Annotated in this window: 53 protein-coding genes (1 of these 53 only partly in view); 37 read left to right on the top strand and 16 right to left on the bottom strand. The window is 70.3% G+C overall.

Annotated features, from left to right (window positions below; translation table 11 throughout):
• From AB0C62_RS16515 to AB0C62_RS16485, 7 genes are all read left to right on the top strand, one after another.
• Positions 1 to 1658, top strand: the 3' portion of a protein-coding gene (locus AB0C62_RS16515; RefSeq protein WP_362973662.1) for an ABC transporter family substrate-binding protein. It extends 646 nt beyond the left edge of the window; only the last 1658 of its 2304 coding nucleotides appear in the window; its start codon lies beyond the left edge, outside the window; the stop codon is at positions 1656 to 1658.
• A gap of 179 nt (positions 1659 to 1837) precedes the next feature.
• Entirely contained in the window at positions 1838 to 3745 is a 1908-nt protein-coding gene (gene typA / locus AB0C62_RS16510; RefSeq protein WP_164372063.1) for a translational GTPase TypA, read from the top strand.
• Positions 3746 to 4632: 887 nt separating this feature from the next.
• Positions 4633 to 5622, top strand: coding sequence for an ABC transporter permease (locus tag AB0C62_RS16505; RefSeq protein WP_362973660.1), 990 nt, complete (start codon positions 4633 to 4635; stop codon positions 5620 to 5622).
• Between the two features lie 150 nt (positions 5623 to 5772).
• The gene (locus AB0C62_RS16500; protein ID WP_362973658.1) at positions 5773 to 7581 is read left to right on the top strand and encodes an ABC transporter substrate-binding protein; all 1809 of its coding nucleotides are present in this window, start codon (positions 5773 to 5775) and stop codon (positions 7579 to 7581) included.
• Positions 7582 to 7676: 95 nt separating this feature from the next.
• Positions 7677 to 8657 (top strand): ABC transporter permease, encoded by a 981-nt coding sequence (locus AB0C62_RS16495; protein WP_362973656.1) that lies wholly within the window; start codon positions 7677 to 7679, stop codon positions 8655 to 8657.
• Between the two features lie 9 nt (positions 8658 to 8666).
• The gene (locus AB0C62_RS16490; protein WP_362973654.1) at positions 8667 to 9728 is read left to right on the top strand and encodes an ABC transporter ATP-binding protein; all 1062 of its coding nucleotides are present in this window, start codon (positions 8667 to 8669) and stop codon (positions 9726 to 9728) included.
• A 13-nt stretch (positions 9729 to 9741) separates the two neighbouring features.
• Positions 9742 to 10899, top strand: coding sequence for a dipeptide ABC transporter ATP-binding protein (locus AB0C62_RS16485; RefSeq protein ID WP_362973652.1), 1158 nt, complete (start codon positions 9742 to 9744; stop codon positions 10897 to 10899).
• 87 nt (positions 10900 to 10986) lie between these two features.
• On the opposite strand, the gene AB0C62_RS16480 is transcribed toward AB0C62_RS16485, so the two are convergent.
• Positions 10987 to 11721, bottom strand: coding sequence for a methyltransferase domain-containing protein (locus AB0C62_RS16480; RefSeq protein WP_362973650.1), 735 nt, complete (start codon positions 11719 to 11721; stop codon positions 10987 to 10989).
• 85 nt (positions 11722 to 11806) lie between these two features.
• On the opposite strand from AB0C62_RS16480, the gene AB0C62_RS16475 reads away from it, so the two are divergent.
• From AB0C62_RS16475 to AB0C62_RS16465, 3 genes are all read left to right on the top strand, one after another.
• The gene (locus AB0C62_RS16475; protein ID WP_362973648.1) at positions 11807 to 12046 is read left to right on the top strand and encodes a hypothetical protein; all 240 of its coding nucleotides are present in this window, start codon (positions 11807 to 11809) and stop codon (positions 12044 to 12046) included.
• A gap of 177 nt (positions 12047 to 12223) precedes the next feature.
• Positions 12224 to 12742: a DinB family protein gene (locus tag AB0C62_RS16470; RefSeq protein WP_362973646.1), complete on the top strand. Its 519-nt coding sequence runs from the start codon at positions 12224 to 12226 to the stop codon at positions 12740 to 12742.
• A 3-nt stretch (positions 12743 to 12745) separates the two neighbouring features.
• Positions 12746 to 13138 carry a VOC family protein gene (locus tag AB0C62_RS16465; protein WP_362973645.1) on the top strand — a complete coding sequence of 131 codons (393 nt, stop codon included), beginning with the start codon at positions 12746 to 12748 and terminating at the stop codon, positions 13136 to 13138.
• A 167-nt stretch (positions 13139 to 13305) separates the two neighbouring features.
• Here the strand turns inward: AB0C62_RS16465 and AB0C62_RS16460 are convergent, their stop codons facing one another.
• The 5 genes from AB0C62_RS16460 to AB0C62_RS16440 form a co-directional block, all read right to left on the bottom strand.
• Positions 13306 to 14352, bottom strand: coding sequence for a dipeptide ABC transporter ATP-binding protein (locus tag AB0C62_RS16460; RefSeq protein ID WP_362973643.1), 1047 nt, complete (start codon positions 14350 to 14352; stop codon positions 13306 to 13308).
• 26 nt (positions 14353 to 14378) lie between these two features.
• Positions 14379 to 15416 carry an ABC transporter ATP-binding protein gene (locus AB0C62_RS16455; protein ID WP_362973641.1) on the bottom strand — a complete coding sequence of 346 codons (1038 nt, stop codon included), beginning with the start codon at positions 15414 to 15416 and terminating at the stop codon, positions 14379 to 14381.
• A gap of 58 nt (positions 15417 to 15474) precedes the next feature.
• Positions 15475 to 16455, bottom strand: coding sequence for an ABC transporter permease (locus AB0C62_RS16450; RefSeq protein ID WP_362973639.1), 981 nt, complete (start codon positions 16453 to 16455; stop codon positions 15475 to 15477).
• A 101-nt stretch (positions 16456 to 16556) separates the two neighbouring features.
• On the bottom strand, positions 16557 to 18314 hold the full coding sequence (locus tag AB0C62_RS16445; RefSeq protein ID WP_362973637.1) for an ABC transporter substrate-binding protein: 1758 nt from the start codon (positions 18312 to 18314) through the stop codon (positions 16557 to 16559).
• Positions 18315 to 18395: 81 nt separating this feature from the next.
• Positions 18396 to 19424: an ABC transporter permease gene (locus tag AB0C62_RS16440; RefSeq protein ID WP_362973635.1), complete on the bottom strand. Its 1029-nt coding sequence runs from the start codon at positions 19422 to 19424 to the stop codon at positions 18396 to 18398.
• A 549-nt stretch (positions 19425 to 19973) separates the two neighbouring features.
• On the opposite strand from AB0C62_RS16440, the gene AB0C62_RS16435 reads away from it, so the two are divergent.
• From AB0C62_RS16435 to AB0C62_RS16415, 5 genes are all read left to right on the top strand, one after another.
• Complete coding sequence (locus tag AB0C62_RS16435) at positions 19974 to 21605, top strand: ABC transporter substrate-binding protein (RefSeq protein ID WP_362973633.1); 1632 nt, start codon at positions 19974 to 19976, stop codon at positions 21603 to 21605.
• 54 nt (positions 21606 to 21659) lie between these two features.
• Positions 21660 to 22583: an ABC transporter permease gene (locus tag AB0C62_RS16430; RefSeq protein WP_362973631.1), complete on the top strand. Its 924-nt coding sequence runs from the start codon at positions 21660 to 21662 to the stop codon at positions 22581 to 22583.
• A 91-nt stretch (positions 22584 to 22674) separates the two neighbouring features.
• Positions 22675 to 23595 (top strand): ABC transporter permease, encoded by a 921-nt coding sequence (locus tag AB0C62_RS16425; protein WP_362973855.1) that lies wholly within the window; start codon positions 22675 to 22677, stop codon positions 23593 to 23595.
• A 5-nt stretch (positions 23596 to 23600) separates the two neighbouring features.
• Positions 23601 to 24587 (top strand): ABC transporter ATP-binding protein, encoded by a 987-nt coding sequence (locus tag AB0C62_RS16420; RefSeq protein WP_362973629.1) that lies wholly within the window; start codon positions 23601 to 23603, stop codon positions 24585 to 24587.
• A complete protein-coding gene (locus tag AB0C62_RS16415) occupies positions 24568 to 25629 on the top strand; it encodes a dipeptide ABC transporter ATP-binding protein (protein WP_362973627.1) in 1062 nt (353 codons plus the stop codon). Before AB0C62_RS16420 ends, AB0C62_RS16415 begins: the two co-directional genes overlap by 20 nt.
• A gap of 148 nt (positions 25630 to 25777) precedes the next feature.
• On the opposite strand, the gene AB0C62_RS16410 is transcribed toward AB0C62_RS16415, so the two are convergent.
• The gene (locus AB0C62_RS16410) at positions 25778 to 27928 is read right to left on the bottom strand and encodes a prolyl oligopeptidase family serine peptidase (RefSeq protein ID WP_362973625.1); all 2151 of its coding nucleotides are present in this window, start codon (positions 27926 to 27928) and stop codon (positions 25778 to 25780) included.
• A 208-nt stretch (positions 27929 to 28136) separates the two neighbouring features.
• On the opposite strand from AB0C62_RS16410, the gene AB0C62_RS16405 reads away from it, so the two are divergent.
• Entirely contained in the window at positions 28137 to 28331 is a 195-nt protein-coding gene (locus AB0C62_RS16405; protein WP_081219228.1) for a hypothetical protein, read from the top strand.
• Between the two features lie 4 nt (positions 28332 to 28335).
• On the opposite strand, the gene AB0C62_RS16400 is transcribed toward AB0C62_RS16405, so the two are convergent.
• Positions 28336 to 28545 carry a DUF397 domain-containing protein gene (locus AB0C62_RS16400; RefSeq protein ID WP_362973623.1) on the bottom strand — a complete coding sequence of 70 codons (210 nt, stop codon included), beginning with the start codon at positions 28543 to 28545 and terminating at the stop codon, positions 28336 to 28338.
• Complete coding sequence (locus tag AB0C62_RS16395) at positions 28542 to 29414, bottom strand: helix-turn-helix transcriptional regulator (protein WP_362973621.1); 873 nt, start codon at positions 29412 to 29414, stop codon at positions 28542 to 28544. Before AB0C62_RS16395 ends, AB0C62_RS16400 begins: the two co-directional genes overlap by 4 nt.
• Positions 29415 to 29578: 164 nt before the next feature.
• Between AB0C62_RS16395 and AB0C62_RS16390 the strand changes: the two genes are divergently transcribed.
• The 9 genes from AB0C62_RS16390 (at position 29579) to AB0C62_RS16350 (ending at position 38769) form a co-directional block, all read left to right on the top strand.
• Entirely contained in the window at positions 29579 to 30064 is a 486-nt protein-coding gene (locus tag AB0C62_RS16390; RefSeq protein ID WP_362973619.1) for an ATP-binding protein, read from the top strand.
• 198 nt (positions 30065 to 30262) lie between these two features.
• Positions 30263 to 31249 carry a helix-turn-helix domain-containing protein gene (locus AB0C62_RS16385; protein ID WP_362973617.1) on the top strand — a complete coding sequence of 329 codons (987 nt, stop codon included), beginning with the start codon at positions 30263 to 30265 and terminating at the stop codon, positions 31247 to 31249.
• Positions 31250 to 31307: 58 nt separating this feature from the next.
• Positions 31308 to 32210, top strand: a complete 903-nt coding sequence (gene mshB / locus AB0C62_RS16380; protein ID WP_362973615.1) for an N-acetyl-1-D-myo-inositol-2-amino-2-deoxy-alpha-D-glucopyranoside deacetylase — start codon at positions 31308 to 31310, stop codon at positions 32208 to 32210.
• A 46-nt stretch (positions 32211 to 32256) separates the two neighbouring features.
• Positions 32257 to 32682: a DUF6113 family protein gene (locus AB0C62_RS16375; protein ID WP_362973613.1), complete on the top strand. Its 426-nt coding sequence runs from the start codon at positions 32257 to 32259 to the stop codon at positions 32680 to 32682.
• A gap of 160 nt (positions 32683 to 32842) precedes the next feature.
• Positions 32843 to 35089, top strand: coding sequence for a hypothetical protein (locus AB0C62_RS16370; protein ID WP_362973611.1), 2247 nt, complete (start codon positions 32843 to 32845; stop codon positions 35087 to 35089).
• A gap of 149 nt (positions 35090 to 35238) precedes the next feature.
• Positions 35239 to 36192, top strand: coding sequence for an ABC transporter ATP-binding protein (locus tag AB0C62_RS16365; RefSeq protein ID WP_362973609.1), 954 nt, complete (start codon positions 35239 to 35241; stop codon positions 36190 to 36192).
• Positions 36189 to 36929, top strand: coding sequence for an ABC transporter permease (locus AB0C62_RS16360; protein ID WP_081219246.1), 741 nt, complete (start codon positions 36189 to 36191; stop codon positions 36927 to 36929). Before AB0C62_RS16365 ends, AB0C62_RS16360 begins: the two co-directional genes overlap by 4 nt.
• A gap of 5 nt (positions 36930 to 36934) precedes the next feature.
• On the top strand, positions 36935 to 38158 hold the full coding sequence (locus tag AB0C62_RS16355; protein ID WP_362973853.1) for a histidine kinase: 1224 nt from the start codon (positions 36935 to 36937) through the stop codon (positions 38156 to 38158).
• Positions 38155 to 38769: a response regulator transcription factor gene (locus tag AB0C62_RS16350; protein ID WP_362973607.1), complete on the top strand. Its 615-nt coding sequence runs from the start codon at positions 38155 to 38157 to the stop codon at positions 38767 to 38769. The genes AB0C62_RS16355 and AB0C62_RS16350 overlap by 4 nt, the downstream gene beginning before the upstream one ends.
• Before the next feature lie 72 nt (positions 38770 to 38841).
• Here AB0C62_RS16350 and AB0C62_RS16345 read toward each other — a convergent pair whose 3' ends face one another.
• On the bottom strand, positions 38842 to 39693 hold the full coding sequence (locus tag AB0C62_RS16345; RefSeq protein ID WP_362973605.1) for a transglutaminase-like domain-containing protein: 852 nt from the start codon (positions 39691 to 39693) through the stop codon (positions 38842 to 38844).
• Positions 39694 to 39710: 17 nt separating this feature from the next.
• Positions 39711 to 40856, bottom strand: coding sequence for a GNAT family N-acetyltransferase (locus AB0C62_RS16340; protein ID WP_362973603.1), 1146 nt, complete (start codon positions 40854 to 40856; stop codon positions 39711 to 39713).
• A 140-nt stretch (positions 40857 to 40996) separates the two neighbouring features.
• Between AB0C62_RS16340 and fdxA the strand changes: the two genes are divergently transcribed.
• Both fdxA and AB0C62_RS16330 read left to right on the top strand, forming a co-directional pair.
• On the top strand, positions 40997 to 41317 hold the full coding sequence (fdxA, locus tag AB0C62_RS16335; protein ID WP_030573070.1) for a ferredoxin: 321 nt from the start codon (positions 40997 to 40999) through the stop codon (positions 41315 to 41317).
• 214 nt (positions 41318 to 41531) lie between these two features.
• Complete coding sequence (locus AB0C62_RS16330; protein WP_362973601.1) at positions 41532 to 42629, top strand: bifunctional succinyldiaminopimelate transaminase/glutamate-prephenate aminotransferase; 1098 nt, start codon at positions 41532 to 41534, stop codon at positions 42627 to 42629.
• A 102-nt stretch (positions 42630 to 42731) separates the two neighbouring features.
• On the opposite strand, the gene AB0C62_RS16325 is transcribed toward AB0C62_RS16330, so the two are convergent.
• Positions 42732 to 43178: an ATP-binding protein gene (locus tag AB0C62_RS16325; RefSeq protein ID WP_362973599.1), complete on the bottom strand. Its 447-nt coding sequence runs from the start codon at positions 43176 to 43178 to the stop codon at positions 42732 to 42734.
• A gap of 333 nt (positions 43179 to 43511) precedes the next feature.
• Positions 43512 to 44528, bottom strand: coding sequence for a heavy metal transporter (locus AB0C62_RS16320; protein WP_362973597.1), 1017 nt, complete (start codon positions 44526 to 44528; stop codon positions 43512 to 43514).
• Between the two features lie 159 nt (positions 44529 to 44687).
• On the opposite strand from AB0C62_RS16320, the gene dapE reads away from it, so the two are divergent.
• Both dapE and AB0C62_RS16310 read left to right on the top strand, forming a co-directional pair.
• Entirely contained in the window at positions 44688 to 45767 is a 1080-nt protein-coding gene (gene dapE / locus AB0C62_RS16315; protein ID WP_351429853.1) for a succinyl-diaminopimelate desuccinylase, read from the top strand.
• A gap of 142 nt (positions 45768 to 45909) precedes the next feature.
• On the top strand, positions 45910 to 46668 hold the full coding sequence (locus AB0C62_RS16310) for a TIGR00730 family Rossman fold protein (RefSeq protein ID WP_164371896.1): 759 nt from the start codon (positions 45910 to 45912) through the stop codon (positions 46666 to 46668).
• 82 nt (positions 46669 to 46750) lie between these two features.
• Here the strand turns inward: AB0C62_RS16310 and folP are convergent, their stop codons facing one another.
• The gene (gene folP / locus AB0C62_RS16305; RefSeq protein ID WP_362973595.1) at positions 46751 to 47611 is read right to left on the bottom strand and encodes a dihydropteroate synthase; all 861 of its coding nucleotides are present in this window, start codon (positions 47609 to 47611) and stop codon (positions 46751 to 46753) included.
• 204 nt (positions 47612 to 47815) lie between these two features.
• Between folP and AB0C62_RS16300 the strand changes: the two genes are divergently transcribed.
• Positions 47816 to 48166, top strand: a complete 351-nt coding sequence (locus AB0C62_RS16300; protein WP_362973593.1) for a DivIVA domain-containing protein — start codon at positions 47816 to 47818, stop codon at positions 48164 to 48166.
• Positions 48163 to 48744, top strand: a complete 582-nt coding sequence (locus tag AB0C62_RS16295; RefSeq protein ID WP_362973591.1) for a DNA-3-methyladenine glycosylase I — start codon at positions 48163 to 48165, stop codon at positions 48742 to 48744. The genes AB0C62_RS16300 and AB0C62_RS16295 overlap by 4 nt, the downstream gene beginning before the upstream one ends.
• Positions 48745 to 48849: 105 nt before the next feature.
• Here the strand turns inward: AB0C62_RS16295 and AB0C62_RS16290 are convergent, their stop codons facing one another.
• Positions 48850 to 49653, bottom strand: coding sequence for an enoyl-CoA hydratase-related protein (locus AB0C62_RS16290; RefSeq protein ID WP_362973589.1), 804 nt, complete (start codon positions 49651 to 49653; stop codon positions 48850 to 48852).
• Positions 49654 to 50015: 362 nt separating this feature from the next.
• Here AB0C62_RS16290 and AB0C62_RS16285 point away from each other — a divergent pair, with 362 nt between their 5' ends.
• Complete coding sequence (locus AB0C62_RS16285; RefSeq protein WP_003966491.1) at positions 50016 to 50183, top strand: DUF3117 domain-containing protein; 168 nt, start codon at positions 50016 to 50018, stop codon at positions 50181 to 50183.
• 179 nt (positions 50184 to 50362) lie between these two features.
• Here AB0C62_RS16285 and AB0C62_RS16280 read toward each other — a convergent pair whose 3' ends face one another.
• Entirely contained in the window at positions 50363 to 50896 is a 534-nt protein-coding gene (locus AB0C62_RS16280; protein ID WP_362973587.1) for an O-methyltransferase, read from the bottom strand.
• A gap of 392 nt (positions 50897 to 51288) precedes the next feature.
• Between AB0C62_RS16280 and sigE the strand changes: the two genes are divergently transcribed.
• The 5 genes from sigE to AB0C62_RS16255 all read left to right on the top strand — a co-directional run bounded on the left by sigE (position 51289) and on the right by AB0C62_RS16255 (position 57063).
• Positions 51289 to 51987, top strand: a complete 699-nt coding sequence (gene sigE / locus AB0C62_RS16275; RefSeq protein ID WP_266762435.1) for an RNA polymerase sigma factor SigE — start codon at positions 51289 to 51291, stop codon at positions 51985 to 51987.
• Positions 51984 to 52964 (top strand): anti-sigma factor, encoded by a 981-nt coding sequence (locus tag AB0C62_RS16270; protein WP_362973585.1) that lies wholly within the window; start codon positions 51984 to 51986, stop codon positions 52962 to 52964. Before sigE ends, AB0C62_RS16270 begins: the two co-directional genes overlap by 4 nt.
• Positions 52965 to 53790: 826 nt before the next feature.
• A complete protein-coding gene (locus AB0C62_RS16265; protein ID WP_362973583.1) occupies positions 53791 to 55479 on the top strand; it encodes a trypsin-like peptidase domain-containing protein in 1689 nt (562 codons plus the stop codon).
• Between the two features lie 218 nt (positions 55480 to 55697).
• A complete protein-coding gene (locus AB0C62_RS16260) occupies positions 55698 to 56135 on the top strand; it encodes a sec-independent translocase (protein WP_355865026.1) in 438 nt (145 codons plus the stop codon).
• Positions 56136 to 56406: 271 nt separating this feature from the next.
• Positions 56407 to 57063 (top strand): hypothetical protein, encoded by a 657-nt coding sequence (locus AB0C62_RS16255; protein WP_081219265.1) that lies wholly within the window; start codon positions 56407 to 56409, stop codon positions 57061 to 57063.
• Positions 57064 to 57147 lie beyond the last annotated feature (84 nt).

The raw sequence follows: 57147 nt of genomic DNA, 5'->3' as shown, positions 1-57147 counted from the left end.
GGCGCAAGCTCAAGGTCTCCGCCGGTCCCTTCGCGGTGAAGAAGGTCGACGTCAAGGACGGCCAGGTCCAGCTCACCCGCAACCCGCGCTGGTGGGGCAGCCCCACCAAGCTCTCCGAGATCGACCTGGTCGCCGTGGCCCGGGACAAGCGGGCCGCCGCGCTCGCCGCCGACGAGCTCGACATGGCCGAGATCGACCCCGCGGACGCCGAGCGCATCACCGCCGCCCGCGGCAGGTCCGGCCCGCTGAAGGACGCGTCCGCCACGGGCACGCCGTCGGCGGGAGCGACCCCCGGGAAGGGCGACAAGAGCGAGAAGGCAGAGAAGGGCGACTCCGGCGGGAAATCCGGAAAGAGCGAGGACGCCGAGGACGACGGCAAGCGCCGGAGCGAGGAGTCCTCGGACGGCTCGGACGCCGACGAGAAGGACACCACCGGCACCAAGGCAGGCAAGGCGAAGGCGAAGGCCGCCGAACAGCAGGCCGCGCTGAGCGCCTTCGTGGTGCGCAAGTCCCTGGAACCCGCCTACACCCAGCTCGCCCTCAACGGGTCCGAGGGCCCCCTCGCCGACGAGCGGGTCCGCCGCGCCGTGGCCCGTGCCCTGGACCGCAAGGAACTGGCCAAGGTGGTCCTGAAGCCGCTGGGTCTGCCCGCCGAGCCGGTCGGCAGCCACCTCGCCCTCATCGGACAGGCGGCGTACTCCGACAACAGCGGCGCGCTCGGCGGCCAGGACACCGCCGAGGCGCGGGCGCTCCTCGCGGACGCCGGTTGGGTGCCCGGCGGACCGGTCACCGAGCAGAAGAAGACGGAGAAGGCCGCCGGGTCCAAGGGCAAGAAGGCCGACACGGACGACAGCCCGGGCGACGACGGGACGTACATCGTCGGCGAGGACAACAAGCCGTCCGAGGCCGAGCGGGACCTGCGCAAGGACCCCAAGGACCACACCGGCGCGCACGAGCGGACCAGCGCGCAGTCCGGCATCCAGGCCGACGAGCAGCAGGCCGGCAAGCAGTACGCCAAGCAGGGCGGGGCCCAGGGCGCGTACGCGCCGAAGGGCACGGCCGCTCCCGCGGGCGCCGCGTCGGGCGCGCTCGCCAAGGACGGCAAGCCGCTGACCCTCCGCTTCGTCCTGCCCTCCGGACAGGGCTCCGAGTCGCTGCGCGCCGTCGCCGACAGGATCGCGCGGATGCTCCAGCGCATCGGCATCCGCACGGACATCTCCAAGGTCTCCGACGCGAGCTACTTCAAGGACCACATCGCCTCGGGCCAGTACGACCTGGCGCTCTACTCGTGGCCCGGCTCCGCCTACCCGGCCACCGACGCCCGCCCGATCTACTCCAAGCCCGTCCCGGGGGCCGACGGCTCGCTGAGCGTGGAGCAGAACTACACCCGCGTCGGCACCGACCAGGTGGATCAGCTGTTCGACCAGGCACTGTCGACGCTGGACGAGGGCGAGGAGCGCTCCCTGGTCCGCAAGGCCGACGCCCGCATCTGGGCCGCGGCCGGTTCCATCCCCCTCTACCAGCGCCCCCAGCTGACCGCCGTCCGCACCGGTCTCGCCAACGCCGGAGCCTTCGGTTTCCAGACCCCGGTGTACGAGGACATGGGCTTCCTGAAGAAGGGCGCGCACCCCGTGGCGAGCCCGTCGAAGACCGGATGACCTGCGGATGAACCGCGCGGGCCCGCCATGCGGCGGGCTCGCGCGGACCCGCCCCCCGTGGCCCTGCGGAGGTTGCCTCCGCCAGGGCCACGTACCATGGGGTAAGGCCGTGGCGTGTTCAGCCCGGCAGGCCCCGCGACGCGGAGGCCGTCCACTCACTCCGGGAGAAGCGCCTCAATATGGCCACGCGCCACGACATCCGCAACGTCGCCATCGTCGCCCACGTCGACCACGGCAAGACCACTCTGGTCGACGCCATGCTCAAGCAGGCCGGTGCCTTCGCCGCGCACGCCGCCGAGTCGCTCGACGACCGCATGATGGACTCGAACGACCTGGAACGTGAGAAGGGCATCACGATCCTGGCGAAGAACACGGCGGTCAAGTACCACCCGAAGGATGGCGGCGAAGCCATCACGATCAACATCATCGACACCCCCGGCCACGCCGACTTCGGTGGTGAGGTCGAGCGCGGCCTGTCGATGGTGGACGCCGTCGTGCTCCTCGTCGACGCCTCCGAGGGCCCGCTGCCCCAGACCCGCTTCGTGCTGCGCAAGGCGCTGCACGCCCGGCTGCCCGTCATCCTGTGCATCAACAAGACGGACCGCCCGGACGCGCGCATCGACGAGGTCGTGAACGAGGCGTACGACCTCTTCCTCGACCTGGACGCCGACGAGGACCAGATCGAGTTCCCGATCGTCTACGCGTGTGCGCGTGACGGCGTGGCCTCGCTGACCAAGCCGGAGGACGGCACCGTCCCGGCCGACAGCGACAGCCTGGAGCCGTTCTTCACGACGATCCTCGAGTCGGTCCCGGCCCCGTCCTACGACGAGACCGCGCCGCTGCAGGCCCACGTCACCAACCTGGACGCCGACAACTTCCTCGGCCGTATCGCGCTGCTCCGTGTGGAGCAGGGTGAGCTGCGCAAGGGCCAGAACGTCACGTGGATCAAGCGCGACGGCACGATGGCGAACGTCCGCATCACCGAGCTGCTGATGACCGAGGCGCTCACCCGCAAGCCCGCCGAGAAGGCGGGCCCCGGTGACATCTGTGCCGTCGCCGGTATCCCGGACATCATGATCGGCGAGACCCTCGCCGACCCCGAGAACCCGATCGCGCTGCCGCTGATCACGGTCGACGAGCCGGCGATCTCCATGACCATCGGTACGAACACCTCTCCGATGGTCGGCCGCGGTGCGACCGGCAAGGGCGCGGACGCCAAGGCCGCGGTCAAGGACCGCAAGGTCACCGCCCGCCAGGTCAAGGACCGCCTCGACCGCGAGCTGATCGGTAACGTCTCGCTGCGCGTGCTCGACACCGAGCGTCCGGACGCGTGGGAGGTCCAGGGCCGTGGTGAGCTCGCGCTCGCCATCCTGGTCGAGCAGATGCGCCGCGAGGGCTTCGAGCTGACCATCGGCAAGCCGCAGGTCGTCACCCAGATCGTCGACGGCAAGGTCCACGAGCCGGTCGAGCGCATGACGATCGACGTCCCCGAGGAGCACATGGGCGCGGTCACGCAGCTCATGGGCGTCCGCAAGGGCCGGATGGACAACATGTCGAACCACGGCTCCGGCTGGGTCCGTCTGGAGTTCGTCGTCCCGTCCCGCGGCCTCATCGGCTTCCGTACGGAGTTCCTGACCGGCACGCGCGGCACGGGCATCGCCCACTCCATCCACGAGGGCCACGAGCCCTGGTTCGGCACCCTGACGACCCGTAACAACGGCTCGCTCGTCGCCGACCGCTCCGGAGCCGTCACCGCGTTCGCGATGACGAATCTCCAGGAGCGCGGCGTGCTGTTCACCGACCCCGGCACCGAGGTGTACGAGGGCATGATCGTCGGCGAGAACTCGCGCGCCGACGACATGGACGTGAACATCACCAAGGAGAAGAAGCTCACGAACATGCGGTCGGCCGCGGCCGACTCGTTCGAGGCGATCGTTCCGCCGCGCAAGCTCTCGCTGGAGCAGTCCCTGGAGTTCTGCCGCGACGACGAGTGCGTCGAGGTGACCCCGGAGGCCGTTCGCATCCGCAAGGTCGTCCTGGACCAGAAGGAGCGCGGTCGCTCCGCGAGCCGCGCCAAGCACGGCTGATCCACCGGCCGTAGCGCCCGGTCCGACCCGCCGCGCCGGCGTTCAGCCGGCCGGTCGGGACGGGCCGATCCACCCGTCGTGACGAGTGGATCCACCGGCAACCGAGCCCGGGTGCCCCCAAGCATGGGGGCACCCGGGCTTTTTGCAACCCGTTTTCCGCCCCGCCATGTCCGAAATGCGGAGCCCCTCGACCGATACGCATGTAACACGTCCGTTTCGGGGGCTTCTCCGGCAGATCATTTTGTCCAGATTTTGGAAGATGTACGCGGTAGCTGTGATGGAACCGAGACCTAAAGGCTGTGGTCGGTTATCTGGCTCATGTCAGATAGTTAGCCGCGTAACGCTCGGGTCAATGGGTCATGCGCTGTGGGGACAGTGCCGACTCACGAGCACAGTGGGGTGCTTGATCCTCCGTCAGGGGTGTCGGAGGTCAGCAGTGCCCCTCCTGTCCGTGCACCGGTTGAGTCATGAGGAGGTACCCATGTGTGGTGTCACCAGCACCATGTGGGTCGCATCGTCCCCCGCGATCCGCGACGAGGCGGAGTTCCGATCACGACTCTGTGCCCGCGTGCGCTGACGCCGCGGCCCGGGCACAGGCCCGGCCCGGTGCGTCGCTGAGCACCACCCGGTTCCCCGTCCTTGGCGGCGGACCCCGATGTGGTTCCAACTACGCGCGTCCGACTGGGAGTTCCGGTCGGCGACCGGGTAATTGACGTCTCTTCTCAACCGAACGGCGGCCTGGCACACCAGGTGACGGCCGCCGACTCGGCGCAGCCTCATCCGCTCCTGCGGACCGGCCGCGTCCGGGTACGGCACACCCACACTTGCGGAATGGGCGAATTGTGACGAGTCCTATCGAGACTGAGGACGGCGCTGGACCGGTCGCCGTGGACGACGGGCAGGTGGCGGCCGCGCGACCCGAGGCCGATCAGCTCGTCGGCCGGTCTCCCGGCCAGTTGATGTGGATCCGCTTCAAGCGGGACCGCTCGGGGGTCATCTCCGCCTATGTCGTGGGGTTCTACTTCCTGATCGCGATACTCGCACCGCTGATCGGCAAGCTGTACGGCAAGAACCCGTACACCGTGTACGCGGACGAGCGTCCCGAGCTCTTCGACAGCGCGGGCGTGCCGATCCAGCCCAACGGCGGTATCAGCAGCGAGTTCTGGTTCGGCCTCGAGCCGGGCAACGGCTACGACGTCTTCACCAAGCTGATCTTCGGCATCCGGACCTCGCTGATGATCTCCGTGGCGGTCACGATCGCCGTCGTGATCACCGGCATCCTCCTGGGAGTCACCGCCGGCTACATCGGCGGCAAGGTCGACTACGGCATCAGCCGCGTCATCGACTTCCTGCTGGCCTTCCCCTCGCAGCTCTTCTTCATCGCGAGCATGCCCGTCGTGGTCTCGCTCTTCGTGAGTCCCCGCGACGAGACACCCACCTACGTCCGCGTGGTCGCGCTGATCGCGGTCCAGTGGGTGCTCGGCTGGATGAGTCTGGCCCGCATCCTGCGGGGCACCGCACTCGCCCTGCGGGAAAGGGAGTTCATCGAGGCGGCCAAGGTGAGCGGCGCGCCGCCCTGGCGGATCATCCGCAAGGAGGTGCTGCCCAACGTGGTGACACCGCTCCTCGTGCAGGCCACCTACCTGCTCCCGAACTTCGTGACGATCGAGGCGGGCCTGTCGTTCCTCGGTGTCGGCATCGTCGAACCGACGCCCGACTGGGGACAGATGTTCTCCAAGGCCTCGACCGAACTCGTCCTGCAGAACGACATCACCTACATGTTCTTCCCGGGCATCTCGATGATCATCTTCGTCGTCGCGTTCAACCTGCTCGGGGATTCGGTCAGGGACGCCTTCGATCCCAAGACGGCTCGCTGACCACAGAGTTGTGGGCGCCTTCGCCCCGATTTCGAACGGCACTTCCACAGCACATCAACGGCACTTCACTGGTCGACCAAAAGCGACTCACCAGCACCGCAGGTGCACTTGTTCGCACTGGTGATACACAGATGGGTAGGAATCTGAGTGATGAGTAGGGGCGGACGCCACGCATACGCCGCGATCTCCGTGCTCGCGGCGGGAGCTCTCGTGCTCACCGGTTGCAGCAAGGGCGGCAGCGACAGCAAGGACGACAACAAGAAGGACAAGGAGAACGCGCAGCGGCAGCAGGCGTCGATCAAGTTCGGCGACGCCGCCGACTCCACCGGCCCCGCGGCCGAGGTCCCCGGCGCGAAGAGCGGCGGCACGATGGAGGTCCTCCAGCGTGACAGCTACGCGCACCTGGACCCGGGCCAGATCTACGTGTCCGACGAGGGCTCCCTCGCGACGCTGCTCCACCGCGGCCTGACCGGCTACAAGGCCACGAGCGACGACGGCTCCAAGCACGAGGTCGTCGGCGACCTCGCCACCGACTCCGGCACGACGACGGACGGCGGCAAGACCTGGAAGTACACGCTCAAGGACGGCATCAAGTTCCAGGACGGCACGCCGATCACGTCCAAGGACGTCCGTCAGACCATGGAGCGCCTCTTCGCGCCGTTCATCAACCAGGGCCCGCCCTACGTCCAGCAGTGGCTCGCGGACAGCCCGGGCGCGGACTACCGCAAGCTGCTGAAGGACGGCCCCTACAAGGGCAAGCACCTGCCGGACAGCATCCTGCAGACGCCGGACGACAAGACCATCGTCTTCAAGTTCAAGTCGCCGCACGCCGACCTCCCGTACGCCCTCGCCATGGCGGGCTACGCGATCGTCTCCGCCAAGGGTGACACCAAGGAGAAGTACGACCGGGCGCCGGTGGCGGCCGGACCGTACAAGATCCAGTCGTTCAAGTCCGGCAAGTCGATGGTCCTGGTGAAGAACACCAACTGGGACCCGAAGACCGACCCGATCCGTCACCAGTACGTGGACAAGTTCAACTTCACGTTCAACCAGCAGTACGAGGCGTCCACCAAGACGCTGCTGGCCGACTCGGGTGCCGACCAGGCCGGCATCAGCTTCAACAACCAGGTCGACGCGGGCAACCTGTCCAAGGTCCTGACCGACCCGAAGATGAAGTCGCGCACCGTCTCCGGCTTCCAGCCGTACGTCGGTCAGATGAACATCAACATGAGCCACCCGGCCCTCAAGGACAAGAAGATCCGCGAGGCCATCGCCTACGCCCTGCCGATCACGCCGTTCGTGCGTGCCTTCGGCGGCAACGACGCGATGGAGGTCGCCGGCGGCCTCATCAGCCCGACCGTCAGCGGCTACGACGCCTCGTTCGACCCGTTCGGCAAGCGCAAGAAGCCGGCCGGTGACCCGGACAAGGCCAAGGCCCTGCTGAAGGAAGCGGGCAAGGTGGGCATGAAGCTGACCTTCGGCTACATCAACACCCCCGAGGGCCAGCAGTACTCCACCGCCATGGCCGCGGGTCTGAAGAAGGCCGGCTTCGACGTCCAGCGCCAGGAGATCCCGGCCGAGACGTACTACGACCAGGTCAGCAAGCTCGACAACAACTACGACATCTTCCACACCGCGTGGGGTGCCGACTGGCCGTCCGCCTCGACCGTGATCCCGCCGCTGTACGACGGCCGCGGAATCGCCGACGGCGCGCAGAACTACTCGCAGGTCAACGACCCCAAGGTCAACGCGGACATCGACCGCATCAACAAGATCACCGACCCGGTCAAGGCCGCGGCCGCGTGGGAGAAGGTCGACCAGTACCTGGTCAAGGACGTCGTCAACGTCGTCCCGACCGCGTACTACAAGCAGACTCAGATCGCCGGTTCCAAGGTCGGCGGCCTGGTCTACGACGACGTGATCGGTGGCGTCGACCCGCGTCGCCTGTTCGTCAAGTAACCGTCGCTCTGACGGGGCCCGGTGCACCTGCCGCTCGACGAGCGGCACGCACCGGGCCCCGCCGGGCCCGCTGACGTCTGAGAGCTGCCCCTGTCATGCTGCGCTTCCTCGTTCGCCGCTCACTCGGCGCCGTCGTCATCCTGTTTCTGCTGAGTATCGTCGCGTTCCTGCTGTTCTTCGGGATGCCGAGGGACCCCGGGCTGCTGATGTGCGGCAAGACATGCACGCCTGCCAACCTCGAGAACATCCACCACGTGCTCGGGCTCGACAAGTCCATCCCCGAGCAGTACGGGATCTTCCTGCACAACCTCGTGCTGGGCAGCAGTGACTTCACCCAAGGGCCGTGCCCCGCGCCCTGCTTCGGGTACTCGTACCACACCAACGAGCAGGTCTGGGGCACGCTCATGGACCGGCTGCCCACCACCGTCTCGCTGACGCTGGGCGCCGCCGTCATCTTCCTCATCGTCGGCCTCGGCACGGGCATGTTCTCCGCCTGGAAGCGGGGCACGCTCTTCGACAAGTCGGTGACGGCCGGGGCGATGATCCTCAGCTCGATGCAGATCTACTTCCTGGGTCCGCTGGCGCTGGCGGCGCTCGTCTACCAGACCCACCTGTTCTCCAAGCCCGCGTACAACGACTTCCTGGCCAACCCCGCGACCTGGTTCAGCGGACTGTTCATCCCCTGGGTGATCCTCTCCACGATCTTCGCCTCGCAGTACACGCGTATGGCGCGGTCGTCGATGATCGAGCAGCTCCAGGAGGAGCACGTCCGCACCGCGCGCGCGAAGGGCATGTCACGCAAGTACGTCTTCTTCCGCTACGCCTGGCGCGGTTCCCTCATCCCCATCGTCACCATCTTCGGCATCGACCTCGGCTCGCTGCTCGGCGGCGCGATCATCACCGAGTACACGTTCGGCCTGCCCGGACTCGGCCAACTCGCCGTCCAGGCGGTCTTCTTCAGCGACCTTCCGCTGCTGCTGGGCGTGATGCTCTTCTCCGCCGCCATGATCCTGCTGTTCAACATCATCGTGGATGCCTGCTACGCCTTCATCGACCCGCGCGTGCGGCTGTCCTAGGAGCATTCCGTGACCACTCTGACCAAGGAATCGGGCGCCGGCGTACCGGCGGACTCGGGCGCCTTCCTCTCGGTGCGTGACCTGTACGTCCGGTTCAAGACCGAGGACGGTGTCGTCAAGGCCGTCGACGGGCTCTCCTTCGACCTGGAACGCGGCAAGACCCTCGGCATCGTGGGGGAGTCGGGCTCCGGCAAGTCGGTCACCAACCTGACCGTCCTCGGCCTGCACAACCCGATGTTCACCACCATCGAGGGCGAGATCGTGCTCGACGGGCAGGAGCTGATCACCGCCCGCGAGTCGGAGTTGGAGAAGGTGCGCGGCAACAAGGCCGCGATGATCTTCCAGGACCCGCTGACGGCGCTGTCCCCGTACTACACGGTGGGCCGGCAGATCGCCGAGCCGTTCATGAAGCACACCGGGGCGTCGAAGAAGGCCGGCTGGGACCGGGCCGTCGAGATGCTCGGCAAGGTCGGCATCCCGAACCCCAGGGAGCGGGCGAAGGACTACCCGCACCAGTTCTCCGGCGGTATGCGCCAGCGCGCGATGATCGCCATGGCCCTGGTCTGCGACCCCGACCTGCTCATCGCGGACGAGCCGACCACCGCGCTCGACGTCACCGTCCAGGCGCAGATCCTCGACCTCCTGAAGGACCTCCAGCAGGAGTTCGGCTCGGCGATCATCTTCATCACGCACGACCTGGGCGTCATCGCCGACATGGCCGACGACATCATGGTGATGTACGCGGGCGGGGCGGTGGAACGCGGCTCCGTGAGCGAGGTGCTCCGATCACCCCAGCACCCGTACACCTGGGGCCTGTTGAACTCGATGCCGCGCCTCGACTCGGACATCGACACGCCGCTGGCGCCCATTCCCGGCGCGCCCCCCTCCCTGCTGAGGCCGCCGTCCGGGTGCCGGTTCCACCCCCGCTGCACCTTCCAGGGCGAGGTCGGGGGCACGCGCTGCGTGGACGAACTTCCGCTGCTCCCGGCGGGCCGGGGAGGCGCCTGCCACCTCACGGCCCAGCAGAAGCAGGCCATTTTCATCGAGCAGATCAAGCCCCGGCTGCGTTAGGGAGAACAGCGTCATGAAGGAAGACGTCGCGAAGGACGTCCCGACGGGTGATGCCACGCTGCCCGCTCCGCGCGCGGCCACGGACGGCGGCTCCGACGAGCCGTTGCTGGTGGTCGAGAAACTGGTCAAGCACTTCCCGGTCAAGGGCGGCTTCCCGATCCGGCGCACCATCGGCGCCGTACAGGCCGTGGACGGCATCGACCTGACCGTGCACGTGGGCGAGAGCTTCGGCCTCGTCGGCGAGTCGGGCTGCGGCAAGTCGACGACGGGCCGGCTGATCACCCGGCTCCTCGAACCCACCGGCGGCCGGATCAGCTACCGCGGCCAGGACATCAGCCACGCCAGCCGAAGGCAGTTGGCGCCGGTCCGCTCCGAGATCCAGATGATCTTCCAGGACCCGTACTCGTCGCTGAACCCGCGGCAGACGGTTGGCAAGATCATCTCGGGCCCGATGGAGGTCAACGGGATCAACCCGAAGGGCGGCCGGGAGAAGCGTGTCCGCGAGCTGCTGGAGACGGTCGGTCTCAACCCGGAGCACTACAACCGCTTCCCGCACGAGTTCTCCGGCGGCCAGCGCCAGCGCATCGGGGTGGCCCGCGCGCTCGCCCTGGAGCCGAAGCTGATCGTCGCGGACGAGCCGGTCTCCGCCCTGGACGTCTCCATCCAGGCGCAGGTCGTCAACCTCCTCCAGCAGGTGCAGAGGGAGATGGGCATCGCGTTCCTGTTCATCGCCCACGACCTGGCGGTGGTACGGCACTTCTCGCAGCGCGTCGCGGTCATGTACCTCGGCAAGGTGATCGAGGTCGGCGACCGGGAATCGATCTACACCCGGCCCCGGCACCCCTACACGCACGCCCTGCTGTCCGCGGTCCCCGAGGTCGAACTGGACGGGACGGGCGAGGCCCGGCGCGAGCGGATCCGGCTGGCGGGCGACGTGCCGTCGCCGATCTCTCCTCCGTCCGGCTGCCGGTTCCGCACCCGCTGCTGGAAGGCGCAGGACAAGTGCGCCCAGGAGGAGCCGCCGCTCGTCCGGCTCGGAGGCAACTCCGACGGCCATCTGACGGCCTGCCACTTCCCGGAGGAGCCGTCGGTCGCCGCGCGGGCGGAGGACATCGTCCTCGACCCCGCGCTGGCCGCGCTGGAGAAGGACGACCTGGGGAGCGCCGAGTAGCGCCACAGGGGGCACACAGAGCGCGAGGCACCCCTCCGGTGCCTGGGCGGTGCCCGGCCGCACGGCCGGGCACCGCCCTTCTTCGTCTCAGACGGCGTCGGCGACGGTGATGATCTCGGGGGAGCGGGGGGACAGCGGCTCCCGGCCCCAGTCCCCGTACTGCTCCCGCACGACGAACCCGGCGTCCCCGAGTAACCCGGACAGCGCCTCCGCCCCCAGGAACCGCAGGGTGCTGCGACTGACCTGGGGCCGCTCCCAGTCCGGGTGCTCGAACGTCTCGCTGAACGTGACCCGGTCCCCGAGCACGGGCCCCTCCACCCGGTTACTGACCCGCACGACGCCCCCGCGCGTGTCACCCACCTCGCGCGCCCGGTCGGGCGTCCACGTCTCCCACGCCCGCGCGGCGGGATGGCGCGTCTCGAACACGAACCGGCCCCCGTCCCGGAGAGCCTGCCGTACGGCGGCCAGCGCGGTGCGCACCTCGTCGTCGCCGAGAAGCACCTGGAACGCGTGCCCCGTCATCACCACGAGGTCGAACTCCCGCTCCCAGCGCGCCGATCCGAGATCCCCGAGCACCCACTCGGCGGCGGCCCGCCGGCGCGCCTGCACCAGCATGGCCGCGGCGGGATCGAGCCCGCACAACCGCCCCCCGTGCCCGGCCTCCCGGGCTCTCGCCAACAGCCGCCCCGTCCCGCACCCGACATCGAGCACGGACCGCGCGGACATCACCAGGTCCAGATAGAAGTCGTCGCCGGCCCCCCACGGATTGAGCTGGTCGTACAGGGCGGCGAGCGACACGTCACTGAACGAACGATCAGCCATCGGAGCAGTCTCTCAGCCAACGGGTCCGTCCGAAACAGTGATCACCAAGGAATCCAGCGCTCAAGTAGGTGAAGATTCAGCAAGGTTGGAGGGGCGGGGCGGCGGGGGCGTCGACCGGACGCGCCCGGGACTGAACCATCTCGCCCTGTGCGTACCGAGCCGTGCCGAGCTCGACGCCCTTGTCGGTGAAGCATCCGCCTTCGGCTGGACCCTGCTCTTCCCGGACCGTCACCCGTACGCGGGTGGGCCCGGCCACTGCGCCGCGTACCTGGAGGACACCGACGGCTTCGAGGTCGAGCTGGTGGTACGGGGAGTCAGCGGATGATCCGGTCGCCGAGCGTCCGGAGGTCGCGTACGTCGTCGTCGGACAGGATCGTTCCGCGCAGGTGGTAGGCCATGGCGCGACCGTCCGCCCGGGGTCGCCCGAGCCCGGCAAGTGCGCTCGTCCGGCGCCCGGTTAATCGGTCGACATCGCCCGGCCCGACCGGGATGCTTCACCCCGATGACTTCGACTTCGCAGACACGTACGGACACGCCCGCGGCCTGGGACGAGCGCACCCAGCTGACCACCTTCCTCGACTACGCCCGCGCCACCGCCCGCGCCAAGTGCGAGGGACTCTCCGAGGAGGACGCCCGCAAGGCGCCGCTGCCCGGGTCCCCGCTGATGACCCTCAGCGGGGTCGTGAACCACCTGCGCTGGGTGGAGTACTACTGGTTCCAGGTCGTCTTCCTCGGCGAGGAGGACAAGGGGCCCTGGACGGACGAGGACCCCGACCGCGAGATGCGCATCGCCGTCGACATCCCGTCGGCCGAGATCCTCGACGCGTACGAGGAACAGAGCGCGCGCTACCGCGAGTTGGTCGCCGCGCACGACCTCGACGCGAAGGCCGAGCGGACGATCCGTGACGGCCGGCACGTCGATCTCCGCTGGATCCTGCTGCACCTCGTGGAGGAGACGTCGCGGCACAACGGCCACATCGACATCCTGCGCGAACTGGCCGACGGCCGGACCGGAGACTAGATCATGGGAGAGACAGGGGCGTTGAACCCGACCATCCGCACCATCACCTTCGACTGCACCGGCGACCCGTACGATCTCGGGCTGTTCTGGAGCGAGTTGCTCGGCCGTCCGCTCGCCGACGACGACAAGCCGGGTGATCCCGAGGCGGTGATCACCGACGCGTCCGGCGGCCCGACCCTGCTGTTCGTGCACGTCGAGGAGGGCAAGTCGGCCAAGAACCGCGTCCACCTCGATCTGGAGCCGCACGGCCGGACCCGTGCCGCGGAGGTCGAGCGTGCCGTCGCCCTCGGCGCCCGCCGGATCGCCGACCACACCCGCCCGGACGGCGGTGGCTGGGTCGTCCTCGCGGATCCGGAGGGGAACGAGTTCTGCGTGGAGCGGGGCGAGTTGGGCTGAGGCCCGCGCCCGCGGGCGGGACGCCCTCGGGGTCCCGGCCCGCGAAGAAGGCCCGCACCCTGGAGGGCGCGGGCCTTCGTTCCCCTGGAACAGGACGTTCGTGGGCTCGGGTCAATGGGCCGGTGAAGGTCGGTTCCGAAAGGGGGCGGCTGACGAATTGGGGTGTGTCAGACCGCCGCCTCGGGGTCCTTGGAGAAACGCGGGGCCGGAACGGTCCCCGTCGTCTCCGGGTAGTGGCAGGCCGTCAGGTGACCGGCGTTGCTGCCCGAGATCTGCACCAGCGGCGGAGCCTCGGAGGCGCACTTGTCCGTCGCCTTCCAGCAGCGGGTGCGGAACCGGCAGCCCGACGGCGGGTTGAGCGGCGAGGGCACGTCACCCTTGAGCAGGATGCGCTCGCGGGCCGGGACGTCGTCCGCGGTCGCCTCGGGCACGGCCGACATCAGCGCGCGGGTGTACGGGTGACGCGGGTTGTCGTACAGGTCCTCGCGGTTGGCGATCTCGACGATCTTCCCGAGGTACATGACCGCGACGCGCTGCGAGAAGTGCCGCACGATCGCGAGGTCGTGGGCGATGAACAGGAACGCGATCCCCAGGTCCTTCTGCAGCTCCTGGAGCAGGTTGACGACCTGCGCCTGGATGGAGACGTCGAGGGCGGAGACGGGCTCGTCCGCGACGATCAGCTTGGGCTCCAGGGCGAGCGCGCGGGCGACACCGATGCGCTGGCGCTGGCCGCCGGAGAACTCGTGCGGGAAGCGGTTGTAGTGCTCGGGGTTGAGACCGACCGTCTCCAGGAGTTCGCGGACGCGCTTCTCCTGGCCGCCCTTCGGGTTGATCCCGTTGATCTCCATCGGGCCCGAGATGATCTTGCCGACCGTCTGCCGCGGGTTCAGCGAGGCGTACGGGTCCTGGAAGATCATCTGGATCTCGGAGCGGACCGGCGCCAGCTGCTTGCGGCCGGCGTGCGTGATGTCCTGGCCGCGGTAGCTGATCCGGCCGCCGGTGGGTTCGAGGAGCCGGGTGATCAGCCGGCCCGTCGTCGACTTGCCGCAGCCCGACTCGCCGACCAGACCGAGGCTCTCGCCCTCGGCCACCTGGAAGTCGAGACCGTCGACGGCCTGCACCGCGCCGATCTTCCGCTTGAAGGGGAAGCCTCCCATCACCGGGAAGTGCTTGGTCAGCCCGGTGACGTCCAGGAGGGGGTTCGTGTTGCTCATGATCGTGAAGTCCCGTCTCAGTTACGTCAGTGCGACCGGGTCGCGGCGAGGTCGGCGAAGTATTCCTGGCGCTGGTCCGCCGTGAGGTGGCAGGCGGCACCGCGCCCGTCCGTGACCTGGAGCAGCGGCTGCTCGGTGGAGCAGAGCGCGCCCTCGACCTTCTCCTTGAAGGTGCACCGCGGGTGGAAGCGGCAGCCGGACGGCGGGTTCAGCAGCGACGGCGGCGAACCGGGGATCGGCGACAGCGGTACGTCGACCGGTCCGTCCAGGCTCGGCATCGAGCCCAGCAGACCCCAGGTGTACGGGTGCTGCGGCGCCCGCAGCACCTCCTTCTTGGTCCCGCGCTCCACGCACCGGCCGCCGTACATCACGAGCACGTCGTCCGCGATGTCGGCGATGACACCGAGGTCGTGGGTGATGAAGATGATCGCGGTGCCGAACTCCTGCTGGAGGTCCTTCAGCAGGTCCATGATCTGCGCCTGCACGGTCACGTCGAGCGCGGTGGTCGGCTCGTCCGCGATGAGCAGCTCGGGGTCGCAGACCAGCGCCATGGCGATCATCGCGCGCTGGCGCATACCGCCGGAGAACTGGTGCGGGTAGTCGTCCACGCGCATGTCCGGCTGCGGGATGCCCACGCGGCGCAGCATCTCGATCGCCCGGTCCCGGGCCTCCTTCTTGGAGGCACCGGTGTGCTTGCGGTACGTCTCACTGATCTGCTTGCCGATGGTGTGGTACGGCGACAGCGAGGCCAGCGCGTCCTGGAAGATCATCGACATCTTGTTGCCGCGCAGCCGCTCCATCTCCCGCTCGGAGGCGGTCAGCAGCTCCTTGCCGTCGAGCAGGATCTCGCCGTCGATGGCGGTGCGGTCGCGGTCGTGCAGGCCGAGGATCGTCAGGTTCGTGACGGACTTGCCGGAGCCCGACTCGCCCACGATGCCGAGCGTCTTGCCCTTGGCCAGGTCGAAGGTGAGACCGTCGACGGCCTTGACGACGCCGTCTTCGGTGGAGAAGTGAACCTTCAGATCCCTGACGGACAGGAAGGGCTGCTGATCGGTGCTCGTCACGGGGACGCTCCTGAGGGGGGTGATGCCGGGGTTGCTGTCGGGGGCGGGGTGCCCGGGGTCAGGCGAGCCGGATCCGCGGGTCGATGAGGGCGTACACGGCGTCGACGATGATGTTGAAGAACACGATCGCGCCGGCGGACAGGACGGTGACACCGAGCAGCATGGGCAGGTCGCTCTTGCTCACGGAGTCCACCGCGAGGCGGCCGATGCCCTGGATGCTGAAGACCGACTCGGTGATGATCGCGCCACCGATCAGGGTGCCCAGGTCGATGCCGAAGACCGTGACGATGGGGCCCATCGCACCGCGCCAGGCGAACCGGAAGAAGACGTTCGCACGGGAGAGGCCCTTGGCGCGGGCGGTGCGGACGTAATCCTCACTGAGCTGCTCGACGAGCTGCGAGCGGGTCATACGCGTGTAGTTGGCGGTGAAGATGATCGCCAGCGTCAGCCAGGGCAGCAGCATTCCGGAGAACCAGCTGACCGGGTCCTCGGTGAGCGGCGTGTACGAGGGCTGCGAGAACAGGTGGACCTTGGAGACCAGGAAGAACATCGCGACGTAGCCGACGAAGTAGATCTGGAGCGAGGAGCCGAACAGCGAGGCGGAGCTGGCGAACTTGTCCAGGAACTTGCCCTGCTTGAGAGCGGCCAGCATGCCCGCGCCGATACCGAAGATCAGGAAGACCACGGCCGCGCCGAAGGCGAGCGAGAGGGTCGTCGGCAGGCGGTCCAGGATCGTGCCGAGGACGGGCTCGCGGTTGGCGAAGGAGTAGCCGAGGCAGGGCGCGTTGCAGTTGCCGAAGCTGCCGTAGTCGCGCCCGACGAACACGCCCTTGAGCCAGTCCCAGTACTGCACGGGGATCGGGTGGTCGATGCCCAGGTTGTGCCGGATCTGCGCGAGCATGTCGGGCGTGCAGTTCTTGCCGCAGGACATCATCGCCGGGTCACGCGGGATGGCGTAGAAGAGGCCGAAGGTGATGGCACTGATGATCAGCAGGATGACCAGTGCGCCGAGGACTCGGCGGATGAGGAAGCGGGGCATGGGGGCGTGACTTTCCGGACGGGGCGCCGTCGCCGGGGCGTGAAGGGGGGTGGGCCTGAGGGGGCGGCCGGGCGAACGGCCGCCCCCTTGGGTCGTACGGCTTACTTCATCGCGTAGAGCTTGGTGAGCGCGATGCAGGTGTTGCCGCTGTCGTAGATGACGTTTCCGACCTTGGATCCGTACATCCAGTTACGGATCGAGTGGTAGTCCGGGACCACGGCGGAGGTCTCCATGATCTGGCGGTCCACGTCGCCCCAGGCCTTGTTCGCGGCCTTGGCGTCGGTGATCTTGGCGGCGGCGTCGATCGCCTTGTTGATGCTCGGGTCGTTCAGCTGTGCGTAGTTGCTGCGGCCGTCGCCGATGTTCTTGCCGCTCCAGCAGGGGTAGAAGACGGAGTAGCCGTTCGGCCAGTCCGGGCTCCAGCCCGCCGCGAACAGGTCGAAGTCGTTGTCGACCTTGCCGATCTGGGTGTAGAAGGTCGACTTGTCGATCTGCTGGTTGACGACCTCGAAGCCGGCGGCCTCCAGGGCGTTCTTGATCGCGACGGCCTGCTTCTGGGCGTTGTCCGACTGCTGGTACGCGATGACCAGCTTCTGGCCGACCTTGCCGGCCTCCTTCAGGAGCGCCTTGGCCTTGGCCGGGTCGCCACCGGGCTTCTTGGTCACGCCGTACAGGTCGAACTTCTGGTAACCCGGGGTCACGGGCGAGAGGACCGTGGTGGCCAGCTCGCTGGTGGAGGCGCCACCGCGGATCGTCTGGAGCTGCTGGTGCGGCCAGGCCCAGTTGATGGCCTGACGGACCTTGACGTCCTTGACGCGGGTCATGTTGATCGGCCAGTAGTACGTGACCGTGTCGACCTCGGTGAGGACGCGCTTCTTCAGCTTGGCGTTGGTGAGCACCTGGGCGATGCGCTCGGGCGCGACCTCGTTGAAGATGGCCATCGCGTGCTGGTCCTTGCCGGAGTCCGCGATGAAGCGGTCCGTGGCGGCCAGCGGCTGGAAGCCGAACTGGAAGACGAACTGCTCCGGGTAGTTGTTGCGGATCGAGTCCGTCGCCGGGTCCCAGTGCTCGTTGCGCACGTAGGTGAGCGACTTGCCGATGCTGCGGCTGCCGATCTTGTACGGGCCCGAGGCGAAGGGACGCTTGTCGTACTTCTCCTTCGTGTCGTGCTTCTTGTTCACCAGTCCGTAGCCGGGCATGGCGAGCGTGAAGTTGAAGTCGGCACGCGCCTCGTTGAGGTGGAACGTGACCGTCTTGCCGTCGATCTCGATGGAGTCGAGCTTCTTGCCGCTGTAGGGGCCCTTGTACTTGTCGCCGCCGACCAGCCACTGCTGGACGTAGCGGGGACCCTCGGTGACGAAGGAGGCGAAGAGGCGCTCGAAGGTGTGGCGGAGGTCGTCACCCGTGATGTCCGAGCCGTCCTCCCACTTCAGACCGTCCTTCAGCGTGAAGGTCCAGGTCTTGCCGCCGTCCTTCGTGGTGCCGGCGTCCGTGGCCGCGTCACCGACGAGGGTGGCGCCACCCTTGTTGTCGATCTTGTAGCCGGTGAGTCCACGCAGGATCGGCCGGGTGATGGCGCCCTCGGTCGAGACGTAGATCTGGGCCGGGTCCAGGTGGTCCATGTCGAACTGGTCGAGCGAGTAGATCGTCCCGCCCTTGACCGCTCCCGGGACCTCCGGCGCGGGGCCGGTGGAGTCGGCCTTCGTACCGACCAGGATCTCCTGGGTCTTGGAGCCGCTGACCGAGGGGACCTTGCGGCCCGACTTGTTGTCGCTGCCGCCGCCACAGGCGGTCAGCACGGACGACGAGGCCGCGACCACGCCGGTCGCGATCAGGAAGTTTCTACGGGAGAAAGACATGGAGAATCCTGCCTTATAGGGACGATCGAGACGGATGATCCGGCCGCACGACACTGAACCGGCCGGGTGGAGCTGTGGTGGCTACCGCTTGGACTTCGGGTCGAGCGCGTCGCGCACCGAATCGCCGAGCAGGTTGAAGGCGAGGACGAAGATCACCATGGACAGGCCCGGGAAGAGCATGAAGGTGAGGTCCTCGGTGTAGAACTGGGCGCCGCGCTGGATCATGACGCCCCAGTCCGGGGTCGGGTCGATGATGCCGACGCCGAGGAAGGCCAGGCCCGCCTCCGCGGTCACGTACGCCGGGAGCATCAGGGTGGACTGGATGATGATCGGAGTCCACAGGTTGGGCAGCAGCTCCTTGAACACGATCCGCCGCGAGGAGGCGCCGGTGACCTTGGCGGCCTCGATGTACTCGCGTTCACGGAGGCCGAGGACCTGGCCGCGCAGCAGACGCGCGATGGAGGCCCAGCCGAAGCCGGAGAGGACCACGATCAGGGAGATGGCCCGCAGCGAGGTGGGGATGTTCTCGTCGGGGGCGACGAAGAGGCCGTAGACCACCGGCATGAAGGCGATGAAGAACAGCGTCGAGGGGAACGACAGCAGGATGTCGATGACCCGGCCGACGAAGTAGTCGGTGCGGCCGCCGAGGTAGCCCGCGGTGACACCGACGATGACGCCGACGATCGTGGTGACCAGGGTCGCCGCGACGGCGATGCCCAGGGAGGTGCGGATGCCGTAGAGCAGGAAGGTGAAGACGTCCCGGCCCAGCTGGGGCTCGATGCCGAACCAGAACTCCGAGCTCATCCCGCCGTTGGCGCCGGCCGGGTAGGAGAAGGCGTCGAGGAGTTCCGGGCGCTCGCTCGCGTAGGTCGTGTACGGGTTCTTCCCGTACAGCTTGGCTATGAGCGGGGCCAGAATCGCGATCGCAAAGAAAAAGATCACGATGTACGCGGATATGACACCGGTGCGGTCACGCTTGAACCGCTTCCAGGCGAGTCGTCCCGGGGAGCGACTCTCCGAGCCCTTGGGGTTCATGGACGAATCCGGGATCGATCCGATCTCGTCGGTCACCTCAAGCGATGCGGCCGCGGAAGGAGTGGGGAGTGTCATGGTGCTCCATGCCCGATGGGGTCAACGGCATCCGCAGGGCGCTCCCTACGGGCTACGCCGGACTTTTTCAACGCAATTCATGCAAGGTCAATAAAATCTCGGTCGCCTTGGGTTTCTCTTTACTCTCTTTACCTCCACTTGACTGGAACGTAACTACGCGGGTAGCGCACTGTGGCCGTTCCGTGTCCAGATTCGGACCAACTGCGCGAAACGGTCAATGAGTTCGATAACCGGACGGTGGAGTCTCGGAATGCGTACATGTGGTGCGCGCAAATGAACGGTTCGGCATCGAACGGTGTAGATCCATTGCGCTGATCTTCAAGATCCTTTGCTGGATCTTTCTGACGCCGCGTCCGGAGCGCCTCCTCCCGGATTCGGTCCAGATCCATCCGGATCGATCCATCCGGATGGAGTTGCCACCCGGAAGGGTGGAGTGAATGTGCGATACGGCTCATATGGACAGATATTGGGCCGTAAAGGCACGACGCACCGGAGCCGAACGCACGACCCCGGCGCCGGCGGCACAGCGCACTCTTGAGGAGGCACTCCATGCGTGGAGCCACGCACGCCAGATGGGCCGCATGTGCGGTGGCGGTAGCCCTCGCGGCGACCGCCTGCGGGGGCGGAGGGAGTGACAGCGGCGGCGGCGACGGCTCCGGCACGGTCAGTTCCTCCTGGGGCGACCCGCAGAACCCGCTCGAACCGGCCAACACCAACGAGGTGCAGGGCGGCAAGGTCCTCGACATGATCTTCCGCGGGCTGAAGCGGTACAACGCCAAGACCGGCGCCGCCGAGGACATGCTCGCCGACAAGATCGAGACCACCGATTCGCAGAACTTCACGATCACGATCAAGAGCGGCTGGAAGTTCAGCAACGGCGAGACGGTCACCGCCCAGTCCTTCGTGGACGCCTGGAACTACGGCGCCAGCCTGAAGAACAACCAGAAGAACGCGTACTTCTTCGGCTACATCGACGGCTACGACAAGGTCCACCCCGAGTCGGGCAGCCAGAGCGCCGACACGCTCTCGGGGCTGAAGGTGACCGGCACGAACACCTTCACCGTCAAGCTCAACCAGAAGTTCTCGACCTTCCCGGACACCCTCGGTTACGCGGCCTACTCGCCGCTGCCCAAGGCGTTCTTCGACGACCACGCGGCCTGGGTGCAGAAGCCGGTCGGCAACGGCCCCTACACCATCAGCTCGTACACCAAGGGCTCGCAGATGTCCCTGGTGAAGTGGGACGACTACTCCGGGGACGACAAGGCGCAGAACGGCGGCGTGAACCTCAAGGTCTACACGGACAACAACACCGCCTACAACGACCTCCTCGCCGGCAACCTCGACCTCGTCGACGACGTGCCCGCGGCCCAGCTCAAGAACGCCAAGAGCGACCTGTCCGGCCGGTACATCAACACCCCGGCCGGCATCATCCAGACGCTCGCCTTCCCCTTCTACGACAAGAAGTGGAACACCAGCGGCGCCAAGAAGGTCCGGCAGGGTCTCTCCATGGCGATCAACCGCCAGCAGATCACCGACACGATCTTCCAGAAGACGCGCACGCCCGCCAGCGACTGGACGTCACCGGTGCTCGGCGAGAAGGGCGGCTTCCAGAAGGGCCTGTGCGGCGACTCCTGCGACTACAACCCGAGCCAGGCCAAGAAGCTGGTCCAGGAGGGCGGCGGCCTGCCCGGCGGCCAGGTCAAGATCAGCTACAACGCGGACACCGGCTCCCACAAGGAGTGGGTCGACGCCGTCTGCAACTCCATCAACAACGCCCTCGGCAACAACAAGGCGTGCGTCGGCAACCCGATCGGCACCTTCGCCGACTTCCGCAACCAGATCGGGCAGCACAAGATGCCCGGTCCGTTCCGGGCCGGCTGGCAGATGGACTACCCGCTGATCCAGAACTTCCTGCAGCCGCTGTACTACACGAACGCCTCCTCCAACGACGGCCAGTGGACCAACAAGGACTTCGACAACCTCGTCAACCAGGCGAACGCGGAGACCGACACCGGCAAGGCCGTCAAGCTCTTCCAGCAGGCCGAGGGCGTCGTGCGGGACAACATGGCCGCCATCCCGCTCTGGTACCAGAACGGCAGCGCCGGCTACTCGGACAAGGTCTCGAACGTGGCGCTCAACCAGTTCAGCGTCCCGGTCTACAACGAGATCACCGTCAACTGAGCCGCCCGGGGCGGGCCCGCCGCGCGGGCCCGCCCCACTACCTCCGGAGCACTCATGGGACGGTATGTCATCCGGCGTCTGCTGCAGATGATCCCGGTCTTCATCGGCGCCACACTGCTCATCTTCCTGATGGTCAACGTGATGGGCGACCCCATCGCGGGCCTGTGCGGCGACCGGCAGTGCGACCCCGCCACGGCCGCCCAGCTGCGCACGGAGTTCGGCCTCGACAAGCCCCTGTGGCAGCAGTACCTGACCTACCTGGGCAACATCTTCACCGGCGACTTCGGCACCGCGTTCAACGGACAACCGGTCATCGAACTGATGAAGTCCGCGTTCCCGGTCACCATCCGGCTGACGATCATCGCGATCCTCTTCGAGATCATCATCGGCATCACGCTCGGCGTCATCACCGGCCTGCGCCGCGGCCGGCCCGTCGACACCGGTGTCCTGCTGCTGACCCTCGTCGTCATCTCCGTGCCGACCTTCGTCACCGGCCTGCTGCTCCAGCTGCTCCTCGGCGTCGAATGGGGCTGGATCAAACCGTCGGTCTCCCCCGAGGCCACCTTCGGCGAGCTGATCGTGCCGGGCCTGGTGCTCGCGTCGGTGTCCCTCGCCTACGTGACCCGGCTGACCCGTACCTCCATCGCGGAGAACCGGCGGTCCGACTACGTCCGCACGGCCGTCGCCAAGGGCCTGCCGCGGCGCCGGGTGACCATCCGGCACCTGCTGCGCAACTCGCTGATCCCCGTCGTCACTTTCATCGGCACCGACATCGGCGCGCTGATGGGCGGCGCGATCGTCACCGAGCGGATCTTCAACATCCACGGTGTCGGCTACCAGCTCTACCAGGGGATCGTCCGCCAGAGCACCCAGACCGTCGTCGGCTTCGTGACCGTACTCGTCCTCGTCTTCCTGGTCGCCAACCTCCTCGTCGACCTCCTGTACGCCGTACTCGACCCGAGGATCCGCTATGCCTGAGCAGCCGCCGTACGAGGAACAGCCACACCACGGCCCCGAGGGCCCTCCCAAGGAGGACCTCGCCATCGCCGGGACGGGCTTCGGCGGCCCGATGGACCTCGGGACCAGCGAGGCGGAGACCCTGGAGCGGACACCCGGCGGCCCCGAGGGCACCGGACCGCGGGAGAAGCCGCGCTCGCTGTGGTCCGACGCCTGGCGGGACCTGCGCCGCAACCCCGTCTTCATCATCTCGGGGCTCGTCATCCTCTTCCTGGTCGTCATCTCCATCTGGCCCGGACTGATCACCTCCCAGAGCCCGCTCCAGTGCGACCTCTCCAAGGCCCAGGAGGGCTCCCAGCCCGGACACCCCTTCGGCTTCGACGGCCAGGGCTGCGACGTCTACACCCGGACGGTCTACGGCACCCGGATCTCCATCAGCGTCGGTGTGCTCGCCACGCTCGGGGTCGCGATCCTCGGCTCGCTGCTCGGCGGGCTCGCGGGCTTCTACGGCGGGATCAGCGACTCCCTGCTCTCCCGGCTCACCGACATCTTCTTCGCCATCCCCGTCGTCCTCGGCGGTCTGGTCCTGCTGTCCGTGGTGACCAGCAACACGATCTGGCCGGTGGTCGGCTTCATGGTGCTGCTCGGCTGGCCGCAGATCTCCCGTATCGCGCGCGGCTCCGTCATCACCACCAAGCAGAACGACTACGTCCAGGCGGCCCGCGCCCTCGGCGCCTCCAACTCCCGCCTGCTGCTGCGGCACATCAGCCCGAACGCGGTCGCCCCCGTCATCGTCGTGGCGACCATCGCACTCGGCACGTACATCTCCCTGGAGGCGACCCTGTCCTACCTGGGCGTCGGTCTGAAGCCCCCCACGGTCAGCTGGGGGATCGACATCTCCTCCGCCTCCGCGTACATCCGCCAGGCCCCGCACATGCTGCTGTGGCCGGCCGGCGCGCTCGCGATCACCGTGCTCGCGTTCATCATGCTCGGCGACGCGGTGCGCGACGCCCTCGACCCGAAGCTGAGGTGACCGACGTGCTGCTCGAAGTGCGCGACCTGCACGTGGAGTTCCGGACCCGGGACGGAGTCGCCAAGGCCGTCAACGGGGTCGACTACAGCGTCGACGAGGGCGAGACGCTCGCCGTCCTCGGCGAGTCCGGCTCCGGCAAGTCGGTGACCGCCCAGGCCATCATGGGCATCCTCGACACACCGCCCGGGAAGATCACCGGCGGCGAGATCCTCTTCCAGGGCCGCGACCTGCTGAAGCTCAAGGAGGAGGAGCGGCGCAAGGTGCGGGGCGCCGAGATGGCGATGATCTTCCAGGACGCGCTGTCGTCCCTGAACCCCGTGCTCAGCGTCGGTGAACAGCTCGGCGAGATGTTCACCGTGCACCGCGGGATGTCCCGCAAGGAGGCCCGCTCCAAGGCGATCGAGCTGATGGAGCGGGTGCGCATCCCGGCCGCCGCCGAGCGCGTGCGCGACTATCCGCACCAGTTCTCCGGCGGTATGCGCCAGCGCATCATGATCGCCATGGCGCTGGCCCTGGAGCCCGCCCTGATCATCGCGGACGAGCCGACCACCGCGCTCGACGTCACGGTGCAGGCCCAGGTGATGGACCTGCTCGCCGAGCTCCAGCGCGAACTCGGCATGGGGCTCATCCTCATCACCCACGACCTCGGCGTGGTCGCCGACGTCGCCGACCGCATCGCGGTGATGTACGCGGGACGGATCGTCGAGACGGCACCGGTCCACGACATCTACAAGGCGCCCGCCCACCCCTACACGAAGGGGCTGCTGGACTCGATCCCGCGCCTCGACCAGAAGGGGTCCGAGCTCTACGCGATCAAGGGACTGCCGCCCAACCTGATGCACATCCCGCCGGGCTGCGCCTTCAACCCGCGCTGTCCGATGGCCCAGGACATCTGCCGCACCGAGGTGCCGCCGCTCGCGGAGGTCGACGCGGACCGCGGGAGCGCCTGCTTCTTCTGGAGGGAATGCCTCGATGGCACAGACAGCCACTGAACCCCTGCTGGAGGTCAGCGGGCTGGTCAAGCACTACCCGCTCACCCAGGGAATCCTGTTCAGGAAGCAGGTCGGCGCGGTCAAGGCCGTCGACGGGGTGGACTTCGCCCTCGGACGCGGCGAGACACTCGGCATCGTCGGCGAGTCCGGCTGCGGCAAGTCGACGGTCGCCAAGATGCTGGTCAACCTGGAGAAGCCGACCGGCGGAACGATCAAGTACAAGGGCGAGGACATCACCCGGCTGTCCGGCCGGGCGCTCAAGGCCGTGCGCCGCAACATCCAGATGGTCTTCCAGGACCCGTACACCTCGCTCAACCCCCGGATGACCGTCGGCGACATCATCGGGGAGCCCTACGAGATCCATCCCGAGGTGGCTCCGAAGGGCGACCGCAGGAAGCGGGTCCAGGACCTGCTGGACGTGGTCGGGCTCAACCCCGAGTACATCAACCGCTATCCGCACCAGTTCTCCGGTGGCCAGCGCCAGCGCATCGGCATCGCCCGCGGCCTCGCGCTGCGACCCGAGATCATCGTCGCCGACGAACCCGTCTCCGCGCTCGACGTCTCCGTGCAGGCCCAGGTGATCAACCTGCTGGAGAAGCTCCAGGACGAGTTCGACCTCAGCTACGTCTTCATCGCGCACGACCTGTCGATCGTGCGGCACATCTCCGACCGGGTCGGGGTGATGTACCTCGGACGCATCGTCGAGACCGGCAGGGACGCCGAGATCTACGACCATCCGACGCACCCCTACACCCAGGCACTGCTCTCCGCCGTGCCCGTGCCGGACCCCGAGGCCCGGGAGCACCGGGAGCGGATCATCCTCTCCGGGGACGTGCCCTCGCCCGCGAACATCCCCTCGGGCTGCCGGTTCCGCACCCGCTGCTGGAAGGCGCAGGAGCGCTGCGCGCTGGAGGTGCCGCTGCTCGCGGTGCCGGCCGTGTTCCGGATCGGTGACAGTCCGGCCGCCCACGACTCCGCCTGTCACTTCGCCGAGGAGAAGCAGGTCGTCCCGCCGGAGGAGCCTCCCGGCGGGGTGGCATAACGGCATAAATGTGAGCGAACGTCGTTAACACACAGGCAACTTGGCGGAAGCGGTACCGATATACGGACACGCCAAGGTGAACACCGTACGGCCGTGCGGGTGCCGTAAACGAGCCGGGGTGCGCCATGTCACCCCGGCTCGTTGCTGCCTAGACGGTGGTCGCGCCGGGCGAGGCGAGGCCCAGTGAGCGCTTCAGGAAGTCCACCTGGAGGAGGAGCAGGTTCTCCGCCACCGTTTCCTGAGGGGTCATGTGGGTGACGCCCGACAGCGGGAGCACCTCGTGCGGGCGGCCGGCGGCCAGCAGGGCGGAGGATAGCCGCAGGGTGTGCGCCGCCACCACGTTGTCGTCCGCGAGCCCGTGCACGAGCATCAGGGGCCGGTGCGGTGCGGCGGGCGCGGACAGCCCCTCGTCGGTCACGAGCGAACTCCCCGCGTAGACGGCCGCGTTCGTGGCCGGATCGCCGAGGTACCGCTCCGTGTAGTGGGTGTCGTAGAGCCGCCAGTCCGTGACGGGGGCGCCCGCGATGCCCGCGTGGAAGACGTCCGGGCGGCGCAGCACGGCGAGACCCGCGAGCCAACCCCCGTAGGACCAGCCGCGGATCGCGACCCGCGACAGGTCCAGCGGGAAGCGTTCCGCGAGCCCGTGCAGCGCCTCGACCTGGTCGTCGAGCGTGACCGTGAAGTCGTCGCGGATCGCCTTCTCCCAGGCGGGGGAGCGCCCCGGGGTGCCGCGGCCGTCCGCGACGACCACCGCGAACCCCTGGTCGGCGAACCACTGGGAGGTGAGGTAGGCGTTGTGCGCGGCCAGCACCCGGGGGCCGTGCGGACCGCCGTACGGGTCCATCAGGACGGGCAGGGGATTGTCGCCGTCGTAGTCGGTCGGCATAAGCACGGCGCATGGGATTTTCCGTGCGCCCCCCTGTGTGAGTGTCACGCGCGGGGACAAACCGGGGTGTTCGGCGTGAGACGTGACGGTCGTCGGGCTCTTGGGGCCACGCAGCACCTGCACCTGGGTGCCCGGCCGGTCGAGCGCCGACGACACGAGCACGGTCACGCCCCCGGCGCGAACCGCCGAGTGCACGCCGGGCTCCTGCGAGAGGCGCTCCACGCCCAGCTCGTTGACGCGGTACACGTGCACCTCGCCGGTCTCCGGGAGGGCCGCCGCCTCGCCCGCCGACGCCGCGACCAGGACGTCGTCGGCCGACACGTCGAGCACCGCCCGGACGTGCAACTGCGCCCCGGTCAGCGGCCGTTCGCCGAACGCCAGGACCCGCGCGCCCCCCTCGTCGGCGATCCGCACGAGCTGTCCACCGGGGCTCCAGCACGGCACCCCGGGGAAAAGATCAAGCCAAGTTGGATCTTCGTCCGCGTGCACCATCCGAGTCGAACCGGAGTCCGGATCCACGGCCAGGAAGAGCTGGCTGCGCTGGTCCCGTGCCTGCACGAGGATCAACGGCGCACCCGCCGCTGACCAGTGCGCATGCGCCAGATACGGGTACCGGGACCGGTCCCAGGAGACTTCGGTGCGCGCGCCGTCCAGCCCGACCACGAAGAGCCGCACCTCCGCGTTGGCGCCGCCCGCCGACGGGTACGCGACCCGCTGCGGCTCGCTCTCCGGACGCGCCGGATCGGAGATCCACCAGCGCCGCACGGGGGAGTCGTCGACGCGCGCGACCAGCAGCCGGTCGCTCTCGGGCGACCACCAGAAACCGCGCGAACGCCCCATCTCCTCGGCCGCGATGAACTCCGCCAGACCGTACGAAACCGACCCCGCCCCCTTCACGGGCTCCGGCTCCGCGAGTGCCCGGTCGTCCGCGCCGTCCGCCCCGACGACCCGCAGGGCGCCCCCGGTGACGTACGCCACGAGCCGTCCGTCGGGCGACGGCCGCGGATCGATCACCGGACCGGGGACGCGGAGTTCCCGTGCCGTCCCCGCCCGCAGCTCCGCCGTGAACAGCCGCCCCGAAAGAGTGAAAGACGCCAGCTCGACGGCCGTGTCCGTGGCATATCCGACGATCCCCGCACCGCCCTCGCGGCTGCGTTCGCGGCGCGCCCGCTCCGCCGCCGGGAGTCGCTCCGTGGCGCCCCCGAGGAGCGCGGCGGGGTCGGCGGCCGGCCGCTCCCGGTTCTCCGCCACGTCGAGAACCCACAGCTGGTTCGCCCGGTCCGTACCGGACGAAGACCGCAGGAACACCACCCGGGAACCGTCCGGCGCCACGGTGAACGCCCGTGGTGCGCCGGAGGTGAACCGCTGCGTCCGGGCGGACCGGCGCGGGAAGGACAGAGGCTCGTTCGTCATCCCCCGACCATATTGGCCATGCGCCCCCTTGTGCGGCCGTGCGCCGATCGATGCGCGCGTACGGATAGTTATGATCACTAGCGCTGCGTGGGTAAGAACCTGCTGGCTGCTGCAACGACGTACCCGACCCCGTACGAGCCTCGTACGGGGATCTGTATGTCACCCGTACAACCCCCCTGGTCCCTGGGAACTTTGGAGGTGAGCCGCCGTGGCACTTTCGATTTCGGCGGTGGTGCTGCTGGCGATCATCGTCTTCATCCTGGTGAAGAAGTCAGGACTGAAGGCCGTCCACGCCTTGGTCTGTGTCCTGCTCGGGTTCTACCTCGCCTCCTCGACGATCGCGCCCACGATCAACGATCTGACGACGAACATCGCGGGGATGATCGGCAGCATCAAGTTCTGACCGGTCAGCCCCCGGACGCGAACGACACGAAGTCGGCCCAGGCTCCCGGCGTCACGGTGAGCCGGGGGCCGGCGGCGTCCTTGGAGTCGCGGACGTGGACGGTGCCGGGGGTGGTGGCGACCTCGATGCAGGATTCGCCGCTGGTGCCGCCGCTGTAGCTGCTTTTGAACCACGCCAGTTCAGAGGCGTCCTGGGCTGAGGTGGTGCGGATCATGTTTCTCCCAGCAGTTGTTCGATGAAGGCGAGAGATTCCCTTGGTGGGAGAGCTTGAGCCCGGATGGTGCTGAACCACAGGTCGAGGATCCGGAGTTGCTTCAGCTCGGAGACTGGCCGGCCACTGAACACGCCATCGGCACGCCCCACAGCGGCTCCGTCCCCGAACTTCAGCAGTTCGATCCTGCCGTCCAACCCGGGATGGGCGTCGCTCTTCGTCGGCATCACCTGAAGCGTGACGTGACGCACTCGTCCCACCTTCCGGAGACGTTCGAGCTGCTGCTTCCACGCCATTGTGCCCCCGACCTCCCGGCGAAGTGCGGCCTCTTCCAGTACGAAGTTGATCGACGGTGACGGTTCTCGCTCGAAGACCGACTGCCGAGCCAGGCGAGCCGCCACCATGCGCTCCACGTCGTCCGGTGAGTACGGTGGCTGCGCAGCTTCGATCAACGCCCGTGCATGGTCGGGGGTCTGCAACAGGCCGGGGAGGGTGTTGCACTCGTACACCCCGATCTCGACGGCTTTGGCCTCCATCGCCGCCAGGTCCCGCACCTTTTTCGGGTAGCTGACCTTCTTCACATCCTCCTGCATGGCCGAGAGCAACCCGCCTGCCCCCAGCACCTCGTCAGCCCGGTCCAAATATTCGGGGCGGGGGATCCGCTTGCCCGCCTCGATCTTGTAGACCATGTCCTCGCCGTACCCGACCGCCTCGCCGAACTCGGCGGCCCGTATCCCCACCGCCTCGCGCCGCAGCCTCAGTTGCCGCCCGACGGTCGCGACGACCGCGACGCCCCAGTCGTCGTCCGGGTCCACCTCCCAGCCCGGCTCGTCCGCCTCGCTCTTGAGCCGCCTCACGTCGTCCACCGACATCCCGCACCCCTCCGCCGTACCGCTGAACCTCAACGCGCCCTACCCGTACGACGGTTCCGGACAGCCCGGACAGCCCGGACACGACCGGACAAGCTCCGGACAGTCACCGTACGTACCGGCGTCGTCACTGTTCACGGTAGGTGTGAGCCGCCACGCTGAGTGACGTGAACCAAGAAATCGCCGACCCCGCGGTCCAGCTGCCGGGGACCGTCAGGAACTCCAGCGTTCTGCTGTCGCCGACCCCACGCGGTGCTCGTCTCGCCCGGCTGCTCGCCACCGAGCAACTGCGCTCCTGGGGGCTGCCCCTGGACCGGGCGCCGCAGGTCGTCGCCGAGCTGGCGGCCAACGCGGCGACCCACGGCCGGGTTCCGGGCCGCGACTTCCGGCTCACGCTCTACGTCGTCGGCGGCACCCTGCGGATCGAGGTCACCGACACGCGGGGCGACCGGGTCCCGGAGATGCGACACCCGGTGGGGGACGCGGAGTCCGGCCGTGGGCTCGTCCTCGTCGACGCCCTGGCCGACCGCTGGGGGACCGTACCGGGGCCGCGTCCCCGTAAGACCGTGTGGGCGGAGATCGACCTCCCACCGGAACCCGCCCGCCCGTGCTGCGGTGCCGGAAGCGGTCCTTCCCAAGGAACACAAGGGTGAAATGACCCGGCCAAGCCCCACCCCTCCCGCCCCCGGCGCACACTCACTCGCGCGAGTGAACATCACCGACTCGGCTGGATTCGGGGGCCGTTGGCTGCCCTACGCTCGGCGCAACACAACAGCAGACATGCGACGGCCCTCGCCGGGACGCCAATCCCAGTGCGAGGGCCTGACCACCGAGGAAGTAGGAGCTTCCCGATGGATACGCAGAACCCTAGCGCGCCCCCGCGCGCCCGGTCCCGGGTTGCCGCCAACGGCCACCCGAACCGGGAGCCCGTACGGGCCGGTGGTGTCATCCACGACAACACCCGCCACACCGCCCGCTTCACGGTGATCGGCAACCACCTCGCCCAGCACCCGGAACTGTCCGGGCTCGCCATCGGACTCGGCGTCCACATCCAGTCCCTCCCCGCCGGTGCGCCCGTCGACATCAGGACCCTGACCGCCCGGTTCCCCGAGGGCGCGACCCGCATCGCGGCGGCCCTGCGCGAACTCGAAGCCCACGGCTATCTCCGGCGCACCCGCGAACGCGTCCGCAGCGGCCGGATCGTCACCCGTACGGTCTCCTGCAACCAGCCGGGTCGCGGAGGCGAGGCCCGCAGCGGGCCCCGGAGGGCGACAGAGGCCGCGCGGCGGGACGCGGGGGAGGAGCCGGTGCGTCAGGGCGGGTTCGACCCCGAGGGCCCCGCTCGTGGCCGCCCGGCGGCGGACCGGGGCCCGCACCCGGTCCCGTACGAGCCGCGTGAACGGCGCGAGCGGCGTACCGCCCGGGCGTCTCTCCCCGAGGTGCCCCGCCCGTCCTGCGCCGCCGCCGACCTCCTGCGGACCGCCACCGACCTGCTCGCGGGCCTCCACCGACGCGACCCGCGCCTGCTGCTGTCCGGGGACGACACCGCCCACCTCGCCCCGGGTGTCGCCGCCTGGCTGGAGCGGGACGTCGACGCGGGGTCCGTAACCCTGGCCCTGACCAGGGACCTGCCGCCGGAGGGGCTCAGGCGCCCGGCAGCGCTCCTGGCCCACCGCCTGACGGCGCAACTGCCTCCGCCGCCGCCGTTCCGCGCTCCCGCTCCACCGGCGGACGTCCGACACCCGCTCCAGACCTGCGACGGCTGCGAGCGCGCCTTCAGAGCCCCCGCACCCGGCCACTGCCGCGACTGCACCCCAGCCTTCGGCAGCGCCGCCTGATGCCCGGGGCCCGGGCCTGCCCGAGCCCGCTCCGGCCGGTGCCTCGTAGGCTGGCCCCATGACGGAACTGCCCGACCGGCGTCTGCTCCTGGTGCACGCGCACCCGGACGACGAGTCGATCAACAACGGCGCGACCATGGCCCGCTACGCGGCCGAGGGCGCCCACGTGACGCTGGTGACCTGCACCCTCGGCGAGGAGGGTGAGGTCATCCCGCCCGGACTCGCCCATCTCGCCGCCGACCGCGAAGGCGGACTCGGTACGTTCCGCACGGGTGAGCTGAGCGCCGCCATGAAGCAGTTGGGCGTCCACGACCACCGCTTCCTCGGCGCACCGGGGCGATTCCGCGACTCCGGGATGATGGGCGTCGAGCAGAACCACCGCCCGGGCGCCTTCTGGTCCGCCGACCTGGACGAGGCCGCCGACAGCCTCGTGGAGGTCGTCCGCGAGGTGCGCCCCCAGGTGCTCGTCACCTACGACCCGGACGGGGGGTACGGGCACCCCGACCACATCCAGGCCCACCGCGTCGCCACCCGCGCCGCCGAACTGGCCGCCGACCCCGCCCACCGCCCCGACCTCGGCGACGCCTGGCGGATCACCAAGACCTACTGGAACCGCATGCCGCGTCCGGTCGCCGAGGAGGCCTTCGCCCGGCTGCGCGCGGCGCTCCCCGAGCTGCCGTTCGAGCGGGCCGCCGCCGTCGACGACGTACCGGGCGTGGTCGACGAGGCGAGCGTCACCACCGAGATCGACGGAACCGCGTTCGCCGCCGCCAAGATCGCCGCGATGCGGGCGCACACCACCCAGATCACCGTGGACGGCCCCTGGTTCGCCCTCTCGAACGACCTGGCCCAGCCCCTCTTCACCACCGAGTACTACGAGTTGGTGAACGCGCCGCGCCCCGCCGCGCGGGAGACGGACCTCTTCGAGGGGATCGACGGGGCCGGGAGGACCGCCCGGTGAGGGACGCACGAGCGACGAGCACGACCAGGCAAGGGACGGACCTGTGATGAGTACGACGGGACAGCGCGGCGGCGGAAGCATGCTCGCGCAGCCACTGACACGGCCCTCGGGCGGGCGCATCGCCGCCTACCTGGGGCTCTTCCTGCTCGGCGCGGTCGTCGGGGCCGCCGGGGCGCTGGTGCAGCCCGGCTGGTTCCCGCTCGGGCTGCTGCTCGCGCTCGCGGGGGGCGCCGGACTCTTCCTCGGCGGATCGAGGGCCACCGGAACCCGGGCGGGGGCCGTCGCACCCGCGGCCGGCTGGGTGCTCGCCGTCGTCCTGCTCACCGCCAGCCGGCCGGAGGGGGACTTCCTCTTCGGCGCCGGGATCGGTTCCTACCTCTTCCTCCTCGGAGGGATGGCTGTCGCTGTGATGTGCGCCACCCTGGGTCAGGGGCGGCAACCGGGCGGCTCCGGCGCCCGACTTGGCAAGTGACGTACCACTTCGCCGTATCGGTCAGGTGCGGGTCCCGTGCGAGTTTCCTCATCGGGCGAGGTTTGCGCGCCGGACACGGCCAGTATGGTGGTGCGCGCCGCCGAGCTGCCCGAGATGAGGTCGAGGAAACGGGCGGCGGAGCCAACCGGGAGAACCTGCCTTGAGTCGTGAAACTGACAGTTCGTCCTCCGGGCCCAACGGGCGCGGTGGAGCCGCGTACCCGTCGGGGACGCCGCCGTACGGGACCCCCGCGGCTTCCGAGAGCGGTGCCGACGCGGGCCGTTCGGCCGCCGGCAAGCCGCCGGAGGAGCGCAAGACCGAGACCACCCTGACGACCCGGATCCGGATCAACATCCCCGGATCGCGGCCCATCCCGCCCGTGGTCGTCCGCACACCCGTCGCGGACTCCGACGCGCCCGCCGGCAGCGGCGACGGCGCGAACACCGGTGCGGCACAGCCGTCCCGTGGCGCGAGCGCGCCCACGGGCACCTCCGCGGCGGTCACCACCACCGCGGCCCCCTCCGTGCCGGCCCCCGCGTCGGCGCCGCCCGGGGACCAGCCCGGTGGGCCCGAGGAGAAGACCAGCGACTGGTTCGCCCCGCGCAAGTCCGGTGCCCCCAAGGGCGGCCAGGGCGGCGGGTCGACCAACGGGGCGGGACTGCCCGGCGGTTCGGCTCCCTCCGCGCCCGCAGGCACTGCCGGCCCCGCGGGCCAGGGCGGGCCTTCGGGCAACCGGCCCGGCACCGGACGGCCGACGCCGTCCGGCGGCGCGGGCCCGCTGGGCATCACCGGCGGGGTCCGCCCCGGCGGGACGAACGGCGGCGGCACCAACGGCGCCGGGCTGCCCGGCGCCACCGGCGCCGGACCCGTGGCTCCCGGCCACGGCGGCGGCACGGGATCCTTCGACGTCTCCGGCGCGCTGCGGGACACGGGCTCGTTCCCGGTCGTCGGTTCGCACGGCGGACCCGGCGGTCCGGGCGGTTCCGGCGAACCGCGCCGCGACGACCTCCCCTACTTCTCCGAGGGCGGCCAGGGCGGCCCGTCCGGCGCGACCGGCGGTCCGGTCACCGGTGACGGCCCGCTGCTGCCCCCGGCCGGCCCGGGCGTCGCACCCGGCAGCCTCGCAGCGGCACCGGGCCACGGCTCCGGTCCCGGCAACCCGAACCCGGGCGCGGGCCAGGGATATCCGGGCGGCGGCCTGAGCGGCGGTCTCAGCGACGACACCGCGATCCTCACCCCGCAGAAGCCGGCACCCGACCCGGGCCCCGGCGGCTACGGAGCCCCCGTGGACAACGTCTCCGGGCACACCCTGACCAGTGGCATCCCCGTCATCAACCCCGGCCAGAACTCGCCGTTCGGGCCCGGTTCGCACCCCGACGGGCCGCTGCCGCACACCCCGCCGAAGCTGCCCGAGCCGGTCCAGCAGCCGCCCGCCGCGGCGAAGCAGGCGAAGAAGAAAAAGGGCCGCAACAAGCCGGCGCTCCTCGGCGCCCTCGTCGTGGTCCTGGCCGGCGGCGCCTACGGCGCGGGCCTGCTCATGAACCACTCGGACGTGCCCAAGGGCACCACCGTGCTCGGCGTCGACATCGGCGGCGGCACCCGCGACGACGCGGTCAGGAAGCTCGACGACGCGTTCGGCGACCGCACGAACAAGCCGCTCAAGTTGTCCGTCGACGGGGACACGGTCTCCCTCAAGCCCGACCAGGCCGGACTCCAGCTCGACACGCAGGCCACCGTCCGCGCCGCCGCGGGCAGCGACTACAACCCGGTCTCCGTGATCGGCTCGCTGTTCGGCCGCCGGCGCGTGGTGGAGCCGGCCATGCCGGTCGACGAGGAGAAGCTCCAGGCCGCCCTGGAGCGCGCCGCGAGCGGCTCCGGGTCGGCGAGCGACGGCACGATCAAGTTCCAGCCGGGCAAGGCCGTTCCCGTCTACGGCAAGGTCGGCAAGGGCATCGACATCACGCCGTCGATACAGGCCGTCGAGGACGGCTACCGCGCCCAGGTGGAGACGAACGCGACCACCCCGGTGAAGGTGGCCACGACGACGCGTCAGCCGACCGTGTCGAAGGAGGCGGTGGACCAGAAGATGGCGTCGTTCGCGACACTTGCGATGTCGGCGAACATCACGATCCGGACGGACGACCTGCACTCCGTCCCGTTCAGCCCTCAGAAGTCCATCTGGAGGTTCCTGAGCGTCGAACCGGTCGACGGCAAGCTCGTCGAGCACTACGACCTGAAGGTGCTCAAGTCGCTGTACGGCGGCGTCTTCGACGGGGTCACCGTCACCAAGGGCGACGGCAGCAAGAAGCCTGTCAGCCCCCAGGAGGTGGCCTCCGCCGTCGGCAGGGCACTGGTCGGCAAGACGGCCGCGGAGCGCGTCGTGACCATCCCCACCGACCCCAGCTAGCGTCGGCCGCAGGCCACATCAGGCGCAAAGAGGGCATCCTGCCGGGTTCGTACCGGCAGGATGCCCTCTCGCCGTATGACATCTGTCATCCGGGACCGAGGACACACCGCACTGCCGCCGGGACCTCCTCCACCGCCACGATGGATCGCATGACAACCACTGCGACCGCGGCGGCCACGACCTCGGTGGTCGGGTTCGAATCGGTGACCAAGAGCTACGGCGACGTCCGGGCCGTCGACGCCCTGACGCTCGACCTGCACCCGGGCGAGACCGTCGCCCTGCTCGGCCCGAACGGCGCGGGCAAGTCGACCACGCTGGACCTGCTGCTCGGCCTGAAGAACGCCGACAGCGGCACGGTCCGGGTGTTCGGCACCACCCCGCGCGAGGCGATCGTCGCCGGCCGCGTGGGCGCCATGCTCCAGAGCGGCGGCCTGATGGACGAGGTCACGGTCGGCGAACTGGTCAAGCTCGCCTGCGACCTGCACCCCCGGCCCTACCGCGTCACCGACGTCCTCGCCCGCGCCGGTATCACCCAGATCGCCGACCGCAAGGTCAACAAGCTCTCGGGCGGCCAGGAACAGCGCGTCCGCTTCGCCCTCGCCACGGCCGGCGACAGCGACCTGATCGTCCTCGACGAGCCGACCACCGGCATGGACGTCACGGCACGCCAGGCCTTCTGGGCCACCATGCGCGAACAGGCCGACCAGGGCCGCACGGTCCTCTTCGCCACGCACTACCTGGAGGAGGCGGACGCCATCGCGGACCGCGTCCTCGTGCTCCACCGGGGACGGCTGCTGGCCGACGGCACGGCCGCGGAGATCAAGGCCAGGGCGGGCGCCCGCCGGGTCGCCTTCGACCTGGAGGGCCCCATCGACGAGACCCCGCTGCGCGCCCTGCCCTTCCTCACCTCGATCGACGTGTCCGGGCAGACCGTCCGCATCCAGTCCGCCGACGCCGACGCGACCGTCCACGCGCTGTACGGACTCGGTGTCTACCCCCGCAACCTCGAAGTCGCCGGGCTCGGTCTCGAGCAGGCCTTCGTCGCCATCACCGCCGCCGAAGAGGCCAACCGCACCGCCGCCGAGGAGGCGACCTCCAAGTGAACAGTCTCATCAAGCTGGAGATCACCCGCGCCCTGCGCAACCGCAAGTTCCTGTTCTTCTCGGTCATCTACCCCTCGGCCCTGTTCCTGCTGATCGCGGGCAACGCCGACAGCACGACCAAGGTGGACGGCACCGGACTCACCCTGCCGACCTTCTTCATGGTCTCCATGGCCTCCTTCGGCGCCCTGACCGCCGTGCTCATGGGCAACAGCGAGCGCATCGCCAAGGAACGCGAGAGCGGCTGGGTACGGCAGTTGAGGCTCACCACGCTGCCCGGCCGCGGCTACGTCCTCGCCAAGACGGCGAGCGCCGCCGTGATCAGCCTGCCGTCGATCGTCATCGTCTTCGTGGTCGCCGCCGCGGTGAAGGACGTACGCCTGGACGCCTGGCAGTGGCTCGCGCTCACCGGCGTGATCTGGGCCGGCAGCTTCGTGTTCGCCGCGCTCGGCGTGGCCATCGGATACGTGGCCAGCGGTGACGCGGTCCGCCCCATCACGATGATCGTCTACTTCGGCCTCTCGATGCTCGGCGGCCTCTGGATCCCCTCGACGACCTTCCCGGACTGGCTGCAGAACATCGCGAAGTGGCTGCCCACGCACGCGTACGCTGCCCTGGGGCAGGCCATCGAACTGGGCGACGCCCCGCACGCGAAGGACATCGCCATCCTCGTCGTCTTCTTCGCCCTCTTCGCGGGCGGCGCGGCGTGGCTGTACCGGAAGGACACGCTGAAGGCGTGAGTGCCATGACGGAAGACCCGCTGCCCGACGGCGCCCGCAAGGAGCGGCTGGTGCAGATGGGAGAGCCCCCACGCACCCTCCGCGACGCCCTGGCCAAGTCGCTGTGGATCGTCATCTGGCTGGTGTTCCTCAGCTCGCCGGTCCAGGACCTCGTCTCCGGCGACCACACCACGCGGGCCACCGTGGCCGGCTGGGTCGGCCTCGCGGCGTTCGTCGCGATCTATCTGACGCTGGTCTTCCGGAACATGGGCAGAGCGTCCGCGGACATCCGGACCGTGGCCCTCATGGTCCTCGCCCTCGTCGCGCTCGCCGTCGTCCTCTGCCTCACCCTCGGCCCGCCCTGGCTCGGCCTGTTCGTGTACGTCTCGGTGGCCTGCGGGACGGCGTTCCCGCTCCGGGTGTCCTACTGGACCATCCCGCTGACCGCCGTCGTGATGCTCCTCGTCGGCCTGCACGCCGGGGAGAAGGACGCCCGGGACCTGATCCTCCTCGTCGTCCTGATCGGCTTCGCGATGACCGGCGTACGACAGCTCGTGCGCACCACGGTGGAGCTGCGCCGGGCGCGGGCCACCGTCGCCCAACTCGCCGCGAACGAGGAGCGCCTGCGGCTCGCCCGGGACCTGCACGACCTGCTCGGCCACTCGCTGTCGCTGATCACGCTGAAGAGCGAACTGGCCGGACGGATGCTGCCCGACCACCCCGACAAGGCGGCCCAGCAGGTCGCCGACATCGAGCAGGTCAGCCGCCAGGCCCTGGTCGACGTCCGCGAGGCGGTCACCGGCTACCGGCGGCCCCGGCTCGCCGGTGAACTCGCCGGAGCACAGGTCGCGTTGACCGCGGCGGGCGTCGTCGCCGACCTGCCGGCCGAACCCGACCTGCACGGTGTGTCCACGGAGAGCGAGTCCGCGCTCGCCTGGACGCTGCGCGAGGCGGTCACCAACGTCGTACGGCACAGCGGCGCCCGGCGCTGCACGGTGGAACTCGTCCGCCGCCAGACCCTGGACGGTCCCGTCCTCGAACTGTCCGTGGAGGACGACGGCTCGGGCGGCTCCGGCGGCGGCACCCCCGGCAACGGCCTGACGGGGCTGACCGAACGCCTGGAGAAGGCCGCGGGATCACTGGAGGCGGGCCGTACCCGGCACGGGTTCCGGCTGGTCGCCCGCGTCCCCCTCACCGACGAACGGGCCCCTGTGGGCCCGGCGGACGACACCGTAGGATCCGGTGCATGAGCCGCACGATCAAGGTCCTGCTCGCCGAGGACCAGTCGATGGTCCGCGAGGCGCTGGCCGCCCTGCTGGGACTGGAGCCGGACATCGACGTGGTCGCCCAGGTGGCCCGCGGTGACGAGGTGCTGGCGGCCGCCCGCGCCCACGACGTGGACGTGGCGCTCCTCGACATCGAGATGCCGGGCATGACGGGCATCGAGGCGGCGGCGGAGGTCCACCGGGAACTCCCCGGCATCAAGCTGCTCATCCTCACGACCTTCGGCCGTCCCGGCTATCTCCGCAGCGCCATGGAGTCCGGCGCCGACGCCTTCCTCGTCAAGGACGCCCCGGCCGCCCAACTCGCGGCGGCCGTACGCAAGGTGCTCGCCGGCGAGCGCGTCATCGACCCCACCCTGGCCGCCGCCGCACTCGCCGGCGGCGCCAACCCGCTCACCGACCGCGAGCGCGAGATCCTGCGCGCCGCGGCCGACGGCTCCACCAACGCCGAACTCGCCAAGGCCCTTCACCTCTCCCAGGGCACGGTCCGCAACTACCTCTCCACGGCCATCCAGAAACTGGCGGTCCGCAACCGCGCGGAGGCGGTGAGAACGGCCCGGGAGAAGGGGTGGCTGTGAGGGGCGGGTGTGCTCGCGTTCAAGGTTCTTTGGACCCCGGCCGCGCCGGTAGTGCTTCCTTCGCCTCCCTCGTCAGTTGAGCATCGCCCGTGCTGCCAGGGCCTGTTGGCGGACTCGGGTGGCGGCTGGTTCGTCCACTGCCGAGACCACGTCCGCGTAGGCGTCGAGTTCGGCCGCGCCGGTCAGGAAGTCGCCTCGTTGGACGAGGAGTTGGGCGCGCTCGTAGCGGAGTCGGGCCGGGTGGGACGGGAGCAGCAGGGAGAGGTCGACCGCCCAGAGGGCCACGTCGGAGCGTTCCGGGCGGGCGGTGGCCCAGGCGCGGATGTTGTTGAGGATGCGCAGGACCACGTCGAGCGGCTCGGCTGGGGAGAGCATCGAGGGGTCCAGCGGAGCGCCCGTCGCACCCGCGACGAGGAGTTCCGCGTCCGCCCCGGCCAGGACCCGCCCGCCGTCGAAGGGGTCCGCGAGCACCTGCTCCTCGGGCGGTCCGAAGCCCACCACGAAATGGCCGGGCAGCGCGACCCCGTAGACCGGTGCCCCGGCCCGGCGGGCGACCTCCATCCACACCACGGAGAGCAGAATGGGCAGCCCGCGCCGCCGCCGCAGGACCGTGTGCAGGAGGGACGAGTCCAGTCGCTGGTAGTCGACCGGCAACCCCCGGAATCCGCAGCGCCCGCCGAGCAGTTCGGCCAGCGCGGTCGCCCAGGAGCGCGGACCGCCCGGACGGAACGGCAACCGCCCCGCCAGCTCGTCCAGCTCGATCTGCGCCGCGTCGATCCCCGCCTCGTCCAGCGTGCCGTCCGCGGCGGCTCCGACCAGCAGACAGAGCAGCGCGAGGTCGGGACGCTCGGCCCGCGCCTCCTCGGCGAACCGCCGCCGCACCTCGTCGGCTCGCTCCCTCTCCGGGGGGTGCGGGGAAGACATAGCGGGTTCGTGCCCCTTCACGCCGATCGATACGTCTCGGCACCGCCGGATCCGTCCGGCCCCGGGGTGGCGTCGCCCACCGCGAGAACGTCCGTGGGCGTGCCCGCCGCTGCCGGGGGCGCGCCCGCGGAGGCGTCCTGCTCCACGCCGGTGGCCTCCGCGGCCTCCGTCCCCGCCGCCCACCGGTAGTGGTGGTACGCGTGGTGGGCGGAGAAGCCCAGGCCGGAGTACAGGGTGCGGGCCGCCGCGTTGTCCGTCTCCACCTGGAGCCAGGCCGCCGACGCGCCCTCGGCCAGGGCACGGTCGGCCAGGGCGGCCATCACGGCGGTGGCGAGGCCCCGGCGCCGGTGTGCCGGATCCACCTCCACGGCCGCGAAACCGGCCCAGCGGCCGTCCACCACGCACCGCCCGATCGCGGCCGGCGGCTCACCCGGCGCGCCCGGCACCGTCGCGAACCACACCGAGGGCCCGCTCCCGAGCACTCGCAGGGCCACCTCGCCCACTCCCTTGCGCTGGTAGCGGCCGAGCCACGACGCGTCCGCCGTCCGGGAGAGCGTCACCTCGGGGGCCTCGCGGTCGGCGAGCGGCGCGAGGGCGCCGATCCACAGTTCGGCGGTCACCTCGTTCGACCAGCCGCGCGCCTCCAGCTCCGCGCAGAGCAGTTCCTCCGTGCCCTCGGCGCCCGTGCTGGTCTGGATGTAGGCGGGGAGCCCGCGGTCGCCGTACCAGTCCCGGACGCGGGTCAGCGCGTCGTCCAGCGGCACGCCCGGGTCGCCCAGCGGCAGCACGGAATTGGCGCGCCGGGTGAACCCGCCGGCGGCCCGCAGCTCCCAGTCGCCGAGCCGCTCGCTCTCCACCGGACGCCAGGCCCGCGCGGCGACCCGCGCCAGCTCCTCGTACGACGCGGCCGGACCGCGCCGCCGCGCCGGAGCGGCCGGGACGACCTTCCCCGCGACCAACGTCGACTCCGCGATGCGGACCCGCTGACCGGTCCGTCGTGTGATCAGCAGCACACCGTCGTCCCATGATGTGAGAACACCGACCGTATCGGTGAACTTCTCCACCGTGTCTCCATCGTCGGTCATGCGTCGCACGGAGACGCGTTTCCCCACGTCAGCAGCGGTGATACGGACCTCGAGTCGGCCGGAAGCAGAGATTTCCACGGGTCGGTCCACCCCTCCTGTTCGGATCATGCCCAAGAACGGAGATACTAGGGGCGGGCATCGACGACGCCGCGCTCCCGCGCGCCAGGCGGCGGAGCCTACGCAGGCCCGCCAGCGCCCTATCGAGGAGGAACGACAGCGTGACCTACGTCATCGCGCAGCCTTGTGTCGACGTCAAGGACAAGGCGTGCATCGAGGAGTGCCCGGTCGACTGCATCTACGAGGGCTCCCGGTCCTTGTACATCCACCCGGACGAATGCGTCGACTGCGGAGCCTGTGAGCCGGTGTGCCCGGTCGAGGCGATCTTCTACGAGGACGACACTCCGGAGGAGTGGAAGGACTACTACAAGGCGAACGTCGAGTTCTTCGACGAGCTCGGCTCGCCCGGCGGCGCCAGCAAGCTGGGCCTGATCGAGCGCGACCACGCCTTCATCGCAGCCCTTCCGCCGCAGAACCAGTAGCACCGGTGAGCGGACCGCCGGGGCACCCCCGGCGGTAGCTCGAGGAGCGCCGCCTCGGTCCCGTACGGCCTCGATCGCTCCGATCGCCGTACGGGACCGAGGCATTTGCCGTTCCGGCCCGTACGGCGGCCCGTGTCCGTCCGAACGGGCCGTGGGCAGGGCCGTCAGCACGACACCGTACGGGTCGTACGTACGAGAAAGTGAGCCCGATCCCGTGTCCGCAGTCTCCGACCGGCTTCCCACCTTCCCCTGGGACAAGCTGGAGCCCTACAAGGCGACCGCCGCAGCTCACCCGGGCGGCATCGTCGACCTGTCCGTCGGCACCCCGGTCGACCCGGTGCCCGAGCTGATCCAGAAGGCTCTGGTGGCCGCTGCGGACTCGCCCGGCTATCCCACGGTGTGGGGCACGCCCGAGCTGCGGGACGCGCTCACGGGCTGGGTGGAGCGACGGCTCGGCGCCCGGGACGTCACCCACCGCCACGTCCTGCCGATCGTCGGCTCCAAGGAACTCGTCGCCTGGCTGCCCACCCAGCTGGGCCTCGGCCCGGGGGACAAGGTCGCCTACCCGCGCCTCGCGTACCCGACGTACGAGGTCGGCGCGCGGCTCGCCCGAGCCGACTACGTGGCCTACGACGACCCGACCGAGCTGGACCCGACGGACCTGAAGCTCCTGTGGCTGAACTCCCCGTCGAACCCGACCGGCAGGGTCCTCTCCGCGGCCGAGCTGACCCGGATCGTCGCCTGGGCCCGCGAGCACGGCATCCTCGTCTTCTCCGACGAGTGCTACATCGAGCTGGGCTGGGAGGCGGAGCCGGTCTCCGTCCTGCACCCGGACGTCTGCGGCGGCTCCTACGAGGGGATCGTCTCGGTCCACTCGCTGTCCAAGCGCTCCAACCTGGCCGGCTACCGCGCCGCGTTCCTCGCGGGCGACCCCGCCGTCCTCGGCGAGCTGCTGGAGATCCGCAAGCACGGCGGCATGATGACCTCCGCGCCGACCCAGGCCGCCGTGGTCGCCGCCCTCGGCGACGACACCCACGTCCGTGAACAGCGCGAGCGCTACGCCGCCCGTCGCGCGGCCCTGCGCGACGCTCTGGTGCGGCACGGCTTCCGTATCGAGCACAGCGAGGCGAGCCTCTACCTCTGGGCGACCCGCGACGAGTCCTGCTGGTCGACGGTGGCCCACCTCGCCGACCTGGGCGTCTTGGTGGCCCCGGGCGACTTCTACGGCGAGGCCGGCGCGACGTTCGTCCGCGTCGCCCTGACCGCCTCGGACGAACGCGTGGCCGCCGCGGTGGAGCGCCTCACCTCCTGAGTCACGCCCGCGGCGCGGCGACGTGAGGCGGCCGGGAACAGCGAAACGGGGGTCCGGGGAAGCGAGTTCCCCGGACCCCCGTCGTCGTACAGCCCGGCCGGACTAGCCGAGCGGCAGGCCCTTGAGCGGCAGCTGGTCGGTCGGCAGGCCGCCCTTGGCCACGCCGTCCGTCGGCAGGCCGCCGCCGGTCGCGGTCTTCGCGGTGTCACCCAGGAGGCCGCCTGCCTGGCCGGCCGTGTCCCCGGCCACCTTCTGGGCGGCGGGCGTCACGGTCTTCGCGACCTTGCCGCCGGCCTTGCCCGCGGCGGGCACCGCCTTCTTGACCGTGTCGCCACCGGACTTGCCGGCCGTCCCGGTGACGTTCTGCGTCGCTCCGTCGACGGTGTTGCCGACGCTCGCCCCGTCCAGGGCGGTCAGTCCGCCGAGGTCGGGGGTGGCCGGCAGTGCGGCCGCCGCGCCGGCGGAGCCGGCCGCACCGACCACGGGCGCCGCTCCCGCTGCGATGAGCAGCGCGACACGGGCGATCCGGCGGGTCAGGGGGAGGGACATGGTGCTCCTTAGACGGGAGAAAACGGTGAACAGTCCGACCGGTCCGGGGTACCGGCTGCTGGTGTGCCTCCGGTGATCGTTCCGGGCTCGGACGCAGTGACTACCGCTCGAAGTCCTCGAAGGTTGCGGTGACCCGACGTAAAGAGTTGGCAATGCGTCGCATAATCAGTTGTGGATAAAAACGGGCAAACGGAGTCGGCCGGGAAAGCTGGGCGAATCCTTACGGCCCTTTGTTCTCAAGGGATTTCGCGAGCCGTCCAGCGAGCGGCCGACATGCCGTACGGAACGCCGGCCCGCCGTGGGCGGGGTAATCCGCACGAGTGAGGGTCCGTACTACTGCCCGGTGATGATCCGGACCTCGGACGCGGCCTTCGCGGTGGGGGAAGCGCCCTTCGCGTCGGTCGTGTGCCACGACCCCTCGGACCGTCCGGCGGTCCACTCGCGGCCCGCGTACGACACCCGCTCGATGTGCAGCGCCGAGGAGTTGGCCACCGCCCAGTGCGCCAGCTCCCAGCCGCGCCGGAGCGTCCCGGTCCCGGAGGTGGCGCCCTCGCGCACCGGCACGGTCACGGTCCGGCCGCCGGCCCCCGGAGAGGGCGATGCCGAGGTCGAGGCGTCGGCGGAGACGGAGGCGGTGGGTTCCGGCCACGCCGAGACACCCTCGGCGCTGACCGTCGCACCCGCCTCCTGGAGGACGTCACGCCCGAAGTCCTTGACGAGCGCGCTGCGCACCGCGTCCGCCCCGCCCGCGGGTGTCGCACCCGGACGCCCCTCGCAGGTCAGCGTCGCGGCGGCGCGGCCGGTCAGGGCGGCGGCCAGCAGCGTCGCGTCCGGCTCGTGCTTGGCGTACGCCTGCGGAAAGCCGCTGCGCTGCACCCGCTGCGCGGCGACGGTCAGCGGCAGCCGCGAGTAGCCCGGAACCTTCGCCAGGTGCTCGTAGAAGATGCCCGACGCGTACGCCGGGTCCATGATCTGGCCCGGTGTGCCCCAGCCCTGTGAGGGCCGCTGCTGGAACAGGCCGAGGGAGTCACGGTCGCCGTGCCGGATGTTGCGCAGCCCCGACTCCTGGAGCGCCGTCGCGAGCGCGATGGCCACCGCGCGCTCGGGCATCCCCCGGGAGGTGCCGACCGCCGAGATCGTCGCCGCGTTCACCGCCTGCTCGGGGCTGAACTCGTACGACGCGCCGTCGCCCTTGCCGGAGACGACGCTGCACCGGGGCGCGCCCGTGCCGCCCGTGAGGTACTGCACGCCGAGATAGCCCGCGAGCGCGAGCAGGACCACGACGGCGCCTCCGAAGCGGAGGAACCTGCGGCGCGGACGCCGGACGGGGGTGGGGGGCGGCTCTGACACGCGTACAAGGTACTGGAGGTCCCTGTCGGCACCCCCTGTGGCTGTGGACAACTCTCGGGCCGGCCGGGACGTACGACTGTTTCCGGCCCCTTCCGAACCCTTCCGGCCCCTTTCCGGACCCCTTCGGAGGCGCAGGCCCGGCGCGCTAGGGTCGACGCCATGGCCGACACCTCCCTTGACCTCACCCTGGACGCAGCCGAGCTCACCGCACAGCTCGTCGACTTCCCCTCGGAGAGCGGCGACGAGAAGCCGCTCGCGGACGCCGTCGAGGCCGCCCTGCGCGCCCTGCCGCATCTGACGGTCGACCGCTACGGCAACAACGTCGTGGCGCGCACGCGGCTCGGCCGCGCCGAGCGGGTCGTCCTGGCCGGTCACATCGACACGGTGCCGATCGCGGACAACGTGCCCTCCCGGCTCGACGAGGACGGCGTGCTGTGGGGCTGCGGCACCTGCGACATGAAGTCGGGCGTCGCGGTCCAGCTCCGGATCGCGGCCACGGTCCCCGAGCCCAACCGCGACCTCACCTTCGTCTTCTACGACAACGAAGAGGTGGCGGCCCACCTGAACGGCCTGAAGCACGTCTCCGACGCCCACCCGGACTGGCTGGAGGGCGACTTCGCGGTCCTCCTCGAACCCTCCGACGGGCAGGTCGAGGGCGGTTGCCAGGGCACACTGCGGGTGCTGCTGAAGACCCGCGGCGAGCGGGCCCACTCCGCCCGCAGCTGGATGGGCTCGAACGCGATCCACGCGGCCTCCCCGATCCTCGCCGCGCTCGCTGCGTACGAGCCGCGATACCCGGTCATCGACGGCCTGGAGTACCGCGAGGGACTGAACGCGGTGGGTATCTCCGGCGGGGTCGCCGGCAACGTCATCCCCGACGAGTGCGTCGTCACCGTCAACTTCCGCTACGCGCCCGACCGCACCGAGGAGGAGGCGATCGAGCACGTCCGCGCGGTCTTCGCCGACTGCGGCGTGGACGAGTTCGTCGTCGACGACCACAGCGGGGCCGCCCTGCCCGGCCTGTCCCATCCGGCCGCAGCCGCGTTCATCGAGGCGGTCGGCGGCACTCCGCAGCCCAAGTACGGCTGGACCGACGTCTCCCGCTTCAGCCGGCTCGGCGTTCCGGCGGTCAACTACGGCCCCGGGAACCCCCACTTGGCGCACAAGCGGGACGAGCGGGTGGAGACGGCCAAGATCCTCGCGGGCGAGGAGCGACTGCGCTCCTGGCTCACCGCCTGAGACGTACCCGACGGCGGTTCGTGGCGGACATGCCGACGTCCCCCCGCCGTAACCAGCGGAGATCTACGCTGGGGCGGAACGACCTTCCCCAGGACCCGGCTCCGGCCGGGGCGGGGAAGACCCGTACGCGGAGGGAGTGGACATGGCTACTGGCAACCCGGAGGGCAAGAAGCGGCCACCGGAGGAGCAGCGGCTGGGCCCGGTGCTGCGCAGGCGGGACCAGGTGCAGGCGAGCACCACGGACCAGCGGCTGCTGGACGCGGGAGGCCCGTCGGACTGGGTGCACACCGACCCCTGGCGGGTGCTGCGCATCCAGTCGGAGTTCATCGAGGGCTTCGGGACGCTGGCCGAACTGCCGCCCGCGATCAGCGTGTTCGGGTCCGCCCGGACGCCGGTCGACTCGTTCGAGTACCAGGCGGGTGTCGCCCTCGGGCGCGGCCTCGTCGAGGCCGGGTTCGCCGTGATCACCGGCGGTGGCCCCGGTGCCATGGAGGCCGCGAACAAGGGTGCCTGCGAGGCGAAGGGCATCTCCGTCGGCCTCGGCATCGAGCTCCCCTTCGAGCAGGGGCTCAACCAGTACGTCGACATCGGCCTGAACTTCCGGTACTTCTTCGTCCGGAAGATGATGTTCGTCAAGTACGCGCAGGGCTTCGTGGTCCTCCCGGGCGGACTCGGCACCCTCGACGAGCTGTTCGAGGCGCTCACCCTGGTCCAGACGCAGAAGGTCACCCGGTTCCCCATCGTGCTGTTCGGCACGGAGTACTGGGGCGGTCTCGTCGACTGGCTCAAGAACACGCTGATCGCCCAGGGCAAGGCCTCCGAGAAGGACCTGCTCCTGTTCCACCTGACCGACGACGTGGACGAAGCGGTGGCCCTGGTGTCGAAGGAGGCCGGCCGGTAGGCCCGCGGCCCGTAGAAGGCCGGGGACCGAGGAGGGGTTGCGCGTCCGGCCCCTCCGCGGTCCCGGCAGCCGTCCGTGTCCGCTACGCCAGCCCCCGCCGGGCCACCGCCGGCGGCCGGTGGCCCGCGATCGACGCCACCATCTCCAGCACCTGCCGGGTCTCGGCGACCTCGTGGACGCGGTAGACCTGCGCCCCCAGCCACGCGGAGACGGCGGTCGTCGCGAGGGTTCCGACGACCCGCTCCTTGACGGGCTTGTCGAGCGTCTCGCCGACGAAGTCCTTGTTGGAGAGCGAGACGAGCACCGGCCACCCGGTCTCGACCATCTCTCCGAGCCGCCGCGTCGCTTCCAGACTGTGCCGCGTGTTCTTCCCGAAGTCGTGCCCGGGATCGATGAGGACCGACTCGCGGGGCACCCCCAGGGAGACCGCGCGCTCCGCCAGACCGAGCGTCACCCGCAGGATGTCGGCCATCACGTCGTCGTACGCGGCCCGGTGCGGGCGGGTCCGCGGCTCCGACTCCCCGGCGTGCGTGCACACCAGGCCCACGCCGTACCGGGCGGCCACCTCCGCCAGCCGCGGGTCGACCCCGCCCCAGGCGTCGTTCAGCAGATCGGCGCCGGCCTCGCAGACCGCCTCGCCCACCTCGTGCCGCCAGGTGTCGACGCTGATGATCACGTCGGGGAAGTTGCGGCGCACCTCGGCGACGAAACCGACCGTGCGGCGCGCCTCCTCCTCCGCGGTGACCTCTTCACCGGGGCCGGCCTTGACCCCGCCGATGTCGATGATGGCGGCGCCCTCGGAGACCGCCTGCTCCACGCGCGCGAGGGCGGGCTCGTCGCGGAAGGTGGCCCCCTGGTCGTAGAACGAGTCCGGGGTCCGGTTCACGATCGCCATGATCACCGGCTCCCGCGGGTCGAATTCACGCCTGCCCAGCCTGAGCATCCCCTATGACCTCTCCCAGTGGTTACCGCCGATGAGCCGCCTGCGACCTTAACTGTCAGACTCGCATGGCACGATCGGAGCCTGACACTTCCGGCGTCAGACTGCGTTCGGCAGCATCAGCAGCTCCGGCACCAGCGGTCGCCGGCATCCGTACTTCGCGCCGACGCGCTCCGCGCCGGCACCAGAGCGTGGGGACCTCCAGCGATGTTCATGTTCTTGTTCCTCGTCGTCGCGCTCGTCGTCGTGGTCGCCGCGGTCACCGTGTCCGTGGTGGGCGGCGGCGAGAGCACCCCGCTTCCCGACGCCGAGCCCGAGCGGCTGCACGACCCGCTGCCGTACGACCGTCCGGTGCGCCGGGGTGACGTGGACGCGGTGCGCTTCCCGGTCGCCGTGCGCGGCTACCGCATGGCGGACGTGGACGACGTCCTCGGGCGTCTCAGCGCCGAGATCGGTGAGCGGGACGCGCGGATCGCCGACCTGGAGTCCGCGCTCGCGGGGGCCCGCGCGGCGAGCGCCCCCACCTCGCTGCGCAAGCACCCGGAGGACGAGCAGTGAGCGACGCGCTGGCCGGTCCCGACGGGGTGCTGCGCTGCCCCTGGGCGCTGTCGACCGAGGACTATGTGGCGTACCACGACGAGGAGTGGGGCCGCCCGGTCCACGGCGACCAGGCGCTGTACGAGCGGCTGTGCCTGGAGGCCTTCCAGTCCGGCCTGTCCTGGATCACCATCCTGCGGCGCCGCCCCGGCTTCCGTGCCGCGTTCGCGGGCTTCGAGATCGCCGAGGTCGCGACGTTCACCGACGCCGACAAGGAGCGCCTGCTCGGTGACCCCGGGATCATCCGCAACCGCGCCAAGATCGAGGCGACGGTCGCCAACGCGCGCGTGCTGGCCGACTGGGCGCCGGGCGAACTGGACGAGTTGATCTGGTCCTTCGCCCCCGACCCGGCGACCCGCCCGGCCCCGCGCGGGCTCTCCGACGTCCCCGCCGTCACCGACGAGTCGACCGCCCTGTCCAAGACGCTCAAGAAGCGCGGCATCCGCTTCGTGGGCCCCACGACCGCGTACGCGCTGATGCAGGCGTGCGGACTGGTCAACGACCACCTGGCGGACTGCGGGGCGCGCGACGCCGTCTGACGGGCGCCGGTGACGGTGACCGGCCGCCCGGGTGGGACGCCGGACGGGGAGGGGCGCAAGGGCCGTTCAAGGCCCTTGCGCCCCTCCCCGTCGGCCGTCGGCCGGTCAGCGTCCGAGGTACTTCGGCTTCTCCTTGTCGACGAACGCCTGGACCGCGATGGTGTGGTCCTCGGAGGCACCGGCCCGCGCCTGGAGTTCGTCCTCCTTCTCCAAGGTCTCGTCGAGGGAGTGGGTCAGCCCGAAGGCGAGGGACTCCTTCAGCGCCGCGTAGGCGAGCGTCGGCCCCGCGGCCAGCGCCCGAGCGACCTTCTCTGCCTCGGCGTGCAGTTCCGTGGCCGGAACGAGCCTGTTCGCGATGCCCAGTTCGTAGGCCTCCTGCGCGCTGATGCTGCGCGGGAAGAGCAGCAGGTCGGCGGCGCGGCTCGGGCCGACGACCCGGGGCAGCGTCCAGGAGACCCCCGAGTCGGCGGTCAGCGCGACCCCGGCGAACGAGGTGTTGAAGGCGGCGGTGTCGGCGACCACGCGGTAGTCCGCGGCGAGCGCGAACCCGAGACCGGCACCCGCCGCGACGCCGTTGACGCCCGCCACCACCGGCTTCGCGGCGCCGGTCAGGGCGCGCACGATGGGGTTGTAGTGCTCGCGCACGGTGCTCATGGTCCGGCCCTCGCCGGACTGCTTGTCGGCGGCGAGCAGCCCGATGTGCTCCTTGAGGTCCTGCCCGACGCAGAACGCCCGGTCACCCGCGGCGGTCAGCAGGATCGCCCGCACGCCCTCGTCGGCCGCCGCCTCCTGTGCCGCGTCGCGGAGGGCGACCTTGGTCCCGGTGTTCATCGCGTTCATCGCCTCGGGGCGGTTCAGCGTGATCGTCGCGAGTCCGTCGCTCACCTCGTAGAGCACGGTGTCGGCCATGGTGGGTCCCCTCCGGTGTCGCGGCTCCGTCGTACCGGCCGGTACGTCCTGTCCGATGACAGCATGGCGGAGATCACCGGCGGTGGAGCCGGGCGGTCATGTGACCTGCGTCAAAGAATTCCGGGCCCTGGAAGTCCATGCGGCGGCGCAGTATCGCAGTCACATCGCCGAATTGAGTGGTTTTGCTCAAGCGCGTTGCGCAAGCGATGCCGACTGATGTTGGTCATCGGGTCCTGAGATGCGGGATAATGGCCTGGAAGCAATGTGTTCGATGCCGGTGACGTGTGTCCTATGAGTGGACGTGCGTGCCCTCCGAGGGGGCCGTCGGCGACGATGAGCTGGTTTCAGGAAGGGGAACGAGCATGGCGGCCATGAAGCCGCGGACGGGCGATGGCCCGCTCGAGGTGACCAAGGAGGGGCGGGGCATCGTCATGCGCGTTCCGCTCGAAGGCGGCGGTCGGCTCGTCGTCGAGCTGACCCCTGACGAGGCCGACGCGCTCGGCGACGCTCTCAAGAAGGTCGTCGGCTGACGCGGAACGCGACCCTACCTTTTCGGCTTCCCCGGCACCGTACCTGGTGTCGGGGACGCTGTCTTTTCGGGCAGAGAACACTGCCCCGGCGCCCCGCCCGGCGCCCGCCCCCGGCGATGTAAGACCTGGTCAGAGGTGTGCGAAGGGGTACGTGGTGAGGGGCGGGCGGCCGTGACCGGTCAGCGCTTGACCGCGCACAGCAGGCCGTCGCCCACCGGCAGCAACGACGGCACCAGCTCCTGGCTCTCGCGCACCGCGCGCAGCAGTTCACGCAGCCGGCTCACCTCGACCGGCTGGGGTCCGGAGTCCACGGTGCGGCCGTCCGCGAAGACGCCCTCGAAGACGACGAGCCCGCCCGCGCGCAACAGGCGCAACGATTCAGCGAGGTAGTCCAGGCACTCCAGCCGGTCGCCGTCGCAGAAGACGAGGTCGTATCCGGCGTCCGCGAGGCGGGGCAGGACGTCCAGCGCGCGGCCCGGGATGAAGCGCGCCCGGTTGCTGGCGAAACCGGCGGCACGGAAGGCCTGGCGGGCGAACTGCTGGCGCTCCGGCTCCGGATCCACGGTGGTCAGTACCCCGTCCGGCCGCATGCCGTGCAGGAGATGGATTCCGGAGACGCCGGTCCCGGTCCCGATCTCCGCGACCGCCTTCGCGTCCACGGTGGCGGCGAGCATCCGCAGCGCCGCGCCCGTGCCGGGAGACACCGAGCGCATGCCTGCCTCGCGGGCCCGGTCCCGGGCCCAGCGCAGCGTCTCGTCCTCGGCGACAAAGGCGTCGGCGAACGCCCAGCTCGTCTGCCGGTTGCCGGTAATGACCCTCTCCTGTCCCCGTGGTTGCCTGGGCGTGACTGTATCCGTTGGTGCCGGGAACCTGCTGATGGGACCGGGCGTTTAGAGGGGTGGGGAAACAGAGCGGGGGAAAGACGATGGACCAGCGCACGGGGCGAGGTGGCGGGCAGGTGCTGACGCACCCATATGAGCCCGTATCAAATTCTCGTAAAACCGCTTATCCGGAGCTAACGGGCGAGGTGGCTATGGTAGGGGCTCCACTGGACACCACCAGAGCCGACAGGGGAGGTGCGGCTGCGCCTGTGGATCGAGGCGGAGTGCTCCGGCGCCTGCTCAGATCGGCGGGTGAGCCGAAATCCGTGACCGACAACGCTGACCAGTCCCACGCTGCTGCCCCTGTGCAGACCGCGACGTTCACCACCGACGCGGAGTCGCAGCCGTGGACTCCGCCCACGTGGGAGGAGATCGTCAGCACCCACAGCGGCCGCGTCTACCGCCTCGCCTACCGCCTCACGGGCAACCAGCACGACGCCGAGGACCTCACGCAGGAAGTCTTCGTCCGCGTCTTCCGCTCGCTGTCCACCTACACGCCCGGCACCTTCGAGGGCTGGCTGCACCGCATCACCACGAACCTCTTCCTGGACATGGTGCGCCGAAAGCAGCGCATCCGTTTCGACGCCCTCGGCGACGACGCGGCCGAGCGCCTGCCCAGCAGAGAACCCTCCCCGCAGCAGGTCTTCAACGACGCGCACTTCGACGCCGACGTCCAGCAGGCGCTGGACACCCTCGCGCCCGAGTTCCGCGCCGCCGTCGTCCTCTGCGACATCGAAGGACTGTCGTACGAGGAGATCGCCGCGACCCTGGGCGTGAAGCTCGGCACGGTCCGCTCCCGGATCCACCGCGGCCGCTCCCAGCTGCGCAAGGCCCTGGCACACCGGTCCCCCGAGGCCCGCGCCGAGCGACGCTCGTTCGCGGCCCGTGTGCCCGTGCTGGGGGGAGGGGGCGCGACCGCGTGAGTGGAACCCGTCCCACCCCTGCCGAGCAGCACCTAGGGGACCGACTTTCCGCCCTCGTGGACGGAGAGCTCGGTCATGAGTCGCGCGACCGCGTCCTCGCCCACCTCGCCACCTGCGCGAAGTGCAAGGCCGAGGCTGACGCCCAGCGACGCCTGAAGAACGTGTTCGCCGAAATGGCCCCGCCGCCCCCGTCCGAAAGCTTCCTGGCCCGTCTCCAGGGGCTGCCCGGGGGAGGGGACTCCGACAGCGGTTCGCCCTTCGGCGGAGGCGCGTTCGGAGGAAGACTTCCCGGCGGCTCCGCGAGCCCGGGCATGCCCGGCGTCTTCGGAGTGCGCGGTGAGCCCTTCGGATACGTGCCCACCGGACCGCACGCCGACGTGCTGCCTCCCTCCTCCGGGCGCGGCTTCCGTATCCATGACGTCAGCCGTCACGAGGCCGAGCGGTCGGCCTCGCGCGGGTTGCGCTTCGCGGCCGCCGCGGCCGGTGCGGTCTCGCTGGCCGCCGTCGCGCTCGGCGGGGTGTCGACCGGAATCGCCGGGGACACCGTGGACGCGCGCGGAGGCTCCGGCCTCGGAAGCAACGTGACACCGGCGCGGACCCAGGGCACCGGCACTCCCACGACCCCCGAGGCTCAGCGCCGCCGGTCGGTCGGGCCGCTGCTCGCCCAGGGCGAGCGCTCCCTCGGCAACGCTCCGGTCGCCCCGACCGAGGTGTCCGCCCCGCTGCTGCCCGGAGTCCCCGCTCCGGCGAACCGCGGCACGGACGCCGTGCACACGCTGACGACCCCGGTGGTCGCCGGTGCCGCCGCCATGTCCCCGCTGATACGCCCGCTCACCAGCGCCCAGCCGGTCGCGCTGAACACGTGGTCCGCCGCCTCGGAGACCACGAGCCCGGGCCTGCTCGCCGCCCCCGCCGCCACACCGTCCCCCTCTTCCTCCGCGTCCCCGACCTCCCCCTCCGCTCGTAGCCTTCGCTGACCACGTCCTCTGCGCGGCGGCCCGTGAACCTGGTTGAATCCGGGGTGGGCCGCGCTCGCGGGAGGGATTCCGGGCGTGGCGTCGACCGGTCTGTGGGGGCCGTCGCCGAGTTGTGCCGCGGGCCATGTGTGGGGAGAGCATGAACGAGGGGAAGCCCACGAAGGCGAAGTGGTGGAGCAGGCCCCGGCCGCACGGCCCAGGCCCCGACACCGCACCGGTTCCTCTGACGGACCCGAACCCGGACTCCGAGGGCCCTGTCGGCGAACCGGCGGCCGAGCGGGACGACACCGTCGAGCGCCCCGGCTTTTCCGAGGCCGTTCCCGCCCAGTCGGGCACGGCTGAGACCCTGGCGCACCTGCCGGGGGCCCGAGAGGGCGCGGCCCGTGACGCACACCTGCCGGGGGTCCCCGAGGACGAAACCGTTGCGTCGCACCTGCCCGGAGCCCGTGTGTCCGACGCCGGTGACGCGGATGGCGCCGGGGCCGGAGCGGGGGCCGACGGCGGCGCGCACCTTCCGGGAGCCCGTGAGACCGGTACCGGTGAGTCGGGCCAGCCGGGGATCCGTGAGCCCGACGCCGACGCCGACGCCGATGACGCGCACGGGGCCGGGGCCGGCGAGGGTGCCCACGGTGACGTGCACCCACCGGCAGCCCGTGAGACCGACGCGGGTGACTACGAGCTGGCGCGGCCTGCCGCGAACACCGGCCCGGCGCGGGAGCCTGCCCCGGCGAACGCTAGCCCGGGGCTGAAGTCCGCCTCCGCGAACGCCGGCCCTGGGCGGGAGCCTGCCCCCGTGAATACCGGCCCGGCGCCGGAGCCTGCCCCCGTGAACACCGGTTCCGCCCCGTACTCCCGCTCCGGTCTCGGCCTTGGCCCGGACTCCGACTCCGACTCCGACTCCGACAGGGCGTCCGAAGGCGGCGAGGTCGTCGGCGGCCTCTCCGCGGAACCCGGCGGTGCCGCACCGGGGTCGGGGCCCCACGGCGCCGGCGCAGGCCCCGCCGCATCGTCCCTCGCCGGTGACGGCACCGGCCTCCGTGAGGAGGGGGACTACGAGTTGGCGCGACCCGCTGAGGCGCGTCCGGAGCCCCTGCACGCGTCCGACCCCTACCGCACCCCTCCCTACGGCCACCCCGGCCCCTGGGCCCCCGCTCCGCCCGTCCAGCACCCCACCGCCCCGCACGCCCAGGGCCCCGACCTCTCCGCGGCGATCCCGGCGCAGGCCCAGGCCTCGCCCCTCGACCCCCCGCCCCAGGACGTCACGTCCCCGGCACCCGCCGGGCCGAGCGACCCGCAGGCTCCCGAGGACACGGCCCCGGATCCCTGGCGGAACTACGACCCCTGGGCAGCTCCGGCGCCGCTCCAGCAGCACGGGGGCGCCGTGCCCACCGTGACGCAGCGCCGCCAGCGGACGCGGAAGACACTCGTCCTCGGGGCCGTCGTGCTGGCGCTGGTGTCCGGCGGGGTGGGCGGCGTCGTGGGCGCGTATCTGCAGCGCAACGAAGGGACGACGAAGGTCGAGCTGCCGCAGGCCGCCAAGGAGGCCCCCGGGCGGCCCTCGGACAGCGTGGCCGGCATCGCGGCGCACGCGCTCCCCAGCGTCGTCACCCTGCATGTGCGGGGGAGCGAGGAGGAGGGCACCGGCACCGGGTTCGTCCTCGACGGCCGGGGACACATCCTGACCAACAACCACGTGATCGAACCCGCCGGCGACAGCGGCGAGATATCGGTGACGTTCAGCGGTGGCGAGACCGCGAAGGCGAAGGTCGTCGGGCACGACAGCGGCTACGACCTGGCCGTCGTGAAGGTCTCCGGCGTCTCGGGACTCGCCCCGATGCCGCTCGGGAACTCCGACAGCGTCCAGGTCGGCGACCCGGTCGTCGCCATCGGCGCGCCCTTCGACCTCGCCAACACCGTCACCTCCGGGATCATCAGCGCCAAGGAGCGGCCCATCACGGCGGGCGGCGAGAAGGGCGACGGCACCGACGTCTCGTACGTGGACGCCCTGCAGACCGACGCCCCGATCAACCCCGGCAACTCGGGCGGCCCGCTCCTCGACTCGCGGGCCCGGGTCATCGGCGTCAACAGCGCCATCCGCTCCGCCGACAACGGCTCCGACCTGGAGAGCGGTCAGGCCGGCTCCATCGGCCTCGGCTTCGCCATCCCCGTGAACCAGGCCAAGCGGGTCGCCGAGGAACTCATCAACACCGGCCGGGCCACGCACCCGGTGATCGGCGTCACGCTCGACATGAACTACGCGGGCGACGGCGCGCGGGTCGGCGCGAAGGCGGCCGACGGCGGTCCGCCGGTCAGCCCGCGCGGACCCGGTGCCGAGGCGGGAGTCAAGGCGGGCGACGTGATCACCGAGGTCGACGGCACGCGCGTGCACTCCGGCGAGGAACTCATCGTCAGGACCCGCGCCCACCGGCCCGGGGACCACCTCAGGCTCACCCTTCGCCGAGGCGGCGCCGAGCGCACGGTGACCCTCGTCCTCGGGTCCGCCGACGGCGACTGAGGGCCCGCGAGCCCCGGCACGGGAATGACACGAACCTCACAGCGGAGGACGACACCGCAGCTCCGGACGGCAAACATCACGGAAAACCACAGGTGCACAGCAAGTCGGAAGCCCCTGGACAGTTCCGGACGGACGGGATCGCCGGGTACCGTTGGTCACGGCCCGGACCACGGAACACTCCCGAGGGCCGAGGCCCGGACATCGCAAGGAGCTACCAGGTGTTCAATGACATAGGACCACTTGAGCTGGTGACGCTCGTCGTCCTCGCCGTGCTCGTGTTCGGTCCGGACAAGCTCCCGAAGATGATTCAGGACGTCACGCGCACGATCCGCAAGATCCGTGAGTTCTCGGAGAGCGCCAAGGCGGACATCCGTGACGAGCTGGGCCCCGAGTTCAAGGACTTCGAGTTCGAGGACCTGAACCCCAAGACGTTCCTGCGCAAGCAGCTGGACAACGACGAGCTGGGGCTCAAGGAGATCCGTAACGGCTTCGACCTGAAGAAGGAGATGGCCGAGGTCACGGACGCGGTGCACAGCCGTGAGTCCGACTCCTCCGCCTCCTCGAAGGGCTCGGCCGGCGGCTCCGTCGACATGACGAAGAAGCCCGAGAAGGCCGACCCGGACGAGCGCCCGCCCTACGACGCCGACGCCACCTGATCCACGGCGTCCGTCCGTACCACCCGTCCGTACCACCGAGCCGGGACACCGGGTCGAGACGCGGAGCCGCGACACCGGCTCCGCGGCGGTGTGCCGGGGCCGGAAACATGCCCCGCCCGGCCCGTTTCCGCCGTGCACACGCCCCACGCGCCGGGCGCTTTCGCCGCTGCTCGCAGCGGTGTGGCTATGCTGCCCAGTTGTTGTGCGGACCGAAGGACGCCCGAGGGGGGCGGGCCACCCGGTCCGCCGAGAGCGAGGAGGCGTCCGGCAGATGGAGACGACAAGTCGGGTAGGCGCGCAGGCGCCGGCCGCGGACGGCGGACAGCAGGTCCCCACCGCCCGGCGTACGGTCGACGGTTACCTGCTGGCGCCCTTCCCCTGGTACGGCCTCGACGAGGCCTTCACGGGGCCGCGCTGGCTGATGCAGGTGGGTATGTCGGCGGAGGGCGTGGTCGAGCACGGTTCGATCGGCCACGGCGACGAGCCGGTGGTGCGCCCCGAGCCGGCCGACGACAAGGAACGGTTCGCGGTGGTCGTCACGGTCGCCGCCAATCCCGATCGGCGCAGCGCCGACGGCACGGGCCTGCTGGAGGCCACCTCGGTCTCCTCGGCCGCCTGGCTGGCCGGTGTGGGGCTGCTGTCCTTCACCTGGCCCGGCCAGATGGACCACACGCTGCGCGACGACTGGCTGGACCAGCAGACCGAGACCGCCTGGGTGCTGGCCGACGACCTGGACGGCGCGGACTGGTCCACGCTGTCCCTCCCCGTGGACGGGGTCCCGACGACCTTCCACTACCGCGAGTCCGAGTTCGGCTGGGTGCTCGCCGGCTCCACCCAGGAGGGCGTCCACGTGGGCGCCTACGGGCGGGGCATGAGCGCGTACGGACTGGGCTTCGCGATGATCAAGGACATCGGGGCGTACGCCTAGGACGTACCGGCTGCGGCCGGTACGAAGGAGGGGCGGGGGGGCGGCGCGCGGGCCCCCCACCCCCAAAACAACAGCAAACGCGTG

Source organism: Streptomyces sp. NPDC048643 (assembly GCF_040650615.1).
GTDB lineage: Bacteria > Actinomycetota > Actinomycetes > Streptomycetales > Streptomycetaceae > Streptomyces.
The sequence above is the reverse complement of the archived record's forward strand: the minus strand, read 5'-3'. Positions and strand labels throughout refer to the sequence as shown.

Excerpts from the sequence above, each read along its gene's own strand:
- typA (WP_164372063.1), top strand. The coding sequence starts at position 1,838 with ATGGCCACGCGCCACGACATCCGCAACGTCGCCATCGTCGCCCACGTC.
- AB0C62_RS16500 (WP_362973658.1), top strand. The coding sequence starts at position 5,773 with ATGAGTAGGGGCGGACGCCACGCATACGCCGCGATCTCCGTGCTCGCG.
- AB0C62_RS16495 (WP_362973656.1), top strand. The coding sequence starts at position 7,677 with ATGCTGCGCTTCCTCGTTCGCCGCTCACTCGGCGCCGTCGTCATCCTG.
- AB0C62_RS16485 (WP_362973652.1), top strand. The coding sequence starts at position 9,742 with ATGAAGGAAGACGTCGCGAAGGACGTCCCGACGGGTGATGCCACGCTG.
- AB0C62_RS16480 (WP_362973650.1), bottom strand. The coding sequence starts at position 11,721 with ATGGCTGATCGTTCGTTCAGTGACGTGTCGCTCGCCGCCCTGTACGAC.
- AB0C62_RS16470 (WP_362973646.1), top strand. The coding sequence starts at position 12,224 with ATGACTTCGACTTCGCAGACACGTACGGACACGCCCGCGGCCTGGGAC.
- AB0C62_RS16465 (WP_362973645.1), top strand. The coding sequence starts at position 12,746 with ATGGGAGAGACAGGGGCGTTGAACCCGACCATCCGCACCATCACCTTC.
- AB0C62_RS16460 (WP_362973643.1), bottom strand. The coding sequence starts at position 14,352 with ATGAGCAACACGAACCCCCTCCTGGACGTCACCGGGCTGACCAAGCAC.
- AB0C62_RS16450 (WP_362973639.1), bottom strand. The coding sequence starts at position 16,455 with ATGCCCCGCTTCCTCATCCGCCGAGTCCTCGGCGCACTGGTCATCCTG.
- AB0C62_RS16445 (WP_362973637.1), bottom strand. The coding sequence starts at position 18,314 with ATGTCTTTCTCCCGTAGAAACTTCCTGATCGCGACCGGCGTGGTCGCG.
- AB0C62_RS16440 (WP_362973635.1), bottom strand. The coding sequence starts at position 19,424 with ATGACACTCCCCACTCCTTCCGCGGCCGCATCGCTTGAGGTGACCGAC.
- AB0C62_RS16435 (WP_362973633.1), top strand. The coding sequence starts at position 19,974 with ATGCGTGGAGCCACGCACGCCAGATGGGCCGCATGTGCGGTGGCGGTA.
- AB0C62_RS16430 (WP_362973631.1), top strand. The coding sequence starts at position 21,660 with ATGGGACGGTATGTCATCCGGCGTCTGCTGCAGATGATCCCGGTCTTC.
- AB0C62_RS16425 (WP_362973855.1), top strand. The coding sequence starts at position 22,675 with ATGGACCTCGGGACCAGCGAGGCGGAGACCCTGGAGCGGACACCCGGC.
- AB0C62_RS16415 (WP_362973627.1), top strand. The coding sequence starts at position 24,568 with ATGGCACAGACAGCCACTGAACCCCTGCTGGAGGTCAGCGGGCTGGTC.
- AB0C62_RS16410 (WP_362973625.1), bottom strand. The coding sequence starts at position 27,928 with ATGACGAACGAGCCTCTGTCCTTCCCGCGCCGGTCCGCCCGGACGCAG.
- AB0C62_RS16400 (WP_362973623.1), bottom strand. The coding sequence starts at position 28,545 with ATGATCCGCACCACCTCAGCCCAGGACGCCTCTGAACTGGCGTGGTTC.
- AB0C62_RS16395 (WP_362973621.1), bottom strand. The coding sequence starts at position 29,414 with ATGTCGGTGGACGACGTGAGGCGGCTCAAGAGCGAGGCGGACGAGCCG.
- AB0C62_RS16385 (WP_362973617.1), top strand. The coding sequence starts at position 30,263 with ATGGATACGCAGAACCCTAGCGCGCCCCCGCGCGCCCGGTCCCGGGTT.
- mshB (WP_362973615.1), top strand. The coding sequence starts at position 31,308 with ATGACGGAACTGCCCGACCGGCGTCTGCTCCTGGTGCACGCGCACCCG.
- AB0C62_RS16375 (WP_362973613.1), top strand. The coding sequence starts at position 32,257 with ATGAGTACGACGGGACAGCGCGGCGGCGGAAGCATGCTCGCGCAGCCA.
- AB0C62_RS16365 (WP_362973609.1), top strand. The coding sequence starts at position 35,239 with ATGACAACCACTGCGACCGCGGCGGCCACGACCTCGGTGGTCGGGTTC.
- AB0C62_RS16355 (WP_362973853.1), top strand. The coding sequence starts at position 36,935 with ATGACGGAAGACCCGCTGCCCGACGGCGCCCGCAAGGAGCGGCTGGTG.
- AB0C62_RS16350 (WP_362973607.1), top strand. The coding sequence starts at position 38,155 with ATGAGCCGCACGATCAAGGTCCTGCTCGCCGAGGACCAGTCGATGGTC.
- AB0C62_RS16345 (WP_362973605.1), bottom strand. The coding sequence starts at position 39,693 with ATGTCTTCCCCGCACCCCCCGGAGAGGGAGCGAGCCGACGAGGTGCGG.
- AB0C62_RS16325 (WP_362973599.1), bottom strand. The coding sequence starts at position 43,178 with ATGTCCCTCCCCCTGACCCGCCGGATCGCCCGTGTCGCGCTGCTCATC.
- dapE (WP_351429853.1), top strand. The coding sequence starts at position 44,688 with ATGGCCGACACCTCCCTTGACCTCACCCTGGACGCAGCCGAGCTCACC.
- AB0C62_RS16310 (WP_164371896.1), top strand. The coding sequence starts at position 45,910 with ATGGCTACTGGCAACCCGGAGGGCAAGAAGCGGCCACCGGAGGAGCAG.
- folP (WP_362973595.1), bottom strand. The coding sequence starts at position 47,611 with ATGCTCAGGCTGGGCAGGCGTGAATTCGACCCGCGGGAGCCGGTGATC.
- AB0C62_RS16300 (WP_362973593.1), top strand. The coding sequence starts at position 47,816 with ATGTTCATGTTCTTGTTCCTCGTCGTCGCGCTCGTCGTCGTGGTCGCC.
- AB0C62_RS16290 (WP_362973589.1), bottom strand. The coding sequence starts at position 49,653 with ATGGCCGACACCGTGCTCTACGAGGTGAGCGACGGACTCGCGACGATC.
- AB0C62_RS16285 (WP_003966491.1), top strand. The coding sequence starts at position 50,016 with ATGGCGGCCATGAAGCCGCGGACGGGCGATGGCCCGCTCGAGGTGACC.
- AB0C62_RS16280 (WP_362973587.1), bottom strand. The coding sequence starts at position 50,896 with ATGCGCTCGGTGTCTCCCGGCACGGGCGCGGCGCTGCGGATGCTCGCC.
- AB0C62_RS16255 (WP_081219265.1), top strand. The coding sequence starts at position 56,407 with ATGGAGACGACAAGTCGGGTAGGCGCGCAGGCGCCGGCCGCGGACGGC.